Source organism: Micromonospora sp. NPDC049903 (assembly GCF_044460945.1).
In the GTDB taxonomy this organism is placed as follows: domain Bacteria; phylum Actinomycetota; class Actinomycetes; order Mycobacteriales; family Micromonosporaceae; genus Micromonospora.
Genome location: NZ_JBITKL010000001.1, coordinates 1 through 56,749, shown reverse-complemented (window position 1 = coordinate 56,749; position 56,749 = coordinate 1). Strand labels below are relative to the sequence as shown.

General features: G+C 72.0%; 53 protein-coding genes and 3 tRNA genes (1 of these 56 cut by a window edge). 34 read left to right on the top strand and 22 right to left on the bottom strand.

The features are described 5' to 3' along the window. On the top strand, positions 1-1,031 hold the 3' portion of the coding sequence (ctaD, locus tag ACIBO1_RS00280) for a cytochrome c oxidase subunit I (protein ID WP_131052077.1). It extends 727 nt beyond the left edge of the window; only the last 1,031 of its 1,758 coding nucleotides appear in the window; its start codon lies beyond the left edge, outside the window; it ends in the stop codon at positions 1,029-1,031. A 280-nt stretch (positions 1,032-1,311) separates the two neighbouring features. On the opposite strand, the gene ACIBO1_RS00275 is transcribed toward ctaD, so the two are convergent. From ACIBO1_RS00275 to ACIBO1_RS00260, 4 genes are all read right to left on the bottom strand, one after another. Further along, positions 1,312-2,628 (bottom strand): MFS transporter, encoded by a 1,317-nt coding sequence (locus tag ACIBO1_RS00275; protein WP_396741440.1) that lies wholly within the window; start codon positions 2,626-2,628, stop codon positions 1,312-1,314. 71 nt (positions 2,629-2,699) lie between these two features. Further along, positions 2,700-3,281, bottom strand: a complete 582-nt coding sequence (locus tag ACIBO1_RS00270; RefSeq protein ID WP_396740193.1) for an isochorismatase family protein — start codon at positions 3,279-3,281, stop codon at positions 2,700-2,702. A 13-nt stretch (positions 3,282-3,294) separates the two neighbouring features. Then, positions 3,295-4,581, bottom strand: coding sequence for a nicotinate phosphoribosyltransferase (locus tag ACIBO1_RS00265; RefSeq protein ID WP_396740191.1), 1,287 nt, complete (start codon positions 4,579-4,581; stop codon positions 3,295-3,297). A gap of 16 nt (positions 4,582-4,597) precedes the next feature. Continuing rightward, positions 4,598-7,279 carry a LuxR C-terminal-related transcriptional regulator gene (locus ACIBO1_RS00260; RefSeq protein ID WP_396740190.1) on the bottom strand — a complete coding sequence of 894 codons (2,682 nt, stop codon included), beginning with the start codon at positions 7,277-7,279 and terminating at the stop codon, positions 4,598-4,600. A 287-nt stretch (positions 7,280-7,566) separates the two neighbouring features. On the opposite strand from ACIBO1_RS00260, the gene ACIBO1_RS00255 reads away from it, so the two are divergent. From ACIBO1_RS00255 to rdgB, 10 genes are all read left to right on the top strand, one after another. Further along, on the top strand, positions 7,567-8,976 hold the full coding sequence (locus ACIBO1_RS00255; RefSeq protein WP_396740188.1) for a hypothetical protein: 1,410 nt from the start codon (positions 7,567-7,569) through the stop codon (positions 8,974-8,976). Between the two features lie 157 nt (positions 8,977-9,133). Beyond that, positions 9,134-9,424 carry an ATP-dependent Clp protease adapter ClpS gene (gene clpS, locus ACIBO1_RS00250; protein WP_131052082.1) on the top strand — a complete coding sequence of 97 codons (291 nt, stop codon included), beginning with the start codon at positions 9,134-9,136 and terminating at the stop codon, positions 9,422-9,424. 2 nt (positions 9,425-9,426) lie between these two features. Next, entirely contained in the window at positions 9,427-9,927 is a 501-nt protein-coding gene (locus ACIBO1_RS00245; protein ID WP_396741438.1) for a DUF2017 domain-containing protein, read from the top strand. Between the two features lie 54 nt (positions 9,928-9,981). Beyond that, a complete protein-coding gene (locus tag ACIBO1_RS00240) occupies positions 9,982-10,470 on the top strand; it encodes a Mov34/MPN/PAD-1 family protein (RefSeq protein ID WP_396740185.1) in 489 nt (162 codons plus the stop codon). Between the two features lie 63 nt (positions 10,471-10,533). Next, complete coding sequence (locus ACIBO1_RS00235; protein WP_396740183.1) at positions 10,534-10,887, top strand: MoaD family protein; 354 nt, start codon at positions 10,534-10,536, stop codon at positions 10,885-10,887. A gap of 10 nt (positions 10,888-10,897) precedes the next feature. After that, positions 10,898-11,863 (top strand): pyridoxal-phosphate dependent enzyme, encoded by a 966-nt coding sequence (locus ACIBO1_RS00230; protein ID WP_350693373.1) that lies wholly within the window; start codon positions 10,898-10,900, stop codon positions 11,861-11,863. Between the two features lie 260 nt (positions 11,864-12,123). After that, positions 12,124-12,870 carry an MBL fold metallo-hydrolase gene (locus tag ACIBO1_RS00225; RefSeq protein WP_350693374.1) on the top strand — a complete coding sequence of 249 codons (747 nt, stop codon included), beginning with the start codon at positions 12,124-12,126 and terminating at the stop codon, positions 12,868-12,870. Positions 12,871-12,924: 54 nt separating this feature from the next. Next, positions 12,925-13,593, top strand: coding sequence for a hypothetical protein (locus tag ACIBO1_RS00220; RefSeq protein WP_396740181.1), 669 nt, complete (start codon positions 12,925-12,927; stop codon positions 13,591-13,593). A gap of 55 nt (positions 13,594-13,648) precedes the next feature. Then, positions 13,649-14,374: a ribonuclease PH gene (gene rph, locus ACIBO1_RS00215; RefSeq protein WP_350693378.1), complete on the top strand. Its 726-nt coding sequence runs from the start codon at positions 13,649-13,651 to the stop codon at positions 14,372-14,374. Between the two features lie 27 nt (positions 14,375-14,401). Beyond that, positions 14,402-15,019 carry an RdgB/HAM1 family non-canonical purine NTP pyrophosphatase gene (gene rdgB, locus ACIBO1_RS00210; RefSeq protein WP_396740180.1) on the top strand — a complete coding sequence of 206 codons (618 nt, stop codon included), beginning with the start codon at positions 14,402-14,404 and terminating at the stop codon, positions 15,017-15,019. Between the two features lie 18 nt (positions 15,020-15,037). Here the strand turns inward: rdgB and hutH are convergent, their stop codons facing one another. From hutH to ACIBO1_RS00180, 6 genes are read right to left on the bottom strand one after another with little or no spacing between them, the layout of a single operon-like run. Continuing rightward, positions 15,038-16,573, bottom strand: a complete 1,536-nt coding sequence (gene hutH, locus ACIBO1_RS00205) for a histidine ammonia-lyase (protein WP_396740179.1) — start codon at positions 16,571-16,573, stop codon at positions 15,038-15,040. Continuing rightward, positions 16,570-17,751 carry an imidazolonepropionase gene (hutI, locus tag ACIBO1_RS00200; RefSeq protein ID WP_396741436.1) on the bottom strand — a complete coding sequence of 394 codons (1,182 nt, stop codon included), beginning with the start codon at positions 17,749-17,751 and terminating at the stop codon, positions 16,570-16,572. Before hutI ends, hutH begins: the two co-directional genes overlap by 4 nt. 7 nt (positions 17,752-17,758) lie before the next feature. Then, a complete protein-coding gene (locus tag ACIBO1_RS00195; protein ID WP_396740177.1) occupies positions 17,759-19,123 on the bottom strand; it encodes a formimidoylglutamate deiminase in 1,365 nt (454 codons plus the stop codon). Next, entirely contained in the window at positions 19,123-20,367 is a 1,245-nt protein-coding gene (locus ACIBO1_RS00190) for an allantoate amidohydrolase (protein ID WP_396740175.1), read from the bottom strand. Before ACIBO1_RS00190 ends, ACIBO1_RS00195 begins: the two co-directional genes overlap by 1 nt. Before the next feature lie 11 nt (positions 20,368-20,378). Beyond that, complete coding sequence (gene hutU, locus ACIBO1_RS00185) at positions 20,379-22,052, bottom strand: urocanate hydratase (protein WP_396740173.1); 1,674 nt, start codon at positions 22,050-22,052, stop codon at positions 20,379-20,381. A gap of 13 nt (positions 22,053-22,065) precedes the next feature. Continuing rightward, positions 22,066-22,914 (bottom strand): MurR/RpiR family transcriptional regulator, encoded by an 849-nt coding sequence (locus ACIBO1_RS00180; protein WP_396740171.1) that lies wholly within the window; start codon positions 22,912-22,914, stop codon positions 22,066-22,068. A 164-nt stretch (positions 22,915-23,078) separates the two neighbouring features. Here ACIBO1_RS00180 and ACIBO1_RS00175 point away from each other — a divergent pair, with 164 nt between their 5' ends. After that, complete coding sequence (locus ACIBO1_RS00175; RefSeq protein WP_396740169.1) at positions 23,079-25,001, top strand: trypsin-like peptidase domain-containing protein; 1,923 nt, start codon at positions 23,079-23,081, stop codon at positions 24,999-25,001. A 25-nt stretch (positions 25,002-25,026) separates the two neighbouring features. Here ACIBO1_RS00175 and ACIBO1_RS00170 read toward each other — a convergent pair whose 3' ends face one another. After that, positions 25,027-25,869: a glycosyltransferase gene (locus ACIBO1_RS00170; protein WP_396740167.1), complete on the bottom strand. Its 843-nt coding sequence runs from the start codon at positions 25,867-25,869 to the stop codon at positions 25,027-25,029. Positions 25,870-26,289: 420 nt separating this feature from the next. Between ACIBO1_RS00170 and ACIBO1_RS00165 the strand changes: the two genes are divergently transcribed. The 6 genes from ACIBO1_RS00165 (at position 26,290) to ACIBO1_RS00140 (ending at position 33,891) form a co-directional block, all read left to right on the top strand. Continuing rightward, positions 26,290-27,624, top strand: coding sequence for a hypothetical protein (locus ACIBO1_RS00165; protein WP_396740165.1), 1,335 nt, complete (start codon positions 26,290-26,292; stop codon positions 27,622-27,624). A 95-nt stretch (positions 27,625-27,719) separates the two neighbouring features. Continuing rightward, entirely contained in the window at positions 27,720-28,517 is a 798-nt protein-coding gene (locus tag ACIBO1_RS00160; RefSeq protein ID WP_396740164.1) for a glycosyltransferase, read from the top strand. Next, positions 28,507-29,886, top strand: a complete 1,380-nt coding sequence (locus tag ACIBO1_RS00155) for a lipopolysaccharide biosynthesis protein (protein WP_396740162.1) — start codon at positions 28,507-28,509, stop codon at positions 29,884-29,886. Before ACIBO1_RS00160 ends, ACIBO1_RS00155 begins: the two co-directional genes overlap by 11 nt. Next, positions 29,876-31,042 (top strand): polysaccharide pyruvyl transferase family protein, encoded by a 1,167-nt coding sequence (locus ACIBO1_RS00150; RefSeq protein WP_396740161.1) that lies wholly within the window; start codon positions 29,876-29,878, stop codon positions 31,040-31,042. The genes ACIBO1_RS00155 and ACIBO1_RS00150 overlap by 11 nt, the downstream gene beginning before the upstream one ends. Next, a complete protein-coding gene (locus ACIBO1_RS00145; protein WP_396740159.1) occupies positions 31,039-32,253 on the top strand; it encodes an endo-1,4-beta-xylanase in 1,215 nt (404 codons plus the stop codon). The genes ACIBO1_RS00150 and ACIBO1_RS00145 overlap by 4 nt, the downstream gene beginning before the upstream one ends. A 180-nt stretch (positions 32,254-32,433) precedes the next feature. Beyond that, entirely contained in the window at positions 32,434-33,891 is a 1,458-nt protein-coding gene (locus ACIBO1_RS00140; protein ID WP_396741434.1) for a sugar transferase, read from the top strand. A 52-nt stretch (positions 33,892-33,943) separates the two neighbouring features. Here the strand turns inward: ACIBO1_RS00140 and ACIBO1_RS00135 are convergent, their stop codons facing one another. Further along, on the bottom strand, positions 33,944-35,011 hold the full coding sequence (locus tag ACIBO1_RS00135; RefSeq protein WP_396740157.1) for an LCP family protein: 1,068 nt from the start codon (positions 35,009-35,011) through the stop codon (positions 33,944-33,946). A gap of 114 nt (positions 35,012-35,125) precedes the next feature. Between ACIBO1_RS00135 and ACIBO1_RS00130 the strand changes: the two genes are divergently transcribed. From ACIBO1_RS00130 to ACIBO1_RS00120, 3 genes are all read left to right on the top strand, one after another. Beyond that, a complete protein-coding gene (locus ACIBO1_RS00130; RefSeq protein WP_396740155.1) occupies positions 35,126-35,959 on the top strand; it encodes an O-methyltransferase in 834 nt (277 codons plus the stop codon). 4 nt (positions 35,960-35,963) lie between these two features. After that, on the top strand, positions 35,964-36,782 hold the full coding sequence (locus tag ACIBO1_RS00125; protein ID WP_396740153.1) for an MOSC domain-containing protein: 819 nt from the start codon (positions 35,964-35,966) through the stop codon (positions 36,780-36,782). A gap of 89 nt (positions 36,783-36,871) precedes the next feature. Beyond that, entirely contained in the window at positions 36,872-37,879 is a 1,008-nt protein-coding gene (locus tag ACIBO1_RS00120; RefSeq protein ID WP_396740151.1) for an expansin EXLX1 family cellulose-binding protein, read from the top strand. Positions 37,880-37,900: 21 nt separating this feature from the next. Here the strand turns inward: ACIBO1_RS00120 and ACIBO1_RS00115 are convergent, their stop codons facing one another. The 3 genes from ACIBO1_RS00115 to bcp form a co-directional block, all read right to left on the bottom strand. Then, positions 37,901-38,434, bottom strand: coding sequence for a GNAT family N-acetyltransferase (locus ACIBO1_RS00115; protein WP_396741432.1), 534 nt, complete (start codon positions 38,432-38,434; stop codon positions 37,901-37,903). A 67-nt stretch (positions 38,435-38,501) separates the two neighbouring features. Then, a tRNA-Leu gene (locus tag ACIBO1_RS00110) sits at positions 38,502-38,584 on the bottom strand. Positions 38,585-38,648: 64 nt separating this feature from the next. Next, entirely contained in the window at positions 38,649-39,125 is a 477-nt protein-coding gene (bcp, locus tag ACIBO1_RS00105) for a thioredoxin-dependent thiol peroxidase (protein ID WP_350693403.1), read from the bottom strand. 147 nt (positions 39,126-39,272) lie between these two features. Here bcp and ACIBO1_RS00100 point away from each other — a divergent pair, with 147 nt between their 5' ends. Genes ACIBO1_RS00100 through ACIBO1_RS00085 form a run of 4 tightly spaced genes read left to right on the top strand, consistent with a single transcriptional unit; the run spans position 39,273 to position 41,912 of the window. Further along, positions 39,273-39,989 (top strand): energy-coupling factor ABC transporter permease, encoded by a 717-nt coding sequence (locus tag ACIBO1_RS00100; protein ID WP_396740149.1) that lies wholly within the window; start codon positions 39,273-39,275, stop codon positions 39,987-39,989. Continuing rightward, positions 39,986-40,372: a PDGLE domain-containing protein gene (locus ACIBO1_RS00095; RefSeq protein ID WP_396740147.1), complete on the top strand. Its 387-nt coding sequence runs from the start codon at positions 39,986-39,988 to the stop codon at positions 40,370-40,372. The genes ACIBO1_RS00100 and ACIBO1_RS00095 overlap by 4 nt, the downstream gene beginning before the upstream one ends. Before the next feature lie 8 nt (positions 40,373-40,380). Beyond that, complete coding sequence (gene cbiQ, locus ACIBO1_RS00090) at positions 40,381-41,145, top strand: cobalt ECF transporter T component CbiQ (RefSeq protein ID WP_396740146.1); 765 nt, start codon at positions 40,381-40,383, stop codon at positions 41,143-41,145. Next, positions 41,142-41,912: an energy-coupling factor ABC transporter ATP-binding protein gene (locus ACIBO1_RS00085; protein ID WP_396740144.1), complete on the top strand. Its 771-nt coding sequence runs from the start codon at positions 41,142-41,144 to the stop codon at positions 41,910-41,912. The genes cbiQ and ACIBO1_RS00085 overlap by 4 nt, the downstream gene beginning before the upstream one ends. Here the strand turns inward: ACIBO1_RS00085 and ACIBO1_RS00080 are convergent. Genes ACIBO1_RS00080 through ACIBO1_RS00065 form a run of 4 tightly spaced genes read right to left on the bottom strand, consistent with a single transcriptional unit; the run spans position 41,902 to position 44,828 of the window. Continuing rightward, positions 41,902-43,020 carry a hypothetical protein gene (locus tag ACIBO1_RS00080; RefSeq protein WP_396740142.1) on the bottom strand — a complete coding sequence of 373 codons (1,119 nt, stop codon included), beginning with the start codon at positions 43,018-43,020 and terminating at the stop codon, positions 41,902-41,904. The two genes, ACIBO1_RS00085 and ACIBO1_RS00080, sit on opposite strands and share 11 nt — an antisense overlap. Further along, positions 43,017-43,733 (bottom strand): DsbA family protein, encoded by a 717-nt coding sequence (locus ACIBO1_RS00075; RefSeq protein WP_396740140.1) that lies wholly within the window; start codon positions 43,731-43,733, stop codon positions 43,017-43,019. Before ACIBO1_RS00075 ends, ACIBO1_RS00080 begins: the two co-directional genes overlap by 4 nt. Beyond that, entirely contained in the window at positions 43,726-44,238 is a 513-nt protein-coding gene (locus tag ACIBO1_RS00070; protein ID WP_396740138.1) for a MauE/DoxX family redox-associated membrane protein, read from the bottom strand. Before ACIBO1_RS00070 ends, ACIBO1_RS00075 begins: the two co-directional genes overlap by 8 nt. After that, positions 44,235-44,828, bottom strand: a complete 594-nt coding sequence (locus ACIBO1_RS00065; RefSeq protein ID WP_396740136.1) for a sigma-70 family RNA polymerase sigma factor — start codon at positions 44,826-44,828, stop codon at positions 44,235-44,237. Before ACIBO1_RS00065 ends, ACIBO1_RS00070 begins: the two co-directional genes overlap by 4 nt. A 213-nt stretch (positions 44,829-45,041) precedes the next feature. Here ACIBO1_RS00065 and ACIBO1_RS00060 point away from each other — a divergent pair, with 213 nt between their 5' ends. From ACIBO1_RS00060 to ACIBO1_RS00050, 3 genes are all read left to right on the top strand, one after another. Then, a complete protein-coding gene (locus ACIBO1_RS00060) occupies positions 45,042-46,697 on the top strand; it encodes a copper resistance CopC/CopD family protein (RefSeq protein WP_396740135.1) in 1,656 nt (551 codons plus the stop codon). Between the two features lie 15 nt (positions 46,698-46,712). After that, positions 46,713-47,468: a YcnI family protein gene (locus ACIBO1_RS00055; protein WP_396740133.1), complete on the top strand. Its 756-nt coding sequence runs from the start codon at positions 46,713-46,715 to the stop codon at positions 47,466-47,468. 140 nt (positions 47,469-47,608) lie between these two features. Then, entirely contained in the window at positions 47,609-48,505 is an 897-nt protein-coding gene (locus ACIBO1_RS00050; RefSeq protein WP_396740131.1) for a hypothetical protein, read from the top strand. A gap of 150 nt (positions 48,506-48,655) precedes the next feature. Here the strand turns inward: ACIBO1_RS00050 and ACIBO1_RS00045 are convergent, their stop codons facing one another. Further along, positions 48,656-49,951: a glycosyltransferase family 87 protein gene (locus ACIBO1_RS00045; protein ID WP_396740129.1), complete on the bottom strand. Its 1,296-nt coding sequence runs from the start codon at positions 49,949-49,951 to the stop codon at positions 48,656-48,658. Positions 49,952-50,018: 67 nt separating this feature from the next. On the opposite strand from ACIBO1_RS00045, the gene orn reads away from it, so the two are divergent. From orn to ACIBO1_RS00025, 4 genes are all read left to right on the top strand, one after another. Next, on the top strand, positions 50,019-50,615 hold the full coding sequence (gene orn, locus ACIBO1_RS00040) for an oligoribonuclease (protein WP_350693415.1): 597 nt from the start codon (positions 50,019-50,021) through the stop codon (positions 50,613-50,615). 93 nt (positions 50,616-50,708) lie between these two features. Beyond that, positions 50,709-50,784 (top strand) — tRNA-His (locus ACIBO1_RS00035). A gap of 202 nt (positions 50,785-50,986) precedes the next feature. After that, the gene (locus tag ACIBO1_RS00030; RefSeq protein ID WP_396740127.1) at positions 50,987-52,510 is read left to right on the top strand and encodes an MFS transporter; all 1,524 of its coding nucleotides are present in this window, start codon (positions 50,987-50,989) and stop codon (positions 52,508-52,510) included. 36 nt (positions 52,511-52,546) lie between these two features. Continuing rightward, entirely contained in the window at positions 52,547-53,107 is a 561-nt protein-coding gene (locus ACIBO1_RS00025; protein WP_396740125.1) for a TetR/AcrR family transcriptional regulator, read from the top strand. A gap of 16 nt (positions 53,108-53,123) precedes the next feature. Here the strand turns inward: ACIBO1_RS00025 and ACIBO1_RS00020 are convergent, their stop codons facing one another. Then, a complete protein-coding gene (locus ACIBO1_RS00020) occupies positions 53,124-54,377 on the bottom strand; it encodes an Ig-like domain-containing protein (protein WP_396740124.1) in 1,254 nt (417 codons plus the stop codon). 125 nt (positions 54,378-54,502) lie between these two features. After that, complete coding sequence (locus ACIBO1_RS00015) at positions 54,503-55,747, bottom strand: Ig-like domain-containing protein (RefSeq protein WP_396740122.1); 1,245 nt, start codon at positions 55,745-55,747, stop codon at positions 54,503-54,505. Between the two features lie 186 nt (positions 55,748-55,933). Between ACIBO1_RS00015 and ACIBO1_RS00010 the strand changes: the two genes are divergently transcribed. Both ACIBO1_RS00010 and ACIBO1_RS00005 read left to right on the top strand, forming a co-directional pair. Then, positions 55,934-56,009: transfer RNA gene (locus ACIBO1_RS00010), tRNA-Lys, on the top strand. 206 nt (positions 56,010-56,215) lie between these two features. Continuing rightward, positions 56,216-56,677: an NUDIX domain-containing protein gene (locus tag ACIBO1_RS00005; protein ID WP_396740120.1), complete on the top strand. Its 462-nt coding sequence runs from the start codon at positions 56,216-56,218 to the stop codon at positions 56,675-56,677. The last annotated feature ends 72 nt before the right edge of the window (positions 56,678-56,749 follow it).

Sequence of the window (56,749 nt, the reverse complement as noted above, 5' to 3'; positions counted from 1 at the left end):
GCCCGGACACCGGCGGCCCGATGCTGTGGCAGCACCTGTTCTGGTTCTTCGGGCACCCCGAGGTCTACATCATCGCGCTGCCGTTCTTCGGCATCATCAGCGAGATCATCCCGGTCTTCTCCCGCAAGCCGATCTTCGGCTACAAGGGTCTGGTCGCCGCCACCATCGCCATCGCCGGCCTGTCGATGAGCGTCTGGGCGCACCACATGTTCGCCACCGGCCAGGTGCTGCTGCCCTTCTTCAGCTTCCTGAGCTACCTGATCGCCGTGCCGACCGGTATGAAGTTCTTCAACTGGATCGGCACCATGTGGCGCGGCCAGATCAGCTTCGAGACGCCGATGCTCTGGTCCGTCGGCTTCCTGGTCACCTTCCTCTTCGGTGGCCTGACCGGCGTGCTGCTGGCCGCCCCGCCGCTCGACTTCCACATGCACGACTCGTACTTCGTGGTGGCGCACTTCCACTACGTGCTCTTCGGCACGATCGTGTTCGCGGTCTTCGCCGGCATCTACTTCTGGTTCCCGAAGATGTTCGGCCGGATGCTGGACGAGCGGCTCGGCAAGATTCACTTCTGGCTGACCATGATCGGGTTCCACACCACGTTCCTGGTGCAGCACTGGCTCGGCAACGAGGGCATGCCCCGGCGGTACGCCGACTACCAGGCCATCGACGGCTTCACCACGCTGAACATGATCTCCACGATCGGCGCGTTCATCACCGGTATCTCCACGCTGCCGTTCATCTACAACTGCTGGAAGGCGTACAAGGCCGGTCCGGTGGTCGAGGTCGACGACCCGTGGGGCCACGGCAACTCGTTGGAGTGGGCGACCACCTCCCCGCCGCCGCTGCGCAACTTCGACCGGATGCCCCGGATCCGCTCCGAGCGTCCCGCCTTCGACGCCAAGTTCCCCGAGCTGGCCGCCGGGCAGAGCCTGGCCGGCCCGCCCGAGGGTGGCTCCAAGCCGCTCACCAGCGAGTCCGACGGCGGTGCCAGCTACCAGGAGGACACCTCCAGCGACATCGACCGCCGCTGACACCACCGCACGCACCACGACGGGCGCCACCCCACACCCGGGGTCGGCGCCCGTCGCCCTTTCCGCCCTGCTCCGCGGGTCGTTGATCACCTTGCCGTGGCCGGACGTCGCAAGCTCCGCGCTCGCCCACCCCGCTCTGCCGGAGATCCGCTCGGCGGGTGCCAGGCGCCGTGGGCAGACGAGGCGAGGGGCGAGGAGCCAAGTGTGCGAGGTCTAGGGGTGCGGGGTGCGGCGGTTGCGGGTGCCTCGGTTGATGTGAGGTGACGCAAGGGGCGCGAGGTCAGGGGGTGGTGGTGGAGAGGGCTGCTGCGGGTTCGTGGTCCGGGCCCGTCTGGACCGTGGCGATCAGCGTCGGCGCAGGCCCGGCAACGGTGACCTGTGTGGCGGCGACAGGCGTGACGGTAGGTGGTGGGGTGTCGAGGGCGGCGCGGTCGGCGCGGCGGTGGCGTAGCTCGATCGGGAGGACCGCGAGGGCCACCAGGGTGCCGATCGCGCCGGTGACGACGAATCCCCACAGCGGGGTGGAGGCGTCGATGACCGCTCCGGCCAGTGGGGCGCCGACGGCGATGCCGACGGTGACGGCCGAGCCGTGCAGACCCATCGCCTCGCCGCGTACCCCGGCGGGGGCGAGGCGGCTCACCGCGTCGGAGGTGGCGGCGATGGTGGGCGCGCAGAGGGCTCCGGCCGGGATCAGGGCCAGGCAGAGCAGCCACCAGTGTGAGCCGCCCAGCCCGACGGGGATGGTGCACAGGCTCAGCGTGCCCAGCAACGCCACGGTGGAGAAGGAGCGGCGGGCGGCGCCGTACGCGAAACCGCCGGCCAGCGACGCCACCGCCCAGACGGCGAGGACCACGCCGGTGAACCCGGCGTCGCCGTTCTCGCGCAGGACCGCGATGACCGCCACGTCGGTGCCACCGAGTACGAGGGTCGCCGCGGTGCTGACGGCGAAGACGGCGATCAGTCGGGAGGTGAGCCATTGGCGTCGGGCGATCCTCGGCTGCGGACCGGCGGCTGCCTCACCGGCGCTGCGGACCGGCGGGTTGAGCAGCCACAGCGCGATTCCGGCGGTGACGATTCCGGCGCCGACCAGGTAGAGCGTGAGGCGCGCGGAGATGGTGGTGACCCCGACCGTGGCGAGCGCCGGGCCGATCATGAACGACAGCTCGACGGACATCGAGTCGAGCGCGTACGCGGGGCGGCGCTTCTCCGGCGGCACCAGCGCGGCGACGGACTGCCGGATCACCGAGAAGATGGGCAGCGCGAGCAGGCCGGCCAGGAAGGCGGCCGGCAGCAGCAGCGGGTACGACAACTGTGGCGCGGTGGACCAGAAGACGGCTTCGGCGACGGTGGTGAGGACCAGGACGGGCCGCAGCCCGTGGCGGTCCACCAGCCGGCCGAGCAGTGGGGCGCCGATCGCGGCACCGACGGTGATCGCGGCACCGGCCAGTCCGGCGGCGCCGTAGCCGCGCCCGAGATCCTGCACGACATAGAAGGTCAATGTGACCCCGGTCGCCGTCAGCGGGATACGGGCCAGCACCGCCACCAGCAGCAACGACCGGAGACCGGGTAGGGCGAGCGCCTCCCGGTAAGGCTTCATGTTCACGTCGGTCCGTACCTCCGCCGGACATCCTCGACGGAGGCTGGTGCCGACGCCAGCGAATTAGCGGGTCATGCGTCCCTGATCACAGGGGCACCGTGCACGGTGATCCCGGCACCGTCGAAGGCGCGCAACGCGACGTCGGTGGTGTCCGGTGCGACGGCTGCGGTCAGGTCCAGCAGCACGGTGGTGGCGAAGCCCTCGCGGGCGGCGTCCAGGGCGGTCGCGCGGACGCAGTGGTCGGTGGCGATGCCGACCACGTCGACCCGGTCCACCCCGCGTCGACGCAGCCAGTCGGCCAGTCCCTCGCCGTCGGGGCCCTGCCCTTCGAAGCCGGAGTACGCGGCGGCGTACTCGCCCTTGTGGAAGACGGCCTCGATCCGGTCGGTGGCCAGCTCGGGGTGGAACTCGGAGCCCGGGGTGCCGACCACGCAGTGCCTGGGCCAGGTGCTGACGAAGTCGGGTGCGTCGGCGAAGTGGTTGCCCGGGTCGACGTGGTAGTCCTTCGTCGCCACCACGTGGTCCCAGCGGTCCGGCTCACCCGCCAGCAGCCGGGAGATCCCGGCGGCGACGCCGGCACCGCCCGCGACGGCCAGCGAACCGCCCTCGCAGAAGTCCTTCTGCACGTCGACGATGATCAGCGCGTTGCTCACCGACGGGCTCCTTTCACTCGGCGGGTACGACGGTGACCGGGATGGCCGGGTCGCCCGCGGAGAGCTTGAGGCCCTCCCACGGGATGGAGATCAGGCACTGGCGCAGGTGTTCGCGCGACTCGTCCAGCGTCGGCAGCTCCACCGGTTCGCCGTCGACCACGTACGACCGTTGCAGCAGCCGGTCGTTGGGGCGGCGGTCCGGCACGCCCTGCGGGACGACGATCTCCTCGGTGGCGGTGCCGGTGGGCTTGTGTCGGCGCACCGCGACCTTGCGTCCGCCGATGGTGGCCTTGTGCTCGGAGCGCTTGACGACCGGCCGCCCCTCGACCTCGACCAGCTTGTAGACCAGGCCGGCGGTGGGCGCGCCGGAGCCGGTGACCACGGCGGTGCCGGCGCCGTACATGTCCACCGGCTCGGCGGCGAGCGAGGCGATGGCGTACTCGTCGAGGTCGCCGGAGACGATGATCTTCGTCTCGGTGGCACCGAGCGAGTCCAGCAGTTCGCGGGACTGCTGGGCGATCACCGCCAGATCGCCGGAGTCGATCCGGACCGCCCGCAGCTCCGGCCCGGCCACCTCGATCGCGTTCCGGATGCCCTGGCTGATGTCGTACGTGTCGACCAGCAGCGTGGTGTCCTTGCCCAGCGTGGCGACCTGCGAGGCGAAGGCGGCCCGCTCGTCGTCGTGCAGCAGGGTGAACGCGTGCGCGGCGGTGCCCGCGGTGGGGATGCCGTAGCGCTGGCCGGCGGCGAGGTTGGAGGTGAACCGGAACCCGGCCAGGTACGCGGCGCGGGCCGCGGCGACGGCGGCCTCCTCGTGCGCCCGCCGGGAGCCCATCTCGATCAGGGCCCGGCCCCGGGCGGCGGTCACCATCCGGGCTGCCGCGGCGGCCACCGCGCAGTCGTGGTTGAGCACCGACAGCACCAGCGTCTCCAGCACCACGCACTCGGCGAAGCCGCCGGAGACGGTGAGGATGGGGGAGCCGGGGAAGAAGAGGTCGCCCTCGGGGTAGCCGTCGATGTCGCCGGTGAACCGGTAGTCGGCGAGCCAGGCGGCGCCCTGCTCGTCGACCACGCCGGTGCGGCGCAGGAAGTCCAGGTCGGCCTGGTCGAAGCGGAACTCGCGGAGCATCTCCACCAGCCGGGTGGTGCCGGCGACCACGCCGTACCGGCGGCCGATCGGCAGCCGCCGACTGAACACCTCGAAGACGCAGCGGCGGTCCGCCGTGCCGTCGCGCAGGGCGGCACTGACCATGGTCAGCTCGTAGTGGTCCGTCAGCAGGGCGGGACGAAAGCTGTGCACAGCCCCAGCCTAGGGTTCAGGCGGTAGCCGTGCCGTCGTGGCCCGGGATCGTCCGCAACGCCGCCCTCAGTTCGACGCGCCCGGTCACCCCGAGCTTGGTGTAGATCCGCTGGAGGTGGTTCTCCACCGTCCGTGCGGAGAGAAAGAGCTGCTCAGCGATGGCGCGGCTGGTCTCACCGTGGGCCGCCAGCCGGGCCACCTGCCACTCCCGGTCGCTCAGTGTCGGGGTGGCCGCGCGCAGCGCCGGAGTGTGCACCATGTCACAGCAGCCGAGCATCACCGCGAGTCGCTCGCCGGCACTGGCGAGCTGCGGCGAGCGACGCTGGCGCAGCAGGTGCACCGCCTCGGCGGCGGCCTCCGCAGCCGGTAGCGCCAACCCCAGGTCCAGGAAACCGTCGGCGGCGGCGAGCAGCTGCTCGGGGGAACTCTCCGCCGCGGCGCGGGCGTGCCGGGCCAGAAGCGGAGGCAGGTTGCCGTCGACCTGCTCGGAGAGTTCCGTCAGCCGCTGGGCGACCGTGCGGCGGCTGCCGTCGGAGCAGGTCGGGCCGGTCGGCGCGGTGGCCTCGCCGAGGCGTACCAGATCGTGCAGCACCAGGGTCTCGTGTCCGGCGAAGCCGTCCACCCGCAGCCGGTCGACCAGCCCGTGCAGGTGCGCCGTCGCGCCGGCCAGGTCACCGCCGGCCGCGAACGTCGCCGCCCGGGCCTGTTCCAGCCACGGGTACAGCACCGCCATGCTCGGCGCGTGGATGCGGTCCGCCTCGGCCATCGCCTCGGCCGCCTGCCGGGCGTCGCCGCGCAACGCGGCGGCCTGCGCGCGTTCGGCCTGGGCGAGACCGGCGTAGACCCGGCTGGTCGCCAGCACCGCGCAGGCGCCGAGCGCGGCCTGCAACGCCGCGTCGCTGCGCCCGCGCAGCCGGGCCGCGTACGCGCGCAGGATCGCCAGGTACCCGCTGCCCAGCCGGAAGTCGCCCGCGTCGGCCAGGTCGGCGAACTCGTCGGCGACCAGCGCGTCGATGCCGGACAGGTCGCCGGAGAGCGCCAACCGGGTGCCCCGGGCCAGCTCGACGGCGAGTTGGAGGTACGGCATGTCCGCCCGCCAACTGGCCACCTTCGCCTGCACGAGGTCGACCGCGGTGGCGCTGCGGCACAGCTGGCCCTGCACCGCCTGGAGGTGGGCGATGGCGCATCGGGCCAGCTCCCGCGCGGCGATGCTGGCGGCCGGCCGGTCCAGCACGTTCTGGGCGAGCCGCAGCGCGGTCGGCGCGTCCAGCCGGTGCAGACGCATGATCGCCTCGAAGGAGCGCACCCGGGCCTGGGCGGCGTGGTCCTTCAGGTCGCCGCCGCGCTTGGCGATCTCCTCCACCGTCGAGTGCTGACTGAGTCCCCAGTAGCTGACCATGCCACGGACCGTGAGCCACCGGCTGAGCCGTTCCTCGTCACCGGTGTCGGTGGCGACGGCGTCGAGCACGCCGAGCGCCTCGGCCGGGCGGTCGGCGAACATCAGGATGGTGGCCAGCAGCTCGGCCGCGTCGAACCCGCCGTCGGCGTCGAGCGCGGCCCGCGCCAGCCGGGTCGCCAGCGGTACGTCGTAGCGCGCGAACGCCTGACCGGCCGCGTCGACGAGCATCGCCGGATCCTGCGCGGTGCCGGAGTCCAGCCGCCACACGGCGACCCGCAGCAGGTCCTCCCGGCGTCGCTTGCCCACGCCCTCCAACAGTTCGGCGAGGTGTGCCTGCAACCGGCGGGTCCGGCTGACCGGGCACTGCCGGCGCACCACCTCGCCGTAGAGCGGGTGGGCCAGGCGTACGTCGACCCGCCGGTCGGAGGGGGCCACGGTGATCAGGCCGCGTTCCTCGGCGGTCTCCACATCGGCCTGTTCCGCCGCTCGATAGAGCAGCCGCAGGCCGAGCGGCTCGCCGAACGCGACCAGCTCGACGACGGTGCGTACGCCGGGGGTGAGCTGGTTGATCCGGATGTCGATCAGCTCGGTCAGGTTGGGCGCCAGCTCCAGCCGCCCGGTCCAGGTCCAGACGCCGTACTTCGTGCTGGACTCGCCGCTGTTGGTGACGGCGTGCACCAGTTCGCGCAGCAGCAGCGGGTTACCGGAGCTGAGTCGGCCGAGTCGCTCGGACGAGGCGTGGTCGACCTGGCAGCCCAGGATCTCCCGGAGCAGTCGGGCGGTCTCCGCCGGTGGCAGCGGGCTCACCTCGGCGTGGTCGACCAGCCCGTCCGTCCACAGTGCCCGGATCGGCAGCGGGATCTGCTCGCCGTCGCGCAGGGTGCCCACCACGGAGGCGTTCTCGGAGCGGGCGACCAGGTGCACGAGCGCGGCCGACGGCGGGTCGAGCAGGTGCGCGTCGTCGACGGCGAGCACGATCCGTCGGCCCGCGGCCTGCTGCTGCAACACGTCCACGGCCCAGCGCAGGATGCCGGCCGGAGAGAGCCCCTGTGGTTGTTCGACGGGAAGCACCTGCACCAGGCCGCCGAACTGCACCGCCTGGGTGGTGGCGCTGGCCGCGATCCACCAGACCGCGTACTCCTCGACGGGAAGCGCGTCGACGCCTTCCCGGAGCAGACGGCTCTTGCCGATACCCGGGCTTCCAGCGAAGAATATGCCTCGCCGGCCCTGGGCGCCGGTCACCGCCGCCTGCAGACGGTCGAGTTCCGCCGTGCGGCCCACGAACTTCCACCGACTCATTCGCGCAGCATATCGATGGAACTGTGCCCCGGCCGGTAGCCCGAGCGGATGAAGTTGAGTAGTCGCGGAGTTACCCCAGAGTACTTTCGTTTGTCCCATTCCCGACGCCCACGCCCGTACTCTTCCGAAATCCGGGTGCGTCGCCGGATGTTCACCGCGACCGGCTCTGCCGGCCGCCCAGCCTCGGAGGCTGCCGCCTGATGAAGCCGGGCCCTCTCCACGACCTCGGTACACCCGACGATGCGACCGGGCCGCCGGGCCACCGCCCGTTCCCCGATCGGCTCGGCGTGACCGTCGATCCGCGTGAGCCCCTCGGCGTGGTCGCCGTGGGCCCGGCCGGTGCCGGCCGGGCGAACGTGCTGGCCGCCCTGCTGGACCTCGATGCCGGGATGCTCACCGTGCCGGCCGGAAGTTGGTTGGTGGTACGCCACGCGACCGAGGCGAGCCGGTCCGCCTACGTGCCCGGCTTCCGGACGCCGTTCGCGTACCGGACGGACCTGCCGGAGGTCGGGCCGGCGCTGGCCCGGCCGCCCCGCCGGGTCGAGCTGAGCCTGCCCGAGCCGTTGCTCAAGCACTACCGCCTCGTCGACACGCCGGACCTCTCGTCGCTCGGCCGGGCCGGCACCGGGGTCGTACTCGACGCCGTCGGCCGGGCCGGCGCGCTGCTGTTCGTGATCGCCGCGGACCAGTCCTTCAGCGCTGCCGAGCTGCACCTGCTCGCCGAGGTCGTGGACAGCCCGGTCCAGGTCTTCTTCGCGGTCACGCCGGGCGCGAGCGGCTGGACGTCGCCGGAGCCGGCCGAGGCGCCCGACGGCACGGTGGTGGATCCGATCACGGTCATCGTCGAGGCGCACCGGGCCGCGTTGCTCGCCGCCGTACCCGGGCTGGCCGAGGCCCGCTGGTTCCCGATCGTCGAGGGCGACGCGCTGGCCCTGCGGCGGGCGCTGGTCGGGTGGGCCTCCGACGAGGGACTGGAACGCTCCAGCCTCGATCCGCCGGACGTGCCCGGCCTGCACGGCCGGGTGCCGGTGCTGCCGGAGCCGGGCGAGTGGTCCGAACGACTCGACCGCCAGGTGGGGTCCGCAGGCCGACGTATCCGCCAACATCTGGCGCTGGAACTGGCGAACCTGCACCTGCGGGTGGTGCAGGAGATCGTCTTCGGCACCGGTTGCGCCGGTCTGCCGCAGTTGCTCGACCGGGAGTTGGAGGCGCTGTCCCTGCTCGCCACCGTGCAGTGCGACCACGCGGTGCGGGAACTGGTCGAGGACATCGGCGGTCGACTCTTCGGCGCGCCGCTGCCGGAAGGGGTCCGTCGCCGCATCACCAAGGCGGTCCGGTGGGGGATGCCCGACCACGTCACCGGCCCGGAGCTGGAGCGGGTGTTGTTGGTCACCAGCACCGCGGGCGTGGCGTCGCTGGCCGGCCCCGCCGCGATCGACGCGCTGGCGGCGTACCCCACCGTGCCGCGGACCGAGATCCTGCCGCCGGTCGCGGTGTCGCTGGCGGGTGGCTGCTGGCAACACTGGCGTACGCCCGCCAACGCCGACCAGAGCGCCGCGCGGGCCTGGTCCCAGCGGGCGCTGCGGGAGATCGAGCTGGAGTTGTCCCGGGAGATCTCGCGCCGGTTCGAGGTGGTCCGTCTCTCGCTCGGCATGGTGCTGTCCGATGCAGCCGAACACGGCATCCTGCTCGCCTGACCGTCACGCGGCGTACCCCGGCGGTCCGGCCACCGGGGTGCCCGCGTGCGCGCTCAGGACGACCAGCCGTGGTCATCGGGCGGCGGTCGGTGGCGATCCCACCCGGTCCGGCGTTCCGGTTCCTCGGTTCCGCCGAACCGGTGGCACGATGGGGGGCATGGCGGCTCCGCAGGTTGCACCGGCGCAGACCCCGGACACCGATGAGGTGCCGGCCTCCGATCGGCCGTGGGTGACGATCGTGTGGGACGACCCGGTCAACCTCATGACGTACGTGACCTGGGTCTTCCAGAAGCTCTTCGGCTACAGCCGGGAGAAGGCCGAGCAGTTGATGCTGGACGTGCACCACAAGGGCAAGGCGGTGGTCTCCAGCGGGGCCCGCGAGCGCATGGAGCACGACGCCTCACAACTGCACGCCTACGGGCTGTGGGCGACGGTGGACCGCTCGTGAGCATGTTCCGCCGCCGGGGTGACCGGTATGTCGCCACGTTCGCCGTCGACGAGGTACGCGTCCTGCGCAAGGTCGCCTCCGAGGTGGTCGGGCTGCTGACCGACGGGTTCGACCACTCCGACCCGGTCGTGTGCCGGCTCTTCCCCGAGGTCTATCCGGAGGACGCGGCGGGGACGGCGGAGTTCCGCCGCTACACCGAGGGCGACCTGAAGACCGCCAAGATCGATCAGGCCGGGGCGATCCTGGCCGCGCTGCCCGACGACGCCGACGGCGGCGGAGAGGTGCGCCTGGACGCCGAGGCGGCCGAGGCGTGGCTGCGGGCGCTGAACGACGCCCGGTTGGCGATGGGCGTCCGGCTGGAGATCAAAGACGGCACCGATCTGGGGGCGGAACTGGACGATGCGGTCGCCGAGGACCCGTCCTCCAGCCGGGTGTTCCAGCTTTCGGTCTACGCGTATCTCGGTTATCTCCAGGAGTCCCTGCTCAACGCCTTGATCGAGTGACTGTGACCGGCGCGACCTCGCGGTCCTGGGCCGCCGGGCGCTAGTCTTGGCGGCGTGCTGAGCATCGACCGGTCGATCGTCGACGCGATCGTCGCCCACGCTCGTCGGGACCACCCCGACGAGGCCTGCGGCGTGGTCGCCGGCCCGGTCGGCAGTGACACTCCGACCCGGCACATCCCCATGGAGAACGCCGCCCGCTCGATGACGTTCTACGAGTTCGACTCGATGGAGCACCTGCGCGTGTGGCGCGAGATGGACGACCGCGACGAGGAACCGGTCGTGATCTACCACTCGCACACCGCCACCGAGGCGTACCCCTCGCGGACGGACATCTCCTTCGCCGGTGAGCCCGGCGCCCACTATCTGCTCGTCTCCACCCGCGAACCCGACACGGAGGAGATCCGTTCCTTCCGCATCGTGGACGGGGTGGTCACCGAGGAGCCGGTGCGGATCCTCGACGCCGGGGTGGATCCGCACGCCGTGCAGTCGTACATGTTCGGGCAGAGCCCGGCGACGGTCGACTACGAGTGTTCGGACCGCTGATCCCCGTCAGCACCCGCACACCCTTTCCCGTCACCGAGCACACCCGATCGAGGAGTACGACACATGGCCATCGAGGTTCGCATCCCCACCATCCTGCGCAGCTACACCGGCGGCGCGAAGGTCGTCGAGGGCAGCGGTGACACGCTGGACGACCTGCTCACCGACCTGGACTCCCGGCACGCCGGGCTGCGGGGCCGGCTGGTCACCGAGGCCGGCGCGCTGCACCGCTTCGTCAACGTCTATGTCAACGACGAGGACGTGCGCTTCCTGGGCGCGCTGGACGCCAAGCTGAACGACGGCGACAGCGTCACCATCCTGCCCGCCGTGGCCGGTGGCGCGTTCGGCTTCGCGGCCGCCGCGGCGATCAGCGAGCACCGCGCCGCCGCCGGGCGCAACGCGTCCGTCGCCGCGAGCTGAGGCGGCCGCGATGACGCGGTACGACAGCCTGCTGGACGCCTGTGGTGGCACGCCCCTGGTGGGGCTGCCCCGACTGTCGCCGACGGTGCCCGACGGGGCGCCGCCGGTGCGGCTGTGGGCGAAGCTCGAGGACCGCAACCCGACCGGCAGCGTCAAGGACCGGGCCGCGCTGTTCATGGTGCGGGCCGCCGAGGAGTCCGGCAAGCTCCGGCCCGGCGACACGATCCTTGAGCCGACCAGCGGCAACACCGGCATCTCGCTGGCCATGGTGGCGAAGCTGCGCGGCTACCGGTTGGTCTGCGTGATGCCGGAGAACGTCTCCACCGAGCGGGTGCAGCTGCTCCGGATGTACGGCGCGGAGATCATCTTCTCGCCGGCGGCGGGCGGCTCCAACCAGGCGGTGGCCACCGCGAAGCAGATCGCCGCCGAGCACCCGGACTGGGTCATGCTGTTCCAGTACGGCAACGAGGCGAACGCCCGGGCGCACTACGAGACGACCGGCCCCGAGCTGCTGCACGACCTGCCCACGATCACCCACTTCGTGGCCGGTCTGGGCACCACCGGCACGTTGATGGGGACCGGACGCTACCTGCGCGAGAAGGTCGAGGGCATCCAGATCGTGGCGGCCGAGCCGCGCTACGGCGAGCTGGTCTACGGCCTGCGCAACATCGACGAGGGGTACGTCCCGGAGCTCTACGACGCGACCGTGCTCAACCGACGGTTCTCCGTCGGCACCCGCGACGCGGTGCTGCGTACCCGGCAGTTGGTGGAGGTGGAAGGTCTGTTCGTCGGCTTCTCCACCGGGGCGGTGCTGCACGCCGCCCTGGCCATGGCGCACGAGGCGGTGCGGGACGGCCGCCGTGCCGACGTGGCGTTCGTGGTCAGCGACGGCGGCTGGAAGTACCTCAGCACCGGGGCGTACGGCGGCACGCTCGCCGACGCGGAGGACGCTCTGGAGGGGCAGCTCTGGGCCTGAGCCCAGCGACATCGACGAGGGTCATCGGCGTGATGCCGGTGGCCCTCGTCGCGTCGGGCGGTCCGGATCGGCCGGTCCGGTAATCCGGCCTCGATCGGATGGGCGGAACGGGTGTCACGTTGGTGACAACTTCCAGCGGATCATTCTTGCGTTCAGGTGGGCGGGCGTAGGCTGCGCAGCGTGGCGTACGCGTCGGTATTGATCATCTCCGGAGCGGCGACCGGCTCGATCGCTACCTATCGTGACAGCGAGACAACTCGATGCGACTGACCGTCCTGGGCTGTGCGGGCAGCTTCCCCGGACCCGAGTCCCCCTGCTCGGCCTATCTGGTCGAGGCCGAGGACTTCCGGCTCCTGGTGGACTTCGGCCCGGGCTCGTTGTCCACCCTCCAGCGCTACGCCGGGCTGCACGCCCCGGACGCCATCCTCCTGACCCACCTGCACTGCGACCACATCCTCGACGCCGCGTCGTACGTGGTGGTCCGGCGGTACGCCCCGGACGGTCCGTACCCGCCGCTGCCGGTGTACGCCCCGGCCGGTGCGCCGGACCGGCTCGCCGCGGCGTACGGGCAGGAGGACAGCACGGTCGAGGACGTGTACCAGTTCTATGCGTTGCAACCGGGCACCTTCCCGATCGGCCCGTTCACCGTCACCGTCGACCGGGTGCTGCATCCGGTGGAGACGTACGGCGTGCGGTTGGAGCACGGTGGTCGGACGCTCTGCTACTCGTCTGACACCGCCCCCTGTGAGGCGTTGCTGCGGCTGGCCCAGAACGCGGACGCCTTCCTCTGCGAGGCCAGCTACCTGGACGGCGTGGACAATCCGCCCGACCTGCACCTCACCGGGCGTGAGGCGGGCGAGGCGGCGGCCAAGGCCAACGTGGGCCGCCTGCTGCTGACCCACCTGGTGGCCGCCTGGGGCAGCGAGGCGCACACCGTGACGTCGGCGGCGGCGGCGTACAGCGGCCCGCTGGACGTGGTCCGGCCGGGCGCCAGCTACGACATCTGACCCACCGTCGGGAGCGGACAGCGGCGTTCTCGCCCAGACCCTAGGATCGCGCGGGTGAGCGACCCCTCCGCCGGCCCCGACCCGCGCCCTGCCGACCGGCCGGCATCTCCCGCGCCGGGCCGGCCACCGGCCGGGCCGTACCCTCCGACGTTCGCGCCGCATCCGTCGGGAGCCTGGCCGCCCCCGCCGGCCCCCGGGCCGTACGGTCCTGCGCCGCGTCCGGGACCGTTCCCGCCGGTACCCGCACCGCGCAAGCGTTCCCGCACCGGCCTGGTGGTGGGTCTCCTGGTCGGTGTCGGCGCGTTGCTGCTCCTGCTCTGCTGCTGCGGCGTGTTCACCTACAACGGCTGGTACAAGCCACGCCAACTCCAGGAGCAGCGCGAGGAGATGGTCGAGACGGCCGGCGTTCCCGCCGGGTTCCACCGCGTCGACCTCGTCGCCGGCGACCGTTCGGCTGGCGCGACCTACCGCCTCGACTGCCGACGCGGCGACTGCCCGGTCGACGTGGCCCAGAGCGTGCAGGCGTTCCTGAGCGACGCCGGCCTGCGCATCACCGTGGACCGGATGCGGGAGTGCCTCGCCGATCCGGGCGCGCCGTCCTGCGGGGTGCACCGGTGGACGCGGGACGGTTTCGAGATGACCGCGAGTGTCGTCACCGCGCCGGGCAGTCGCTCGGTGGACGGGTACGTCACCCTGACCCTTGGTGTCGGATGGCACGACTGAGTCACCCAGCGGCACCGGGGGATGCTCCGATCGGGGCACCGCATAGGGTGCAGGCATGGCGCGACCTGACGGGCGGGAGCCCGACCGACTCCGACCGGTGACCCTGACCCGTGGCTGGAGCAGCCACCCGGAAGGCTCCGTCCTGGTGGAGTTCGGTGCGACCCGGGTGCTCTGCACGGCGAGCGTCACCGAGGGCGTGCCCCGCTGGCGTCGGGGCTCCGGGCTCGGCTGGGTCACCGCCGAGTACGCGATGCTGCCCCGGGCCACCAACACCCGTTCCGACCGGGAGAGCGTCAAGGGGCGGGTCGGTGGGCGTACCCACGAGATCTCCCGGCTGATCGGTCGGAGCCTGCGCGCGGCCATCGACCTCAAGGCCCTCGGCGAGAACTCGATCGTGCTCGACTGCGACGTCCTGCAGGCCGACGGCGGCACCCGGACTGCCGCGATCACCGGTGCGTACGTGGCGCTGCACGACGCGGTGAGCTGGCTCGCCGACCGCAAGGCGCTGGCCGGCAAGCCGGAGAAGGTGATGCACCGGTCGGTGGCGGCGGTCAGCGTCGGCGTGGTGTCCGGCGAGCCGCGCCTGGACCTGTGCTATGACGAGGACGTGGCCGCCGAGGTGGACATGAACGTGGTCTGCACCGGCACCGGGGACTTCGTCGAGGTGCAGGGCACCGGTGAGGCCGGCGTCTTCGCCCGCGAGCAACTGGACGCACTGCTCGACCTGGCCGTCGCCGGCTGTCTGGACCTGGCCGAAGCCCAGCGCGCGGCTCTCCTCTGAGGGCCGTCGCGAACGAAAGGTGACACCGTGAACAAGGTTCTGCTCGCCACCCGGAACCGCAAGAAGCTCGTCGAGCTGCAGCGGATCCTGGACGGGGCGCTCGGTGCGCATCGGGTCGCCCTGGTCGGGCTCGACGACGTCGAGGCGTACCCGGAGTTGCCGGAGACCGGGCTGACCTTCGGTGAGAACGCGCTGATCAAGGCGCGGGAGGGCTGTCGGCGTACCGGCCTGCCCACCGTCGCCGATGACTCCGGGCTGGCCGTGGACGCGCTCAACGGCATGCCGGGCGTGTTCAGTGCCCGCTGGGCCGGGCGGCACGGCGAGGACCAGGCGAACCTCCAGCTCGTGCTGGACCAGATCGCCGACGTGCCGGACGAGCATCGGGGCGGTTCCTTCGTCTGCACGATCGCGTTGGTGCTGCCCGGCGGCAAGGAGCACCTCGTGGACGGCCGTCAGGCGGGCCGGGTGCTGCGTGCCCCGCGTGGCGAGGGCGGTTTCGGCTACGACCCCATCTTCCTCGGTGACGGTCAGGACCGCACCAACGCCGAGCTGACGCCGCAGGAGAAGGACGCGGTCAGCCACCGGGGCAAGGCCCTGCGCGAACTGGCCACCCTGATGGCGAAGGTGCTCCCCGCCGCCGGCTGACCCGCCCCGGTAGCCGCGTCAGGGGAGGGGGCCGAGTTCGGCCTCGATGGCGGTGCGCAGGTCGGGGCCGGACACCACGGACCGGGCCGCCTCCATCAGCGGGGCGAGGAAGACGTCCGGGCCGGGCGGGCCGACGACTGCGCCGAGGGCGGCGATCGCCGCCCGGCCGGCCGGGGAAGGCGTCAGCGGGGCCCGGAGCTGGAGTCCGCGTACGGCGGCGAGCAACTCCACCGCGAGCAGGCTGGTCAGGTTGTCCAGGACGGTCCGCAGTTTCTTGGTCGCGGCCCAGCCCATCGAGACGTGGTCCTCCTGCATGCCGCTGGTGGGCAGCGAGTCCACCGAGGCGGGCGCGGCCAGCCGCCGGTTCTCCGCCACGATCCCGGCTGCCGTGTACTGGGCGATCATCAGCCCCGAGTTGACCCCCGCGTCGGGGGAGAGGAAGGCGGGCAGTTCCCGCGACCGGGTCACGTCGAGCAGCCGATCCACCCGACGTTCGGAGATCGCGCCCACCTCGGACGCGGCGATGGCCAGGTAGTCCGCCGCGAAGCCCAGCGGGGCACCGTGGAAGTTCCCGGTCGACTCGACCCGTCCGTCCGGCAGCACCACCGGGTTGTCCACCACGGAGACCAGTTCCCGGTCGGCGACCGTCCGGACGAAGTCCAGGGTGTCCCGGGCCGCTCCGGCGACCTGGGGTGCGCAGCGCATCGAGTAGGCATCCTGGACCGCGTGAGCCAGGTCGTCGCGGTGCGAGTCCATCACTGCCGAGTCCTGCAACAGCCGGTGGATGTTCGCCGCCGAGACGCCCTGCCCGGGATGCGGGCGGATGGCGTGCAGCTCCGGCCGGAACGGTCGCTCCGAGCCGAGCATCGCCTCGATCGCCAGGGCGGCGGTCACGTCGGCCATGGTGAACAGGTGCGCCGCGTCGCGGATGGCCAGCAGCAGCATGCCGAGCATGCCGTCGGTGCCGTTGATCAGCGCCAGGCCCTCCTTGGCGGCCAGCTCCACCGGAGCGAGACCGGCCTGCCGCAACGCGTCGGCGGCGGGCCGCCGCTCACCGGCCGGGCCGAGCACCCACCCCTCGCCGAGCAGCACCAGCGCGCAGTGCGCCAGCGGTGCCAGGTCGCCGGAGGCGCCCAGCGAGCCGTGCTCCGGCACCCACGGTGTCACGTCGTGGTTGAGCAGGTCGACCAGGGCCTCGGCGACCAGCGGCCGTACCCCGGAGTGGCCCAGCGCCAGCGAACGGACCCGCAGCAGCATCATCGCCCGCACCACCTCGCGGGGCATCGCCGCGCCCACCCCCGCCGCGTGCGAGCGGATCAGCGCGTGCTGGAGTTCGGCACGCCGCTCGGGAGCGACGAACGTGTTGGCGAGCGCGCCGAAACCGGTGGAGACGCCGTACACCGGACGGCCGGCGGCCTCGATACCGTCCACGATGGACCGGCTGGTGGCCATCGCGGAGAGGGTGGCCGGGGCGAGCACGACCGTGGCGGCACCGCGCGCCACGGCGAGCACGTCGGCGGGGGTGACCCCGGTGGGTTCGATGGTGACGGTCATCGTGGCACTCCGTTGCGCAGGACCTGGCGGATGAGGGGCACGCCCGGCCGGTAGGCCAGGTGCAGGTGGGACGGGGCGTCGAGGATGGTCAGGTCGGCTCGGGCGCCGGGCCGCAGCACACCGACGTCGGTGCGGCGCAACGCCCGCGCGCCGCCCGCGGTGGCCGCCCACACCGCCTCCGCCGGGGTCATCCGCATCTCGCGTACGGCCAACGCGACGCAGAACGGCATCGACGACGTGTACGACGAACCGGGGTTGCAGTCGGTGGCGAGGGCCACGGTGACACCGGCGTCGAGCAGCCGACGCGCGTCGGGATACGGCGACCGGGTGGAGAACTCGGCGCCCGGCAGCAGCGTGGCGACGGTGCCGCCCTCGGTGGCCGCCAGCGCGTCGACGTCGGCGTCGTCCAGGTGCGTGCAGTGGTCCACACTGGCCGCCCCGAGTTCCACCCCGAGGCGTACCCCCGGGCCGGGACCGAGCTGGTTGGCGTGCACCCGGACGCCCAGACCGGCCGCCTGCCCGCAGGTCAGGATCGCCCGCGCGTGGTCGGCGTCGAACGCGCCCCGCTCACAGAACACGTCGATCCAGCGGGCGTACGGCGCGGCGGCGGCCAGCATCGGCCCGCAGACCAACCCCACGTACTCGTCGGGCCGGGCGGCGTACTCGGTCGGCACCACGTGCGCGCCGAGGAACGTGGTCTCCTCGGTCACCTCGGCGGCGATCCGCACCGAGCGGGCCTCGTCGGCGACGGTGAGGCCGTACCCACTCTTGATCTCGATCGTGGTGGTGCCCTGCCGCAACGCCTCGGCGTGCAGTCGGCGCACGGTGGCGCGGAGCTGCCCGTCGGTGGCCGACCGGGTGGCGCCCACGGTGGTCCGGATGCCGCCACCGGTGTACGGCTGCCCGGCCATCCGGGCCGCGAACTCCGCCGCCCGGTCCCCGGCGAAGACCAGGTGCGCGTGACTGTCCACGAACCCGGGCAGCACCGCCGCGCCGTCGGCGTCGATCCGCCGGTCCGCGGCCGGCGCGTCGGCGGACGGACCGACCCAGACCACCTCGCCCGCCTCGACCAGCAGGGCGACCCGCCGACGGATGCCCAACGGCCCGCCCTCGCCCGCGCCGGGCTCGTTGGTGACCAGCTCGCCGATGTCGTCCACCAGCAGGCTGCCCGCCCGCACGTTCGGCTCACCGGGCACCGGTCACCTCCGCGATGGCCGTGGCCAGCTCGCGGGGGACGTCGACGCGGACGTGTCGCCCGTCGCGGACCAGCACCCGGCCGTCGACCACCACCTGGGTCACGTCGGCGGCGCCCGCCGCGAACCAGACGCCCGCCGGGACCACCCCGGCCGTGCGTACGCTGTCCAGCCGCACCGTGACCAGGTCGGCCCGGTCACCCACCGCGAGTCGACCGGCGTCGGTCCAGCCCAGCGCCGCGTGCCCGGCCTCGGTGGCGGCGGTGAGCAGCTCGGCGGGGGCGAAGTGGCCGCGCCGACGGGTCCGCAGCCGCTCGTCCAGTTCCATCGCGCGCGCCTCCTCGAACGGGTCGATCACGGCGTGACTGTCGCTGCCCAGGCTCAGCGGGATCCCCGCGTCGGCCATCCGGCGGGCCGGTCCGAGGCCGTCGGCGAGGTCGCGTTCGGTGGTCGGGCAGAGACACACCCCGGTCCGGCTCTCCCCGAGCAGGGCCACGTCGGCGCTGGTCGGATGGGTGGCGTGCACCGCCGTGGTGGCCGGTCCCAACACACCGTGCTCGGCCAGCAACCCGGCAGGGGTCAGCCCGTGCACGGCTCGGCAGGCGTCGTTCTCAGCGGGCTGCTCCGACAGGTGCACGTGCAGTGGCGCGTCCCGCTGTCGTGCCCAGTCGGCCACGGTGGCGAGTTGGTCGGCCGGGACGGCCCGGACCGAGTGCACGGCCGCGCCGACGCGGGCACGGTCCCGGTCGGTGGTGAGGGCGGCGGCCCGTTCCGCCCACCGTCGGGCGTCACCGTCGCCGAAGCGCTGCTGCGGCCCGACCAGCGGCGCACCGTCCACACCGGCGGTCAGGTAGCAGGTGTCCAGCAGCGTCAGCCGGATCCCGGCCTGCGCCGCTGCCTCGACCAGCGCCGCGCCCATCGCGTTCGGGTCGGCGTACGGGGTGCCGCCCGGACCGTGGTGCAGGTAGTGGAACTCGCCCACACAGGTGATCCCGGCCAGCGCCATCTCGGCGTACACCGCGCGGGCCAGCGCCAGGTACGTGTCCGGGTCCAGGCGACCGGTCACCGCGTACATCTGGTCGCGCCAGCTCCAGAAGTCGCCGCGCCCGCCGTGGGTCCGACCGCGCAGCGCCCGGTGGAACGCGTGCGAGTGGGCGTTCGCCAACCCGGGCAGCGTCAACCCGGGCAGCCGCACCGCGTCGGCCAGCACGTCCACGCCCGCGTCCGGGTCGCCGCCCGGCGTCAACGGCGTCACGCCGGTGATTCGGTCGTTGACCGTCTCGATCAGCACGTCCGGGGTCGGCTCGGCGTGTGCGGGCAGCCACGCGTACTCGGCGAGCCAGCGGGTGGCGGTCATCAGGCATCCTCCGCGTCGCGCCGAACCGCCTGCGTCAGTTCCGCCAGCACCGTGGCCAGGGCGGTCACGCCGGCCGCGCAGTCGGCGTCGGTGGCCGACTCGGCGGGGGAGTGCGACACCCCGGTCGGGTTGCGGACGAAGAGCATCGCGGTCGGTACGTGCGCCGCCAGCACCCCCGCGTCGTGTCCGGCCCCGGTCGGCAGCACCGGCGCGGCCAGCAGCCCGGCCAGCCGGTCGGCCAGGCCGCCGTCGAAGGCCACCAGTGGCGTCGCGGACTCCTCGGTCAGGGTCACCTCGGTGCCGTCCCGTCGGGCTCGTTCGGTGGCCTTGGCGCGTACCGCCTCGACCAGCCCGGCGAGCGTCTCCGGCTCGGCGGCCCGGGCGTCCAGCCACCCGGTCACCCGGGACGGGATCGCGTTGGTGGCGTTCGGCTCCACGCTCACCCGACCCACGGTGGCGTGCGCGTCGCGCAGCCGGGCCTCCTTGTTCGCCGCGAGCACGGTGAACGCGTACGTCAACATGGGGTCGCGGCGGTCGGCCATCCGGGTCGTACCGGCGTGGTTGCCCTCGCCGGTGACGTCGAAGCGCCAACGGCCGTGCGGCCAGATGGCGCTGGCCACCGCGACCGGCGCGTCCCGGTCGACGAGCGCGCGGCCCTGCTCGACGTGCAGCTCCACGAAGGCCGCGAACCGGCCCAGCAACGCCGGATCGGCGCCCGCCGGGCGGTGTCCCAGCGCCTCGGCGAAGCTCACCCCGGACGCGTCCCGCAACGCGCCCGCCCGCTCGGCGCCGACCTGCCCGGTGAGCAGCCGCGAGCCCAGGCAGGGTACGCCGAAGCGGGCACCCTCCTCCTCGACGAAGGCGGCGACGACCAGGGGACGGGCCGGGGTGACACCCGCCGCCCGCAGCTCGTCCACGGCGAGCCAGGCGCTGACGATGCCCAGCGGCCCGTCGTACGCCCCGCCGTGCGGCACCGAGTCGAAGTGGCTGCCGGTCAGCACCGCGCCACCGGCGTCCGGGTCGCCCCACCAGGCGAAGAGGTTGCCGTTGCCGTCCTGCGCCACCGGCATGCCCCGGGCGTCGGCCTGCTCCCGGAACCACGCCCGCAGCCGCAGTTCCGGCGCGGTGAGCGCGTACCGCAGATAGCCGCCGCTGTCCGCGTCCCGCCCCACCGGCGCGATCTCGTCCCACAGTTCCCGGAACCTGAAAGGAAGGGACCCTTCCTCTACCGTATGCGTTAGCAAGGGACCCTTCCTCACTCGGAACCGGACATCGGCACGCGGACACCGGTGCGGGTGGCGACCTCGCGGGCCGCGTCGTAGCCGGCGTCGACGTGCCGGATCACCCCCATCGCCGGATCGTTGGTGAGCACCCGCTCGATCTTCTGCCCGGCCAGCGCGGTGCCGTCGGCCACGCAGACCTGACCGGCGTGAATGGACCGTCCGATGCCCACCCCGCCGCCGTGGTGGATGGAGACCCAGGACGCCCCGCTGGCGGTGTTGACCAGCGCGTTCAGCAGCGGCCAGTCGGCGATCGCGTCGGAGCCGTCGGCCATCGCCTCGGTCTCCCGGTACGGGCTGGCCACGCTGCCGCAGTCCAGGTGGTCCCGCCCGATCACCACCGGGGCGCTCAGCTCACCGGCGGCGACCATCTCGTTGAACCGTACGCCCGCGACGTCCCGTTCGCCGTAGCCGAGCCAGCAGATCCGTGCCGGCAGGCCCTGGAAGGCGACCCGCTCACCGGCCATCCGGATCCACCGGGCCAGCGGCTCGTTCTCCGGGAACAGCTCCAGGATCGCCCGGTCGGTGGCGGCGATGTCGGCCGGGTCGCCGGAGAGCGCCGCCCACCGGAACGGCCCCTTGCCCTCACAGAACAACGGCCGGATGTACGCGGGCACGAAGCCCGGGAAGTCGAAGGCGCGCTGGTACCCGCCGAGCTGCGCCTCGCCCCGGATCGAGTTGCCGTAGTCGAAGACCTCCGCACCGGCGTCCAGGAAGCCCACCATCGCCTCGACGTGCTTCGCCATCGACGCCCGGGCCCGGTCGGTGAACTCGGTCGGCTTGGCCGCCGCGTAGTCCCGGGCGTCGTCCGGCTCCACCCCCTCCGGCAGGTACGACAGCGGATCGTGGGCGCTGGTCTGGTCGGTGACCACGTCGACCGGTACGCCCCGGCGCAGCAGCTCGGGGAAGACCGTGGCGGCGTTGCCGACCACGCCCACGCTCAACGCCCGGCGATCCCGCTTCGCCGCCAGCACCCGCTCGACCGCGTCGTCCAGGTCGTCGGCGATCTCGTCCAGGTACCGGTCGTGCACCCGCCGTTCCAGCCGGGTGCGGTCCACGTCCACGATCAGGCAGGCACCGCCGTTCATGGTGACCGCCAGGGGCTGGGCCCCGCCCATCCCGCCGCACCCGCCGGTCAGCGTCAGGGTGCCCGCGAGGGTGCCGCCGAACCGTTTCTCGGCCACCGCCGCGAAGGTCTCGTACGTGCCCTGGAGGATGCCCTGGGTGCCGATGTAGATCCACGAACCGGCCGTCATCTGCCCGTACATGGTCAGGCCGAGCTGCTCCAGCCGACGGAACTCCGGCCAGGTCGCCCAGTCGCCGACCAGGTTGGAGTTGGCCAGCAGCACCCGGGGCGCCCACTCGTGGGTCCGTAGCACCCCGACCGGCCGGCCCGACTGCACCAGCATCGTCTCGTCGTCGCGCAGGTCGGTCAGCGTACGCACCAGGGCGTGGTACGACGGCCAGTCCCGGGCGGCCTTGCCGGTGCCGCCGTAGACGACCAGGTCGTCGGGGCGCTCGGCCACCTCCGGGTCGAGATTGTTCATCAGCATCCGCAGCGCGGCCTCCTGCGGCCAGCCACGGGCGGTGCGCTCGGTGCCGCGCGCGGCCCGGATGTGTCCGGGCGTGGTCGACGTGGATCGCGTCATTGCGGAACTCCTCCTAACCGAGGAACAACTGACGACGGGTGGCCGAGGCTTCGAACGCCTCCAGCCGCCGTTGGGTCTCGGCCGGCGCGGCGTCGCAGATCGCCTGGAGCAGCACCATGGCCAGGGTCATCGGAGCGGTGTGCAGGTCGAACACGAGCTGCGCGCCGACCGCCGCGGCCAGCACCACGTCGGCGTGCTCGGTCGCCGGGCTGACCGGCGAGTCGGTGATCGCGACCACGGTCAGCCCGGCGGCCCGGGCCTCGCCCAGCGCGTCCAGGGTCTCCCGGGGATAACGAGGCAGCACGAACGCCAGCAGCGCGCCGGCACCGGCCTCCGCCGCCTGTTCCAGCCGGTCGGCGAGCAGGCTGCCCCCGTCGTCGAGGACCCGCACGTCCGGGTGCACCTTGGCGGCGAAGTACGCGAAGTACGCGGCCAGCGGCGCGGCGGCGCGCAGCCCGAGCACGGGCAGCGGACGACTGGCGGCGAGCAGCCGCCCGGTCTCGGCGACGCGCTCCCGGTCGGCGAGCTGCTCGGCCAGCCGGTCGAGGTTGCCCATCTCGGCGCGTACCGCCTGCTGGAGCTCGTTGCCCGTGGTGGTCGGACCGGGCGCGGCGGCGGTCAGCTCGCGCAACCGGCGGCGCAGCGCCGGGTAACCGTCGTGGCCGAGCGCCACCGCGAACCGGGTGACCGACGGCTGGCTGACCCCGGCCAACTCGGCGACCTCGGCGGCGGAAAGGTAGCCGACGGAGGGCGCGTGCTGCACCAGGCAGTGCGCGATGCGCCGCTGCGTCGGGGTCAGCCGCACCCCGTCGAAGAGGCCGACCATCCGCTCGGTCGACGCGACGGTGGCTCCGTCATTCATTCGCTGACTCTATGCATGAAAACTTTCACGAAGCAACCCGTCCGTTTCCGCAACCGTTCGTGACCTGCGGGTTCGAGTCGGGCGAGGGGAGCTCACGACCGGCGGGCAGGGCGAGGTGCGGCGGGTCGATAGGATCCGCACGGCGGTCGACTAGAGGAGTTGTCATGCAGCCGGACGGCCCCTACCGGTACACCCATCTGCTCGGCGGGTCACCGGTCGGCAAAGCGTGGGCGGCCGTGGACGGGCAGGGACGCTTCGTGACGGTGGCGGTGCTGGACACTGCGGTGGCAGCCAGCCCGGGTTGGCGCGAGGCGTTCGCCGGGATCGCGAACAATCTCGCGCAGACCCCAGGCGGTCCGCCCTTCACCTACGCGGACTTCTCGGCCGCCGCTCCCTGGGTCGCCTACTCGGCCGAGGCGGGCCCGGCTGCGGAGAAGCTGTTCCGGGCACTCGGCGTCGACTATCAACCCGTGCCCACCCCAGCCGCACCCGTCTCCGATCCTCCCCAGCCGGTCTCCGGCGGGCCTCAGCAGGTCTCCGGTCCGCCTCAGCCCGTCTCGGGTGCACCGCAACCGACCTCCGGTGCTCCTCACCCTGTTTCGGGTGCTTCCCAACCGACCTCCGGTGCGTCGCAGCCGCCGACCAGCCCGATCCCGAGCCAGCCGGTGTATGCGGACCCGGTCTCGGGCGCGCCGACGTCGCCCGGCTTCGGATCGTCCTTCGAGGAGCCGGCGCGCGACCCGTTCACCGCCCCGGCCCGTCGCATCCAGCCCTCCGCGCCGCCGAAGCGGCGAACCGGGCTCTGGGTGTCGCTGGCCGCGCTCGTGGTGGTGGCGGCGCTCGGCTCCGGTGTGACCGTCTGGGCGCTCACCGGCGACGATCCGGAAGGTCCGCAGGCCCCGCCCACTCTTGGGGCGCCTTCCGGATCCGTCGCCACCGCTGCTCCGGTGAACCCGGGGATGCGGCCGTGGGCGCAGGTCGCGCCGTACAGCGCCGAGGAACGCGCGCTGGCGATCGCCGCGCCCTCTCTCGTCTTCGTCGAGACCGTCGTCACGGGCGTGCTGCGGGAGACGAAGTCCAACACCCCGCTCAGCGCCACGCCGGTGACGTTCAAGCGCCGATGCAGCGGATTCGTGGTGAATCCCGACGGGCACGTGGTGACCAACGGACAGTGCGTGCAACCGACGGCCGATGCGGCGCGGGAACGCGCGCTCTACACATTGGGTCGCATCCTCGTCGAGCAGAAGCAACTGGCCGGCGGCGAACTCGACCAGTACGTCCGCACCCGGATGGCGACCACCGTCTTCACCGGCGACGAGCCGGGCAGCGAGCCCACCACCCAGCTCTACGGGCAGCTCAACGTGGCACGCGGCGATCTGACCGCGAGCCCGGCGGTGCCCGGACAGGTGGTACGCGTACTCCCGGCGGACGACGGCAACCTTGCCCTCGTCAAGCTCGCGGAGGGTGGCCTGCCCGCCGTGCAACTGAGCGAGGCGGCGGCACCCGAGCAGGGATCCACTCTGCTGGTGCTGGGCTACCGCACCACCGACACGGACTTCCGAGCCGCGACGTACACGGCCGAGGCTCGGGCCGTCCAGGTGTCCGGCACCGCCAGGCAGGGCGGCGTCACGGCTGCCCGGATCAACGACGACCTCGGCATCTACTCGCACGGCGGCATCGGGGTGGACACCAACGGGCACGTCGTGGGTGTGTTGGACAACGATCGGGCAGCCAACGGTGGTGCGAACCGCGCGTTGTTGCCGGTGTCCGTGGTGACCGACCTGCTCAGCGCGGCAGGGACCTCGAACGAACTCGGTGCGGCCGACCGAACGTACCGGAGCGGGCTCGACGCCTTCTTCGGTGGTCGCAACAGCGAGGCGATCGCCCGGTTCGACGAGGTCGCGCAGTCGTCGCCGAGCAACCTGGTGGCACAGGCGTACCGGCAGAACGCCATCGACCGGAGCCGGCTGGAAGGCGGCTCGTCGGAGTCGTCGAACTGGCCGACCATCCTGCTGGCGGGGCTGGCCGGAGCGGTGCTGGTCGGGCTGGCGGTCGGGGCGGTCGCGCTGCTGCGCCGACGACGCTGACCGGCGCAGTGATCGCCGGGCGCGGTCAGCGCGTGGAGGTGTCGCGTCCCCATCCGTCGGCGGGGTGGCGACGGGCCCGTACCGCAGCGGTCAGTGTGATCGTGACGTAGGCGACGGCGGCCGGGGCGAGCCATGGCCGGGGCAGCACCACGTCCCGCAGCCACGAGGACGGCACCGATGCCCGGACACCGTCATGGCTCGCGCGCAGCAGGTTGTTGCCGGCGCGTACCCGGGCCAGCGTCCGGACCAGGTCCCGAGTACGCCGAGGTGCCTGCACGAAGCTGGTCGCCGTCGTCACCTCGCGCTTCTCCGCCGACGTGAAGTGCGAGTCAAGATAGAGGTCGTCGGCGATCTGTGCCGGGAATCGGTCGAAGCGTCGACGGCCCGCCTCCGACAGTGCGATCGCGCCACGACCGAACAGGGCGTCGGAGAAGATCGGCAGCCGGGTGTTGATCGTGTAGTAGGCGCGTACCGCGAGCGGCCGGCTGGTGGTGACCATCGCGCGCCGAGGCATCACCGCGAGCGGGGGTCGTTCGCCGGTGGTGAGCACGGCGGCCATCTCGCGGAGCGCGCCCGGCGTCAGCACGACGTCCGCGTCGAGATATATCCGGGGGAAGCAGCGGGCCAGACTGTCGCCCACGTTCAGGGCGTTGGCCTTGCCGGCCTCGGCGACCTCGACCACCCGGATCCCGGGGCGCTCGCCCGCCACGCGGGCGGTGTCGTCGGTGCAGCCGTTGGCGACCACCACGATGTCGAGATCGCCGGCGGTGTCGTCGGCGAGCAGCGCGTCCAGGCATCCGCCGATGACACGGGCCTCGTTGTGGGCAGCGATGACCACGCTGATGGTCGGCGCTTCACGGGCTGTCACACCAGTTCCGTCCTTGCTGGCTGGCCGGGCAGGGGGCCGGTGGCGAGCCCTGCCCTGGTCGGGCGGGTCGGTGTCGGCGATCGACGATCGGGCCACCCGGCGCTACAGCTTGCCGCAGGCGGGAGACCGGACGCAAGGCCGTGATCGCCGTTCCGGGCCACCCCGTCCAGGTGATGGCGTTCGGGACACCGCCCGGGACGTCTGCGCTGATATCGTCCTCGTGTTTTCCGGGGCCGGGGGCGGCGACCGACCAGAGTGGGACGTCGACGGGACAGTTATCCGTCTCACTGCCGCGGGCGGGAACTGATGGGAGACGCACCCGCGATGGAAACAGTGACCACCTCGGCCCGAAGGTCGTGGTTCGGGCAGCCCGGGCAGGAATCGGCGACACGCGGCCCGCAGCGGATCGCACGTCATCTGGTGACCGCCGCTCTGGTGCTGCTCGCGGTGAAGCCGCTGCTCGACATCGGTGAGGGCGGCGGTGACGGGCTGGACGTCGGTGTCCTGCTGTCCGCACTCGGCGCCGGGTTGATGATCGGCGCACTCTGTCTCTTCCTGCTCGACGTCCGACGGCTGCCGCCGCGTCCGTTACTGCTGATGGCGGCGGGTCTGGTCGTGCTGCTGATCCTCTCGGCGATCAGCTACCTGGCGGTGCCGGCCCGATCGGATCTCCTGGAGTTTTTCGACGTCCGGCGTCATGCCATCTACGGGCCGGGCCAGGATCCGGCCTCGGCCATCCCGGCCGAGGCGATGCGAATGGTGGTCGGCTTCGCCCCACTTGCCCTCATCGCCCTTATGGTGTTGCGGAGGGACTGGTTTCCGGTACGCCGCCTCGGCCTCGTCGCGGGCGTCGTGGTGCTCGGTGCGGTCGTCCACTCCGTACTCGCCTGGCTCCAGGTCGCCGGTGTGATGCCGTACTCCTTCTTCTTCGAGCTGGCGGACTACCAGAAGATCGGCCGGGCCTCCGGTGGTTACTTCCACCCGATGTCCCTCGGCCGGCTGCTGATGTTCGCGGTCTTCCTCGTCTACGTCCTCGGCCGGCGGATGCGGGTGCCGACCGCCGTGCAGTACGCCTTGATCGGGCTGTTCGTCGCGACCGGGGTCGTGTCGCTGCACCGTTTCACAATCCTCTGCCTGGGGCTGATCGTCGCCGCGTTCGAGGTCCAGCGGCTCCGTAGGCTGTTGGCCGCGCGCAGGCGCGGGCATCGGGTCGACCGGCGTGCGGTGGCGGGAGTCGGTGGTGCGGCGATCGCCGCTGCGGCGGTGGTCGCGGTGTTGTGGGGGGAGACCATCTGGCACCGGGCCGAGGTCGTGCTCACCGAGGTCGGCTCGTTCGACGTACGGTCCGACACCTTCATGCACGGCCGGGGCGCGATCTGGAACGACACGATGGGGATCCTCGGACGCGCCGGGTGGGACGTCTGGCTCGCCGGATTCGGCTACGAACCCTGGGACATGCACAACGACGTCATGCGACTCCTCGTGGTCTGGGGCGTCGTCGGCGTGGTGGTGACCGCCGCGCTGCTGGTGGGGCTCTACCGTTTCGTCGGGGCGCGCGTCCAGCGATCGCACCGACTGGCGTTGGCGGTGCTGTTCGGCGCTCTCGTCGTCTTCGGGCTCACCCAGAAGCCCTTGGCCTATCCGTACTTCCTCTGGTTGTTCCTCTTCGGGCAGATGGTCCTGCTCGCCGCCGCCGACGAGCCGACGGAGCCAGCCGATCGGCACGACGAAACATCCGGGGTGGGTCTGCGGTGACCTCGTCGTCCCCGGCGCCGCTACGCCCCACGGATGCCAGCGACTCCCGCCAGACGGCCGTGCCGCGGCAAGGGAGGCACGAGACGCTCGATCGGGTGGACGAATCGACGGTGCGTCCCACCTTCACCGTCTGCATCGTGGTGCGCGACCGGGCGGACCTGCTGGTCAAGGCGGTACGCAGCGTCCTGGCGAACACCTACCGGGAGTTCGAGCTGATCGTCGTCGACGACGGTTCGCAGGTGCCGGTCACCGAGGTGCTGGCCGAGGCAGACCTGACCATGGACGAGCGGGTACGCGTGGTGACCCAGCCGCCTTCAGGTATCGCCGAGGCCCGCAACCACGGCCTGCGCATCGCCACCGGCCGGTATCTCACCGTGCTCGACTCCGACGACGAGTTGACCGAGGACGCGCTCGACCGGTTGTACCACCTGCTCTCCGACACCGACAGCAGGTGGGTGTACGCCGACTACACCGAGTTCGACCGCGGCTCGTCCCGACTGATCCGGCTACCCGAGTACGCCTCGTCCCGGCGGATGCTGCTCGGTGTGCTCACCCGTCCACGACTGCCGTTCAAGCACTCCGGCACCACCATCGACCGGCGACTTCTGGAGCAGATCGGTGGCTACGACGAGAGCTTCCGCCTCTTCGAGGACATCGAGCTGGTGCTGCGTGCCCTCAAGTCCGGGGTGCATCCCCGTCACCTGAGTCACCCCATCGTGCGATTCCACCGACACGACGGCAACGTGACCCGGGGCCGGTTGAGCGGCCTGGTCTTCTGGTTCCGGCTGATCGACATGTACCGGCCGGTGCGGTGGCCCGGCGTGGCGCTGTCGATCAAGACGCTGCGGACCATGAGCGAGACGGGCAAGTGGCTTGTCACCCGTGGCCGCTGAGCAGCGTACCGACGATCCGGAGCGCCCGGCGGGCGGAGGTAACCGGCTGACCCGGATGCTCCTCCAGCTCGGCATGCTGGGACTGAGCCAGGTCGGTGTCACCCTGGCCGCGTTCGGCACCCAGGTACTACTGGCCCGGAGCCTGCCGCAGGCCGACTTCGGCACGTTCAGCGCGGCGCTGGCGGCGATGTCCCTGGCCGCACCGCTGGTGGTGTTCGGCGTCTCGGAACTGTGGTTGCAACGGTTCGGTCGGGAAGGGGTGCGCGCCCGGCGTTGGCTGCGTCCGTCGCTGCGTCTGGTAGGCGCCGGCACGGCCGTAGCCGTTGCCGTCACCGGGGTGTGGAGCGTCGCCGAGTGGCCCGACACCACGGCGGCTTCGGTGCGCGCCCTGCTGGTGAGCGTGCTGGTCGCGCAGGCCGGCCTGATGCTGGTCGCCTCGGTCCAACAGCTGGGCGGTGACTATCGGGGGCTCTCGCTGCTCCAGGTCGCGCCGCATCTCGGTCGGCTCGGCGTGGTGCTCGCCGTCGGTATGGCGGGACTGTCCGTGGTCGCGGTGGCCCTCGGCTACGCGGTCGTGGCGGTACTCACCGTCGCGGCCTGTGTCGTCGTGATGCGTCCCTTCCTGAGCGGCGCCATGCCGCTCGAAGGTCACGCGGCCACCGACGACGACCGGACTGTCGCGGAGGTGCCGACGAAACGGGTGGCCGCTGCCGCCACCCCCTTCGTCCTCGGCAACGTCTTCTATCTGATGGGCATCTACCTCGGAACGATCGTCGCCGCCGAGGCGCTGGGACCGGAGGCGGCTGCCGTGCTGAGCGTGCCGATGGCGGTGCTGACGGCCGCCTATCTGGTGCCGAGGGTCGTCTACCAGCAGTACTTTCTGGCGAAACTGCACCGCTGGTCGCACGGGGACCGCGACGCGATGCTGTTGGCGTACCGTTTCGGCGTGCCCGGCATGGTCGCGCTCGGCCTGCTGGTGGCCGGGGTGGTCGGTCTCGGTGGGCAGGCGCTGCCACGCCTGCTCGGGCCCGGGTACGGCGAGGCGGCGGTGGTACTCGCGCTGCTAGCCGTGGCCATTCCCTTCCGATTTGGCGGGGCTGCCGCCGCAGCCCTGCTCACCAGCGGCGGCCTGCTCCGACGCAAGGTCATTCTTCAGGGCATGGGGGCGCTCGTGCTGGTGGCCGGTCTCGCCGTCGCCACCCCCCTGTGGGGGGTACGCGGTACCGCCCTCGCCACGGTCGTGGCCGAAGTCGTCCTGGCCGTGCTGTTCTGGGTGGCGGTCCGCCGCACAGTGGTTGCCGGGGCGACGTTGCCGTCGTGGCACGATCTGAGGCAGCGGCTGACGAGGGGAGGCCCGCGTGAGTCCTGAGCCGAACGCCGTCGCCGGAAGCCCGTTGGTGGTGGGCTACTACGGCATGGAGAACGTCGGTGACAACGCCTTCTGTGTGGTGACGGAGTGGGCCACCCGGACCTACTGGGGCAGTAGAAGCCCGGTCTTCGCCGCGCCACCCATGGTCGACCTACCGGCCACGAGCACCGGCATGAACCCCCGCTGGTACCGGTCGCGCAGTGTGCCGGACCGGGTGGGCTGGGTAGTGAACAAGGCGGTGCTGCTGCGTCGCTCGTCGATGGTCGTCTTCGGTGGTGGATCGGTCTTCCGGGACATGGGTCCGTTGAGCGAGAAGCGACTCTTCTCGCTGTTCTCTCGACTCTCGGGGCATCCGATGGCGGCGGTCGGAGTGTCCGTCGGGCCGTTCCTCTCCTCGGCAGCCGAACGCCGGCTGATCGAGGTTCTCCGGCAGGTCGACTTCATCGGAGTGCGGGACCACGCCTCCGCGCAGATTCTTGAACGCGCCGGCTATCCGGGCGTGCTGGTGACCGCGGGCGATCTCGCCGGACTTCTGCCCGAGGCACTCGGCGAGCCGATGCCGTCCCGCTCGCCCGGTTGGTCAGGTGCCCGCGCCCGGCTCGGTGTCACGCTGCTCGGCGTCGACTACGAGGCCGCTGCCACGGAGGTACGCCGCAGGGAGGACGCCCTCGTCGGCGGCGTCGTCGACCTGGTACGCAAGGAGCCGGTGGACGTCACCGTCTTCGCCTTCAACACCCATCCCGAGCACGGTGACGAGCGAGTCAGCGAGCGGCTGCGAGCCGCCCTCGACGGGCTGTGTGACGTCCGTGTGGTGACTGCCCGCGACGGGGTACGGGCCTGCTGGGACGAGATGAAGCGCTGCGACCTCGGCCTGCACATGCGGCTACACGGTGCGGTCTTCGCGTACCTCGCCGGAGTCCCGTTCACGCTGGTGCCGTACCAACAGAAGTGTGACGACTTCCTGGACGAGATCGGTCAACCGGCGTCGTTTCGGCTCGACCGGGTGCCACAGGACCCGATCGAGGTGACCCGCATGCTGGCCAGGCTGCTGCACGACGACGCGGTGCCGCGACTGTCCCAGGAGGAGTTCGCGGAGCGGGCCCGGCAGAACTTCACACGGGCACCCTGGGCACTCCCCGGACCGGATCGTCCATGACCGACCTGCTCTCTGGCAGACGACACGTCGTCGCGGCGGACCGGACGGCAGTGCCGTCCGGCGTCCGTGGTGACGCGCGCCGTCGACGACGTTTCGGCCTGATGGTCGCCGCCGTCCTGGTGGTCGTACTCGTGGTGACCGGTTTGGCGGTCGTCGCCGGTACTGGCGACGGTGTCGAGGACGAGCCGAGGGCCGGGGCACCCCCGCCGTCGGCCCCGGCCGCGCCCGATCGCCCGACACTTCGTGAACTGATGCCGTCCGGAGTACGAATCGGTGCGGCGGTCGACGGTCGGCCGCTGAGCCTCGATCCGGCCTACCGGGCCCTGCTCGGCACCGAGTTCAACGCGGTTACCACCGAGAACGCGATGAAGTGGCGCAGCTTGGAGCCGTCCGAGGGGGTGTACGTCTGGGCCGGCGCCGACCAACTCGTCGAGTTCGCCGAGCAGCACGATCAGGAGGTGTACGGCCACACCCTGGTCTGGCACAGCGACGTGCCGACGTGGGTGTCGCCGCAGTGGCCGGCCGAACGCGTCCGGTCCGCCCTCAAGGACCACGTGACCGAGGTCGTGTCGCGGTATCGGGGGCGGGTCTGGGCGTGGGACGTGGTCAACGAGGTACTGGACGAGGACGGTTCCCTGCGCGACACGCTGTGGCTGCGCAAGCTCGGGCCCGGTTACATCGCGGACGCCTTCCGGTGGGCGCACGCGGCGGATCCGGGTGCCCGCCTGTTCATCAACGACTACGGTGTCGAGGGCCGATCCCGGAAGGCCGACGCGTTGCTGAAGCTGGTCGGGGAGCTGCGACGGGACGGCGTACCGGTGGACGGCGTGGGGTTTCAGAGCCACCTGCCGTGGGACGCACCGCCGCCGGATCTCACCGCGAACCTACGACGCTTCGCTGACCTGGGCCTGTCGGTGGCGATCACGGAACTCGACGTGCGGATCGAACTGCCGGTCACCCCGGCCAAGTTGAAGCGGCAGGCCGAGGTCTATCGGGACGTGTTGCGGTCCTGTCTAGCCCTCTCCGCCTGCGTCTCCTTCACCGTGTGGGGCTTCACCGACGCGCGGAGCTGGATTCCCGGCTACCACCGGGGCTACGGGGCGGCCTGCCTGTTCGACGAGGACCTGCGACCCAAACCGGCGTACTCGGCGTTGGCCGACGAGCTCGGTCGGCTGACCGGGCCGACAGCGGCCCCTGCCGAGACACCGTGAACCTTCGTCCACCGTGCACCGTACGGTGGGGCACTCGTGGCATTCGTTATCGTCACGGCTGACGAGGCTGGTGAAAGGAAAGTCGTGTCCGCGCACACCCAGTTCCTCAAGACGGTGGGACCGTTACCGACCCCGCGCTTCGACCCCGACCTCGGCGTGATCACACCTCCGTCCAACGGCATGCCCCGGTCGGTCTTCGGCCGTCCGGTCGCGCCCCGGGCGAAGTGGCGGCGGCGCTACATGGCCTGGCTGATCGCGCTCGACTTCCTCGCCGCGTGGGCGGCCAGCCAGACGGTCGTCACAGTGTTCGAGGAGGCGGACGCCGGCTTCTGGGACGAGCGGCTGCTCGGTGTCAGCACGTTCGCGCTGGTGGCCAACGTGATCGTGCCGCTGATGTGGTTGACCATCCTCGCCGGTGCCGGCGCGTACGACCGGCGGGCGCTCGGCCGGGGCACCGAGGAACTCAAGCGGGTGGTCCGGGCCAACGTGGCGATGGCCGCCGCCGTCTCCTTCCTGGCCCTGGGCTTCAAGAAGGACCTGTCCCGGGCCACCGTCGCCGCGATCATCATCGGCCTGTTGGTGTACACCGTCTTCGTCCGCTTCGTGGCCCGGGTGGTGCTCCGCCGGATCCGCCGCAGCAGTCAGCGGGCCTCGCAGAAGGTGCTGCTGGTGGGGCGGCTATCCGACGCCCTGGCGGTGCACGAGGTGGTGACCCGCAACGCCGGTGCCGGCCTGCGTCCGGTCGCCATCCACCTGCCCCAGTTCCCCCGGGCCGGTGAGCGGGTGGAGGCGCCGGTGCCGGTCTATGTGGGCTGGGACCTGGTGCCGCTGGTCCAGCAGTTGGGGGCGGACACCATCGCGGTCTGCGGTCCGGCCAGCCTGGAGTCGTACGAGCTGCGCAAGCTGGCGTGGCAGTTGGAGGGCACCGGCCTCGACCTGGTCGTGGTGCCGCAGGTCACGGACATCACCGGGCCCCGGATCCACGTCCGCCCGATCGAGGGTCTGCCGCTGCTGAACGTCGAGGAACCGACGATCTCCGGCCTGTCCCTGCTGGCCAAGAGCGTGATGGACCGGCTTTCGGCGCTCGCCGGGCTGATCGTGCTGAGCCCGCTGCTGATCGGGATCGCGGTGGCGATCAGGCTGACCGACCCCGGTCCGGTGATGTTCCGGCAGAGCCGGATCGGTCATCAGGGCAAGGCGTTCAAGGTGTGGAAGTTCCGGACCATGTACACCGACGCCGAACAGCGGTTGGAGGCTCTGCGGGACCGCAACGAGAGCGACGGCCTGCTCTTCAAAATCAAGAACGATCCCCGGGTCACGCCGATCGGTCGGCACCTGCGGGCCCTGTCGCTCGACGAGCTGCCACAGTTGATCAACGTGTTGGTGGGGCAGATGTCCCTGGTGGGCCCGCGCCCGTTGCCGACCGAGGACGACGACTACCGGGGCGACGTCCGGCGTCGGCTCCTGGTCCGTCCGGGCATCACCGGCCTCTGGCAGATCTCCGGCCGGTCCGACCTGACCTGGGAGGACGCCGTACGGCTGGACCTGCATTACGTCGACAACTGGTCGCTGGTCTACGACCTCGGCATCCTCTGGCGTACGGTCCGGGTGGTGCTGGCCCGGCGCGGGGCGTACTGAGCACGGACACCGGTGGTGCGGCGCCCCGACCGGAGCGCCGCACCATCACCGGTCACTTCTTGTCGGCCCCGTCGATGATGTCCCGGACGGCGTCCCGGCGGACCGCCGCATAGAACGTGTCGACCCGCTTGTCGTCGGCGAAGACCACGCTCTCCGAGCCCACCCGTCCGGTGCCCCTGGTCGGGCTGGTCACGAACGTGAGGTTCCGGCCGCGCAGGTTGCGGTTCTCGGTGGCCATGTCGACCAGGGACAGTTCGTTGTCCATCGAGAGCGAACCGGAGGTGGCCTGGAGGAAGGAGTTCAGCCGCGCCGGGTTGGTGAGCAACCCGCCGGAGGTGGCCTTGTCCAGGATCGCCTTGATCACCTGCTGCTGGTGCCGGATCCGGGCGAAGTCGCCGTCGGCGAACTGCTTGCGCTGACGGGAGTAGTCGAGGGCCGCCTCGCCGTCCATCTTCTGCGGACCGGCCTGGAACGTGCGGAACGGCGGATGGATCGAGGTGAACTGCTTCTCCGAGTTCACCTCGATGCCGCCGAGCGCGTCGATGATCTCCTTGAAGCCGGCGAAGTCGACCATCACGACGTGGTCGATGCGGACCTTGGTGAACTGCTCCACGGTCTGCACCATGAGCGGCACACCGCCCCAGGCGTACGCGGCGTTGATCTTCGCGTCGCGGCCACCGCGCCCTTCCTTGCTTCGCGGCACGGCGACCCAGGTGTCGCGGGGGATGGAGATGAGTTGGGCGCTGGACCGGTCCTTCGGCAGGTGCGCCAGGATGATGGTGTCCGTCCGCGAGCCGCCGGTGCTCTCCGGATCGCGCGAGTCGCTGCCCAGCACGAGGATGTTGAGCGCGTCCCCGGCGACCACCTCGGGCCGGGTCTCCGCGGGTACGCCCTCGAAGGCGTCGACCCGCTCGATGTCCGACTCGACCGACTTCAGATAGAAGCCTGCGGCCACCACACCGCCGACACCGACCAACGCCAGCACCAACACGCTGATCAGCGTGATCCGCAGCCATCGGCGGCGCGGCCTGCCTGCGGCCGTCGGCTCGGCTCCGTCGGTGCCCCCCGCCGGCAGGTTCTCCCCCGGGGAGGTGGTCCCGGCCTGCTCTCCACTCGACATGGCGGAGATGGTACTGATTTCACGTTCTCGGGGAATCCCCGCCCGGTGCCGACTTTCGCCTGACCGTCCCGTCGTATCCCCCACGAGTTTCCGTCAGTCTGGTACAACCCTGCCGTGGACGCCGTAAAGCTGCGTCGGGCCATCGCCCGGACCCGCCTCGCCCCCGTTGCCGCCTTTCCGAAACGACTGGTCGCGGTCGCCCGCCACGACGCGCGGGTGTTCCGTAAGTCCGCCCGCTGGTTGGTGGCCTCGCGGGAGCACCACAACTACACGTACGAGCTGACCAAGCTCAGCCGTAGCCATCTCGCCTGGTTCGTCAGCGTGGTCTGCGACCTGCCGGTCAAGCAGGTGCGTGGCTACCTGAAGGAGATCGAGTCGGACGACGCGTTGCGCCGGCACATCGCCTCGGCCACCGCCGGTGCGGCCCGACGCGGGCTGGCCGACAAGCAGGTCCGGTACGCCCGCCGGGTCGGCTGGTACGCCATCGTCCGGGCCCGCAGGCCGAAGCACATCGTGGAGACCGGTGTGGACAAGGGGCTGGGCAGTTGCGTGCTGGCCGCCGCCCTGCTGCGCAACGCCGCCGAGGGGCACCCCGGCCGGCTCAGCTCGATCGACATCAACCCGGAGGCCGGCTATCTGGCCCGGGTCGCGCCCTGGTCGGAGGTGATCGACCTGGTCGTCGGCGACTCGGTGGAGTCGATCCGTGCCCTGGACCGGCCGGTCGACCTGTTCCTGCACGACAGCGACCACAGCCGCGTCTACGAGAAGCGCGAGTTCGACGCCGTCGAGCCGAAGCTGGCGCCGGGGGCGATGCTGCTCACCGACAACGTCACGCACACCAACGTGCTGGCCGACCACGCCGAGCGGACCGGCCGCCGGTTCCTCGCCTACCGGGAGACGCCGGCCGACCACTGGTACCCCGGCGACGGCATCGGGGTGGCATGGTGACCGGGTGCGGTTGACCGAGATCAGCACCTATCCGATCAAGGGCTGCCACCGGATCGGCCACACCGAGGTCGGGGTGGCGCCGTGGGGTCTCGACGGGGACCGGCGCTGGATGGTCGTGGACGCCGAGGGCGTCGGCGTCACCCAGCGCGAGGTCACCGCGCTGGTCCGGGTGCACGCCCGGCCCGGCCCCGGCGGGCTGCTGCTGCGCGCCGACGGGCAGCCCGACCTGCCGGTGCCCGAACCGGTCGACGTCGACCCGGTGCCGGTACGCACCTTCCGCCGACGGCTGTTGCGGGTCGACGCACTGCCCGCCGGCCCGGCCGCCGACGCCTGGCTCGGCACGGTACTGGACCGGCCGGTCCGGCTGGTCTGGCTCGCCACGCCGGCCCGACACGTCGAACCGGGCCGCAAGAAGCACGACCCGGGCGACCGGGTGAGCTTCGCCGACGCGTACCCGGTGCTGCTGACCAGCACCGCGTCGCTGGCCGCGCTCGGCGACTGGCTCACCGCGGCGGGCGCGGAGCCGGTGCCGATGACCCGGTTCCGCCCCAACCTGGTCGTCGACGGCGCCCCGGCCTGGGCGGAGGACGGCTGGGAGGGCCGACCGCTGCGGATCGGCGGCGTGGCGTTCCGCGCTGCCGGCCCGTCGGCCCGCTGCCTGGTCACCACCACCGATCAGGAGACCGGGGTACGCGGCCGCGAACCGTTGCGCACCCTCGCCCGGCACCGCAACATCGGGCGTCAGTTGCTGTTCGGGCTGAACGTCGTGCCGCTGGAGTCCGGGCGGTTGACGGTCGGTGACCGGGTGGAACCGACCGGTTGAGGAGGGTCGACCGGCCGCGCTGATCTTCGTCTTAGCTTTCGCTTAGGTGGCTTGTCCGATCCGTTGGCCGTCCGGCAGCATCGGTCCACGTGACCGACGGAACCGACGGCCCCGCCGACCGAGCCCGCACCCGGCGTCCGAAGCTGGGCCGCTGGCTGGCCGGCGGGGCCGTGGCGACACTCGCCACGCTCCTCGGCCTCACCCTCGCGCTGCGCTCGGGCGCCGCACCCGCCTGCGCCGCACCGCCCCGGGCCGCCGCACCGGTCGCCGCCGCGCTGCTCGCCCCACCCGCCGCCGGCACCCTGAACAAGGGAAAGTCGACGTTCTACGACTCCAAGGGCGAGGGCGGCAACTGCTCCTACCCGTCCGCCCCCGCCGACCGTCTCTACGTCGCCCTCGGCCCCAGCGAGTACGCCGACGGCGCGGCCTGCGGCGGCTACCTCGACGTGACCGGGCCCAAGGGCAAGGTACGCGTCATGATCATGGATCAGTGCCCGGAGTGCGCGCCCGGCCACATCGACCTGTCCCGGGAGGCGTTCGCCCGGATCGCCGACCCGGTGCAGGGCATCGTGAACGTCAGCTACCGCCTCGTGGTCGACCCGCCGCTGGCCGGTCCGCTCACCTTCCGGATCAAGGAAGGCGCGTCGCAGTACTGGTTCGCCGTGCTGGTCGCCGGACACGGCAACCCGCTGCGAGCGGTCGAGGTGCGCCAGGGCAGCTCGGGCAACTGGCGGGCGGCCGCCCGGGAGAGCTACAACTACTGGCTGATCGACTCCGGCGCCGGTCCCGGGCCGTACCAGATCCGGGTGACCGACACGCGCGGACACCGGGTGACCGCCACCGGCATCCGGATGGCTCCCGGCCAGGTCCAGCGCTCCACGGTCCGGATGTACGGCGGCACCACGGGTGGCACGACCACCGCGTCCCGGTCACCGTCGGCCAGTCCGAAACCGCGCGCCAGCGCCACCGGAAGCCCGACCCCGTCCGTCTCGACCACCCCGTCGGCCGAGACGGCGACCCCGGCCGCGCCGACCAGCGATCCGGCCGACCTGCCGCCCGTACCGGTGGCCGCCACGTCGCCCGGCTGCGGTTCCTGACGTCCCGCTCGCCGTTCAGCGCTAGCCGGTCGGGTCGGGTGCCAACCCGAGCCACATCAGGATCTCGTCGCGGTCGTCACCGGGGCCGACCCGCAGCGCGCCGGGCCACCGGCCCACCTCGCGGTATCCGAGCCGCCGATAGAACCGGTCCAGTCCCAGCCCGTCCCGCACCGTCACGTGCAGGGCCGCCAGCCCCAGGCCACGGGCCACCCGCTCGGCCTCGCGCATCAGCTCCTCGCCGAGCCCGCGCCCCTGCGTGTCCGGGTGCACCATCACGCGGGTGAGCACCCGCAGGTGCGTCTTGAGGTGGAACCGTGGGTCGGTGAAGATCGCCATGGCGACCAGCCGGTCACCGTCGTACCCCACCAGCAGGCGGTCCGGCCCGTCTGCGATGCCGGCCAGCGTCGGGTCGGCGATGGTGCGGACCTGGTCGGCGGTGACCGGGGCGACGAAGCCGACCGCCCCGCCCGCGTTGGTGACGTCGACCCAGAGCGCGACGATCCGGGTACGCAGATCGGGGGTCAGCTCGGGATCCAGGACGAAGCGCAGACTCACGGTGCCCATCGTCATCGAACCGCACCCCGATCACCTGCGATCGTGACCAAGGCGACGGATCGGTCGGTGCGGGAGGGGGGATTCGAACCCCCACGTCCTTTCGGACACAGGTTCCTAAGACCTGCGCGGCTGCCCTTACGCCACTCCCGCCAGCGAGACAGAGTCTAGAGCGTCGCGCCGGGACCGTGTCGAGTCGGCGGGCGGTCCGACCGCGTCAGTCCAGGCCGAGATCGCGGCGGAGCTTGGCGACGTGGCCGGTGGCCTTCACGTTGTAGAGCGCCCGCTCGATCTTGCCGTTCTCGTCGATCACGAACGTCGAGCGGATCACCCCGGTCACCGTGCGCCCGTAGGACTGCTTCTCGCCGTACGCGCCGTACGCGGTCAGCACCGACTTGTCGGTGTCGGCGACCAGCGGGAAGGTGATCGCGTCGCGCTCACGGAACGTGGCCAGCTTCTCCGGCTTGTCCGGCGAGATGCCGATCACCTCGTAGCCGGCGGCCTGGAGGGACGCGAGCGAGTCGCGGAAGTCGCAGGCCTGCTTGGTGCAGCCGGGGGTCATCGCGGCCGGGTAGGCATACAGGATGACCTTGCGGCCGCGCAGGTCGGCCAGGGTGAGCTGCCCTCCGGCGTCGGTGGGGAGGGTGAACTCGGGCGCCGGGTCACCGGCGGCGAGACGGGCGGGTGCGGTCATGGCACGACCCTACCGCCGCCCCGGGCCGTCCCGGTCGGCACGCCGCACCCGTGATCACACTCCTGCCAGGTATTGGCAACAGCCTATGTCGAGAAATACGCTCACTCCTGCCGGCGAGCGCGGGCCCGCCGTCACGTGGGAGGTCACGTGGAAACCCTGGCCATGCACATCGCCAACGGAATCATCAACGGTCCGGTCGCGGCGCTCTTCGGGGTGGTGGCGCTGGCGGCGATGGCGTTCTGCGTCCGGCGTGGACGACAGGACCTGGACGACCGGCTCGCACCGATGGCCGGTCTGGTCGCGGCGTTCATCTTCGCCGTACAGATGCTCAACTTCCCGATCTTCGTCGGGGGAGTCAGCGGTCACCTGCTCGGCGGCGCGCTCGCCGCCATGCTGGTCGGCCCGTGGGTCGGCGCGCTCTGCGTGGCGGTGGTGCTGGCGGTGCAGGCGCTGGTCTTCGGCGACGGCGGGGTGGCGATGCTCGGGCTCAACGTCACCAACATGGCGGTCATCGGCATCGCGGTGGCGTACCTGACGATCGCGCTGCTGCTGCGGGTGCTGCCGCGTACGCCGACCGGGCTGGCGGTGGCGGCCTTCGTCGCCTCGGTGGTCAGTGTGGTGGTCGCGGCGATGGGCTTCGTGCTGCAGTACCAGCTCGGCGGCACCACCGACCTCGGCGGCAACCTGGCCGGCCTGGCCGGCACGATGGCCGTGTCCCACCTGCTCATCGGCGTCGGCGAGGGCGTGATCACGGCGACCACGGTGGTCACCGTGGCGAAGGTCCGACCCGACCTGGTGTACGCGCTGCGGGCCCTGTCGCCGGCCGCGTCGACGTCCGTCCCGGCCGCCGGAGGTGTCCGTTGAGCACGAGATCCCGGAGTTTCGTCGTCGTCGGCCTGCTCGTCGCACTGCTGCTGGCCGGGCTGGTGAGCAACGTGGCCTCGGCCCACCCCGACGGGTTGGACTCGTCGTTGCGGGAGGGCTGCGTCTTCGACGCCGACGACGAGATCGTCGGCGGGGACTGCCCGGCGCGGCAGGAGAAGGAGCACGAGATCGGTGGGCCGCTGGCCGACTACGGCATCGCCGGGCTGGACAACGACCTCGTCTCCACCGGCCTGGCCGGTGTGCTCGGCGTACTGCTCACCTTCGCCGTGGCCGGTGGCGGGTTCTGGCTGGTCCGCCGTCGTGGCCCCGGCCCGGACGGCGAGGCGGACCGGACCGGCGCCACCGCGTCGGGTCGCGGGTAGCGACGGGGATGGCCGCCGCGCACGTGCTGTACCGGGAGTCCGCCTCACCGGTGCACCGGCTGCCGCCGGAGGTCAAGATCGCGGCGATGGTGGCGTTCACCGTCGCCGTCGTCGCCACGCCGCGCGAGGCGCTCTGGGCCTTCGGCGTGTACGCCCTGCTGGTCGCCGCCGTCGCCGCGCTCGCCCGGGTGCCGGCCGGGTGGCTGCTCCTGCGCTCGACGATCGAGCTGCCGTTCGTGCTGTTCGCGGTCGCGCTGCCGTTCCTCGGCACCGGGGACCGGGTCGACGTGCTGGGGCTGGCCCTGTCGGTCGACGGGCTGTACGGCGCGGGGAACATCCTCGCCAAGGGGACCCTGGGCGTGTGGGCGTCGCTGCTGCTGGCCGCGACCACCACCACCCGCGACCTGATCGTCGGGTTGGACCGGTTGCGCTGCCCGCAGATCCTCACCCAGATCGCCACCTTCATGCTGCGGTACCTGGAGGTGCTGGTGGGTGAGGCCCGCCGGATGCGGATCGCCCGGATCTCCCGGGGTGACGACCCGCGTTTTCTCTGGCAGGTACGCGGGTTCGCGGTCGGGATCGGTGCGTTGTTCCTGCGCGCTTTCGAGCGGGGGGAGCGGGTGTACCTGGCGATGCGCTCGCGCGGGTACACCGGTCGGATGCCGGTGTCGTGGTCGGGTACGGGTGCGGCGACGACCGGTCAGTGGCTGCTCGCGGCCACGGTCCCGGTGCTGGCGGGCACCGTTGCGGCCACCGCCACCGTGCTCACGTGAACGCCGGTGGGCCGCCGCCCAGCCTGCACGTGCACGGCGTCCGGTACGCCTACCCGGACGGGCACGTCGCGCTGCGCGGTGTCGACCTGACCATGGCCCGGGGCGAACGGGTGGCCCTGCTCGGCCCGAACGGCGCCGGCAAGACCACGCTCGTGCTGCACCTCAACGGGATCCTGGTGCCCACCGAGGGCAGTGTCACCGTGGGCGGCCTGGCGGTCGGCCCGGACCGGGCCGCGCTGGCGGAGATCCGCCGCCGGGTCGGCATCGTCTTCCAGGACCCGGACGACCAGCTCTTCCTGCCCACCGTCGCCGAGGACGTGGCCTTCGGGCCGGCGAACCTCGGGCTGCGCGGCGCGGAACTCTCCGCCCGGGTGGACGAGGCGCTGACCGCCGTCGGCATGTCCGCGCACCGGGAGCGCGCCCCGCACCATCTCTCGTTCGGGCAGCGCCGTCGGGTGGCGGTGGCCACCGTGCTGGCCATGCGCCCGGAGATCCTGGTGCTCGACGAACCCTCGTCCAACCTGGATCCGGCGGCTCGGCGGGAACTGGCCGGGATCCTGCGATCCTTGCCGGTGACGGTGCTGATGGTCACCCACGACCTGCCGTACGCCTACGAACTCTGCGACCGGTCGGTGATCCTGGACGACGGCCGGATCGTCGCCGACGGCCCGACCTCGACGCTCCTGGCCGACCCGGACCTGCTGGCCCGGCACCGGCTCGAACTGCCCTACCCGTTCCGCCCCGTCCCGCACCCGGTCATCGAGTGACCGGCTCGGTCGGCCCGGTCGGCTCGGCGGGCTCGGTCGGGCCGGTCGGTGCGGCGGCTCGGCCGGTGGCGTGCAGGCGCAACACGGCGGCGGCGAGTGCCCCGGCACCGGCGACGAGGACCACCACGACCAGGATCCGGGTGGCGGTGGCCGACCAGGGCACCGGTGGGACGGCACGGGACAGCACGGCGGCGTTGGACACCCCGGCGAACAGCGCCAGGCACGCCCCGGCGAGCGCCATCACGAAGTCCACGCCGTCGCGCCGGGTCACCGCCCAGCCACCGGCGACGATCGCGCCGAGCCCGGTCACCAGGGTCCAGACCGGGCCGGTCAGCAGCCCGGTCAGCACCGCGCCGACTCCCTCGGCCCCGGCGTCGAGCACCCGGCCCACGGCGAGCACGACCGCCGCCACCCCGCCGACCGTCAGCAGCGCACCGAGACCGGTCCGGGCCCGGCCGCCGGGCGACGAGGCGGCCGGCAGCAGCCCGGCCGCGCCCACCGCGAGCGCGCCGAGCGTGATCGCCACCCACCACGGGTACGCGTCCGGCGGCGGCACCCAGTCCAGGGTGCCCCGGATCTCGGTGCGCCCGTCCGCGTCGCGCAGCGGGACGACCCAGTCGCGTACCCGGTGCTCGCGGTCGGGTGCGGCGCGGACCTGGGCGGGCGGACCCGCCTCGCGCCACAGCGCCCGCTGGTCGTGCCAGCGGGCGGTGGTGCCGGTGTCGATCCGTCGCCACTGCGGGGCGGCGGCCGGATCGACCTCGTCCGGCAGCGGCGTGTCGGCGAGGATGGTGCGGTTCAGGTAGGTCGCCGGTGAGCGGGTGTTCTCGAACACGCCGTCCGGCCCCACCCGCAGGTAGGGCTCGCCCGAGTAGCCGATCACCTCGACCGCCCGGTCACCGGTGTTGGTCAGTTCCAGGCGTGCGCCCGCCTCGACCACTCGGACCCGCAGGTCCGGGCGGGACGCGACCGCGCCGACCGCCACCCGGTAGTCGGTGCCGTCGGGCGCGTCCGCGCCGTGCGCGGCGGCGGGGGCGGCGGTCGCCAGCAGCGCGACAACCACGCCGGTGAGCAACAGCCCGGTACGGGCCGCCAGGGCACGGATCACTGTCCGGCCGCCTCCACGGCGGCGGTGATGTTCTCCGGCGTCCACTGCTGCACCGGCTCGCCGTCGACCAGGACGGTCGGGGTGCCGGTGACGTCGGCGCGGCTCGCCTCCTCGGTGACGTGCGCGGTCCACGCTGTGTACTTGCCGTCGCGGACGCAGGTGCCGAAGGCGTCCCGGTCAAGACCGACCTCGGTGCCGATGTCGACGAGTTGGTCGTCGCTGAGACCGGCGCCGCCCTCCGGCGGCTGGCGCTCGAACAACGCCGCGCCGAACTCGGTGAACTTGCCGCCCTCGGCGGCGCACCCGGAGGCGGCGGACGCCCGGGTCGAGTACTGGGTGCTGGAGAAGCGGTTCAGGTAGGCCACCGGGTGGTACACCACCCGTACCTTGCCCTCGTCGACGAGCTGCTTGAGGGTGGCGCCGCTGGTCTGCTCGAACTGCTTGCAGGCCGGGCAGATGTAGTCCTCGTACACGTCGACGGTGACCGGCCCGGAGCCGACCACCACGCCGGTGCCGGCGTCGTTGGCGCCCGGCGGCGGGGTGAAGTCGCCGGACCGCTGGCCCGACCAGACACTCCATCCGACCAGGCCGGCGATCACCAGCACCACCACCGCGCCGAGCGAGATCCACAGGGTCTGTTTGCGGCGCCGCTCCCGGGCAATCTGTTCCCGGACGACCCGGGCCGCGTCCTTGCGTCCCTTGCGACTACTCATCCTCGTCCTCCACCGGTACGCCCGTCAGGACGCCGTCCAGTGAGACGGCGGTCCGGGGCCAGATCAGCAGGAACCCGGCCATCGCCAGGAAAGCCACGTCCCGGAGGATCTCCGGGAGGTAGCTGGGGCGCTGCCCGGCCGGCAGTTCGCCGCCGGTCCCGAAGCAGCCGCAGTCGATCGCCAGGCCACGGGCCCAGGCCGAGGCGATGCCCGCGACGAAGAGCAGCAACAGGACCACCGAGACCCCGGCGGTCAGCCGGGTGGCCAACCCGAGCAGCAGCAGTACGCCCAACGCCAGCTCGACGAAGGGCAGCACCGCGCCGATCACCACCGCCAGGTCGTACGGCATCACCTGGTACGCGTGCACGCTGCGGCCGGAGGCGGCCAGGTCGCCGACCTTGGAGGCGCCGGCGTAGAGCCAGACGGCGGCCAGCCCGAGCCGGACGGCGAGCCCGAGCCAGGGCCGCCACCGCGTCCACCTCGACGTCGCGCCCCGCCCGTTCACCCGGCCAGCGCCTCACCGACCGCGTCCACGAGTTCGGCGCGGGCCCGGGCGACCCGGGAGCGGATGGTGCCCACCGGCACGCCCTCCACGGTCGCCGCCTCGGCGTACGACAGGCCGAGCAACTGGGTCAGCACGAACGCGCCGCGCCGCTCGGCGGACAGTCGGCTGACCAGGTCGGCCGTGCCGAGTTGCCCGGCCGGGTCGGGGTGTGCCAGGTCGGTGTGCGCGTGGGCGGTGAGTCGCTGGTCGAGGCGTCGCCGCCGGACCACCGTACGGAGGTGGTCGGCGCAGGCCCGCCGGGCGATGCCGAGCAGCCAGGTGCGGGCGCTGGACCGGCCCTCGAAGGCGGGCAGCGCCCGGAACGCGCGCAGGTAGGTTTCCTGGGTGAGATCGTCCGCGCTGTCCGGGTCCAACAGCGCCGCCGTGAACCGCCACACCTCGGCCTGGGTGGCCCGGACGAAGGCGGCCTGGGCGACCGGGTCGCCGTCGCGGGCGGCGAGCGCCCAGTCGGTGGCCGGGTCCGGCCCGGCGTGCGCGTCGACACCGCCGGTGTCGGCGGCGGCGCGGGTGTCGCGCGGGGCGGGGATCACGACAACCCAGGTTACGCGGCCCCACCGGCAGCAGCAGGGTCCTTCGGCCCTTCATGGGCTGCGCCACGCCGGGAACTTTCTGCGGGTCCCCGCCGACTACCCGCTCATGACCTCGGCCCGGCGCCCGTGCGTCCGCGTGCGATCGCGGGTGACAGCCGTCAATCGATGGTCGCGACTCGCCGGAAAGGGGTCCGGTCAGAGACGATGTGGGTCATGACTGCCGTCCCTCGCCGCCGATCCGTCCGATGGGCCGCCGCCGCCGGCCTGCTGGTCACCGTCGTCGCCCTGCTGCTGGTCCCCGCCGGACCGGCCGCCGCCCACGCCGTGCTGTCCAGCAGCAGCCCGGCCGCGTCGGCCGTGGTGCCCGCGGCGCCGGCCGAGGTGGTGCTCACCTTCAGCGAGCCGGTCCGCCGGGTGCCGGACCGGATCCGGGTCATCGCACCGGACGGGTCCCGCGTCGACCGGGGCGACCCGACCTTCACCGACAGCGTGGTCAACATCGCGGTCGACACCTCCGGCGGCAACGGCACCTACCTGGTGACCTACCGGGTGATCTCGGCGGACAGCCACCCGGTCTCCGGTGCGTTCACCTACTCCGTCGGCGCGCCCTCGGAGCCGCCGGTGGACAGCGGCGACGACGGTCGCGCCGATCCGCTGGTCACCAACGCGATCAAGGCCGCGAAGTTCGTCGGGTACGTCGGTCTGCTGCTGCTCGTCGGTCCCGCACTGGTGCTCGCGCTGCTCTGGCCGCGCCGACTGTCCCGGCAGGGACCGGCCCGCCTGGCCTGGACCGGCCTGGGACTGGTGGCGGTGGCCACCGTCGCGGTCGCGTTGCTGCAGGTGCCCTACACCAGCGGAGGCGGGCCGTTCGACATCAGCGGCGAGGGGCTGAGCCTGGTGCTCGGCAGCACGTTCGGCGCCGCTCACCTGATCCGGCTGGGACTGCTCGCGGCGGCGGCGTTCCTGCTCCGGCCACTGCTGGCCGGGCCGGTCGGCCGGGCCGACCTGATCATCCTCGGCCTGCTCGCCGGTGCGGCGCTGCTCACCTGGCCGCTGTCCGGGCACCCGGCGGCCTCGCCCGCCCCGGCCGTGTCGGTGATCGTCGACGCGGTCCACCTGGGCAGCATGGCGGTCTGGCTGGGCGGCCTGGTGATGCTCGCCGCCTTCCTGCTGCCCCGGGCGGACGAACGGGAGCTGGGCGCGATCCTGCCCATCTGGTCGCGCTGGGCCGCCCTGTCGGTCTCCGCGCTGCTGCTCGCCGGCATCGTCCAGGCGCTGATCGAGGTGGCCACCCCGGCAGCGCTGGTCAACACCACGTACGGCCGTCTGGTGCTCGCCAAGGTCGGGCTGTTCGCCGTGGTGATCGTGCTGGCCGCGTACTCGCGGAACCTGATCCGCAAACGGGTCGCCGCCAGTCGCCCCGCACCGGTACGCCGGGCCGTCTGGGCGGAGTTGGCGGTCACCGCGGTCGTGCTCGGTGTCACCGCCGTCCTGGTGCAGACCACGCCCGCGCGGACCGCCTCTTCGGACGTCGCCGCCGTCGACGCCGGTTACTTCACCACCCGGGTGGAGAGCACGCTCTACTCGCTGCAGATCGAGATGTCCCCGGCCCGACGGGGCAACAACTCGGTGCACTTCTACGCGTACACGCCGGACAACCGGCCGCAGCCGGTCGTGGAGTGGAAGGCCACCATCGCGCTGCCGTCGGCCGGGATCGAGGCGATCGACATCCCGCTGCTGCCGCTGACCGACAACCACGCGACCGGCGAGATCACGCTGCCGGGTCCGGGTGAGTGGGAGCTGCGGGTCACCGCCCGGACCACCGAGATCGACCAGGCCACGGTGACCGCCACCGTGCCCGTTGCCTAGAGAGGTTCCATACCGATGATCCGTCACCGGCGTACCGTGGGTGCCGCCGCGGCCCTGGCGCTCGGCGCCGTCGCCACCGCCGTCTTCGGCTTCGCGGCGCCCGCGTCGGCCCACGTCTCGATCAGCCCGAGCGAGGCCGAGCAGGGCGACTACGGCCGGTTCGCGTTCCGGGTGCCGAACGAGAGCGACACGGCGTCGACCACCAAGCTGGAGATCTTCCTGCCGGAGAACGCCGCGATCGGCTCGGTGTCCACCGCGCCGGTGCCGGGTTGGACGGTGGAGGTGGAGAACCGCCGGGTCGATCCGCCGATCCTGGTGCACGGTGCGGAGATCTCGGACGTGGTCGCCAAGGTCACCTGGACGGCGAGCGGCGACGCCGCGATCGCCCCGGGCACGTTCCAGGAGTTCCCGGTCATGCTGGGCCCGCTGCCCGAGGTGGACCAGATGGTCTTCAAGGCGCTGCAGACCTACTCGGACGGCGGGGTGGTGCGCTGGATCGACGAGCCGCAGCCGGGCGGTGAGGAGCCGGCCGCCCCCGCGCCGGTGTTGACCCTCACCGCCGCCGGAACTGCGACCGAGGGACCGGCCGGGGCGCCCGCACCCGAGGCGGTGGCCGACGACGACGAGGACGGCACCGGGCTGGCCGTCGGGCTGGGCGTCGCCGGGCTGGTCGCCGGGGTCGGTGGCCTGGTGCTGGGCGGACTCGCGTTCTCGCGTACCCGCCGGGACGCCGACCCGACCGACGGCGGCGAGGCGACCACGACCTCCTGACCGCTCCCGCGTCACGGGCCCGCCGGGTGTTCCCGGCGGGCCCGTCCGCTTTCGAACCCGGTGCCGTGGATATCCGCAGATCAGCCGTTCGGCGTAGGTAAGGTCGGCCGGGTATCTCGCTACGGAGGGGGACAAGGCGGATGCGTTTCGTGTGGGTGTTGGCCGGCATGGTGCTGCTGATCACCGGCACCACCGCGCTGCTCGGTGCCGCCGGGCTCGGCCTGTTGACCAGTCACGCGGACCCGGGCGGGGGGTTCACCGCCCGCGTCGAGACCGTGCGGACACCGGGGCACGCGGTGGTGGTGACCGATCTGGACGCACTGCTGCGACAGGAGGTGCCGTTCAGCCGGTTCGGGCAGGCGCGGCTGCGGCTGGACGCCCGTACCCCGGATGGTCCGGCGTTCGTCGGCCTGGCCCCGGCCGACGAGGCACGTCGCTGGCTGGCCGGTGCGCCGCACGCCGTGGTGCAGCGCACGGCACTGGCCCGGGGGCCACTGCCGGTCCGGCTGGAGCACCGCACCCCGGAGGTCGGTACGCCGCCGACCGTGCCGGCCGCCCCGGCCGCACAGACCTTCTGGGTACGCGCGGGTGCCGGTGCCCTCGAATGGAGTCCCGGGGAACTGGCCGGTCAACGACTGAGTCTGGTGCTGATGCATCCCGACGGTCGGGCCGACCTGGCCCTGGACCTGCGCGCCGAACTGCGGGCCGGATGGGTCGCCCCGGCCACCTGGGGCTCGCTGACCGGCGGCATCCTGCTGGTGGTCCTCGCAGCGCTGGTGCTGCTGCGTCCGGTCCGCCCGCGCGAGGTGGTCTTCGTGGTCGAACCCGACCAGGTGCCGGTGCTCGCCGGCCGGCTGGGAGTGAGTTCGCTCAGCGGTCTGGGCACGCCGCCGTCGCCGCGTCCGACGCCCGAGCGGCAGCTGGTGTCGGTGGCCGCCGCGCCCCGGGCCGCGATCGCCCCGGTGCCGCGCCCGGAGACCCTGGCCGACCTGCCCGCCCCGCACCACCCGCTGCGCCCGCCCGCCCCGCCGTCCTGACCGCCCGCAGGCGGCCGCCGCAGCGGTGGTCCGTCGGGCGAGCACCGGAGCCGGAACGGGTGGGGCGGCCCTCCGCGCTGCCGACGCGGAGGGCCGCCCATCACCGGGGGATATCGGTGCCCATCGGAGGATGATGCCTCTAAGGGCAGATTACCGGTGAATGGTCGTCTCGGGAAGAGTGTCCGCTTCGCGCGACTCGGTCAGCGGTCGGTCCGCCCGTGGGCGCACCGGCAGCACGACCAGCAGCAGCAGACAGAGCAGCACGTACGCGTTGCGGAGCACGAACTCCCAGGGCGTCTGGGTAGGCGTCGGAGTGACGCCCCAGTCGTAGAACGACACCACGCCGTACACGATGATCATCGAGGTGCCGAGCGCGAGTCCGGCCAACCGGCGTCGCCGCCGCGCTCCCTCGGGCGTTCGGGGATCGGTGCGCAAGGTCGCGTCGACCAGGATGATCACCGCCGGGACGAACCAGTAGATGTGGTGCGTCCAGGTGATCGGGCTGATCAGGGCGGCGACCAGGCCGGTCAGGGTCAGGGCGGTGAGTACGTCGCCGGCCTGGGTGGCGCGTACCGCCCGCCAGAGGCCGTACGCGACGACGGCCGCGACCAGGGGCAGCCAGATCAGCCGGCTCGGCTCCTCCGGCGCGGTCAGCCGACTCAGCAGCCCGAACAGCGATTGGTTGCCGGTGTAGTCGGTGCGCCCGACCCGGTCGGTGGCCCACAGTTCGTGCGTCCAGAAGCGCCACGAGTCGCCGGGTGCCACCGCCGCGGCGAGCAGGGTGGCTCCGGCGGCGGCGGCGCTCGCCACCACGGCCGCCCGCCAGCGTCGGGTGGCCAGCAGATAGACGATGAAGATGCCCGGGAAGAGCTTGAGCGCGGTGGCCAGTCCGATGCCCACCCCGGCCCACCGGCTGCCCCGGGGTACGGCGAACAGCAGGTCGGCGAGGATCAGCACCACCAGCAGCATGTTGATCTGTCCGAAGGTGATCGTCTCCCGGGTGCTCTCCACGCCGAGGACCAGCAGCGCGCCCACGGCCAGGGTGAACGCGTACGGCAGGCGGTGCCGGCGGATCACCGGGTCGAGCAGCCACTTCGTGGTGACCACCACGCCGAGCACGGTCAGCCCGGTGAAGATCGCCACCGTGGCGCCCAGCTTCAGCAGGGAGAACGGCAGCAGCAGCAACGCGGCGAACGGGGGATAGGTGAAGAACAGCTCACCCTGCACCCGGTCGGGTTGGGCGTAGTCGTAGAGCGGATTGCCGGCGGCCCACCAGTCCATCGCCGCCATATAGATCTTGAGGTCGAAGAAGTCGTGCACGGTGCCCGGCAGATAGAGCACCGGCAACACCGAGGCGAGCGCCAGCGCCCCGACGATCCGCCGTGCACTGCGGCCACCAGGGTCTTCGAGGTCGACGCTGGACGGTGTGGCGGGTTCGGCGGGCACGGGAGAGACCCTAGCGGTCGGTCGGGTCGGCGGCGCGCAGCCACGGTGCGTGGGCTGCGCGTAGGCTGTGCCGATGGCTGATCTTCTCGTCTGGATCGACTGTGAGATGACCGGGCTCGACCTCGGCGGCGACAAGCTGATCGAGGTGGCGGCGCTGGTCACCGACCCGGATCTGCGCGTGCTCGGCGACGGCGTGGACGTGGTGATCCACGCCGACGACGCGGCGCTCGACGCCATGCCGGAGATCGTCCGCACGATGCACGGCAAGTCGGGGCTGACCGAGGAGGTCCGCCGCTCCACGGTCAGCCTTGCCGAGGCTGAGGACCGGGTGCTCGACTACATCACCAGCCACGTCAAGGACCCACGGACGGCGCCGCTCTGCGGCAACTCGATCGCCACCGACCGGGGCTTCATCGCCCGGGACATGCCCCGCCTCGACGCGCACCTGCACTACCGCATGATCGACGTCTCCTCGATCAAGGAGCTGTGCCGCCGGTGGTACCCCCGGGTGTACTTCGGCCAGCCGCAGAAGGGCCTCGCCCACCGAGCGCTGGCGGACATCCGGGAGAGCATCCGCGAGCTGGAGTACTACCGCCGCACCGTCTTCGTGCCGCTGCCCGGGCCGGACGTGGAGAGCGCGAAGGCCATCGCCGCCGACCTCTGAGCCACCCCGGCAACCCGCTGGACGCGGTCGGCCGTGGTGGGGGTATGATTTCCCCGCACCCGCACGGGCGATGAGTTCGGGCGCGGCGGCATGGTGGCTGTAGCTCAGTTGGCAGAGCACCGGGTTGTGGTCCCGGTTGTCGTGGGTTCAATTCCCATCAGTCACCCCACACCAGCGAGGCCCGGACCCTTCGGTCCGGGCCTCGTTCCCGTACCGGCCGTCGTTCCCCTCGGGCCACCACGCCGCCCGGTCCCTCCTCGCCCGACCTCTCCCTGCCGCGCCTCCCGTGCGCCTGTCCCGGCCTTGCCTTCAGCAGATATTTGAACGATAGTTCTACTTGTACTGCCGTTCAAATACCTTCGGGAGTCGTCGTGTCGGAGGTCGCCATCCGCCGTGCGGGCGGGCGCGAGTGGGCGGGCCTGGGGCTGTTGGCGTTGCCGACGCTGCTGCTGGGCCTGGACGTCACCGTGCTGTACCTGGTGCTGCCGAGCATGGCCGAGGCGCTCGACCCGTCGGCCACGCAGACCCTCTGGATCATGGACGCCTACGGGTTCCTCATCGCCGGATTCCTCATCACCATGGGCACCCTGGGCGATCGCATCGGTCGGCGACGTCTGCTCCGGATCGGGATGACCGCGTTCGCGTTCGTGTCGGTGCTCGCGGCCTTCGCGCCCAGCGCGGAACTGCTGATCGCCGCCCGTGCGCTGCTCGGGATCGCGGGCGCGACGTTGATGCCCTCGACGCTGTCGCTGATCTCCAACATGTTCGTCGACGTCCGGCAGCGCGCGATGGCGATCGGGGTCTGGGCGACCATGTTCGCCCTGGGCATGGCGGCCGGTCCCGTCGTCGGCGGCGCCCTGGTCGACACGTTCTGGTGGGGTGCGGCCTTCCTGCTCGCCGTTCCCGTCGCGATCGCCGTCCTGGCCGGCGCGCGGACACTGCTACCCGAGTACGCCGACCCGCAGGCCGGACGGTTGGACATGATCAGCGTCGCGCTGTCTCTGGCCGCGATCCTGCCGGTCGTCTACGCCGTCAAGCACGCCGCCTCGCACGGTGCCGGTGCGCGCACACCGGTCCTCCTCGTCGTCGGCGCGATCGCCGGGATGGCGTTCGTCCGCCGGCAACGGCACCTGGCCGCGCCGCTGCTGGACGTCACCCTCTTCGCCGACCGGGCCTTCTCCGCGGCACTGGCCGTCCTGCTGATCGGGCTCGTCGGTGTCGGCGGCACCATGTACATGGTCACGCAGTACCTCCAGCTCGTGGAGGGCCTCAGCCCGTTCACCGCGGGACTGTGGATGGGGCCACCGGCGCTGGCGATGTTCGCCGCCGCCGTCGGCGCACCCCTGGTCGCCCGGCGGGTCCGGCCGGGCCTGGTCATGGCCGCCACGCTCGGGTCGTCGGTGCTCGGCTACGCGCTGCTGGCCGCCGCCGGTCCCGGCGACACGGTGACGGTGGTGACCGGGTTCGCCGCCGTCTACCTCGGGCTCGGGGCGATCGCCGCGCTCGGCACCGACATGGTCGTCGGCGCCGCACCGGCCACCAAGTCCGGATCGGCCGCCGCCATGTCCGAGACCGTCCAGGAGCTCGGCATCGCCGTCGGCGTCGCGCTGCTCGGCAGCCTCAGCACCGCCCTCTACACCGCGCGGATGGTCGCACCGGCCGGCACCGCACCGGAGGTCGCCGACCGGCTCACCGGCAGCCTCGCGGGCGCGCTCGCCGTCGCCGACCAGGTGCCGACCGAGGCCGTACGGGCCGCGCGGGACGCCTTCACCACCGGGGTGAACGTCGCCTCCGCCGTGGCCGGCGTCGCCATCGTCGGGGCGAGCCTGCTGTGCCTGGTGGCCCTGCGGCACGTCCCTCCCCTCGGTGCGGATCAGGACGCCGACGGTCACTGAGCCGGCTCGACTACCCTGGGCGCCAGGGGAGGAAGCATGAGCGAGGAACCCGTCGACGGTCGACGCGCCAGGGGAGCGAAACGCCGAGCCGAGATCATCGAGGCGACCCTCGCCGTCGTCCTCCGCGAGGGCGCAGCCGGCGTCACCCACCGCGCGGTCGCCACGCAGGCCGGCGTCGCCACCAGCTTGAGCATCTACTACTTCGCCACCCTCGACGACCTCCTCGTCGCCGCCCTGTCCAGCGTCGCCGACAGCTACACGGCCCGGATCCGCCAGATCATCGACGGCCCGGGGGACAAGCTGCGCGGCCTCGCCGAGCTGATCGTCGAGTCCGCCGGACCGGGACGCGACAAGGCGCTGGCCGAACGCGAACTGTCCACGCTCGCCGCCCGCAGACCCGCCCTCGCCCCGATCGCCCGGCACTGGCGCGAGAACGTCGCCGCGCTCGCCGCCACCCTCACCGACGACCCCCGGGCCGTGGACGCGCTGGTCGCCGCCTCCGACGGCCTCTGCACCGCCATCCTCATCGAGAACGTCCCCGCCGACACCGAGCGCGTGCACCGAGTCCTGGCACACGCGCTCGGCACCGACCGCTAGCGGCCCGGCGGCCGACTCACTCGGTGGTGTCGGCGTCCGGTGCGGACTCCTCGCCCGCCGGCTCGTACGGCAGGGCGCTGCCCTTGACGTACTCGTCCCAGCTCAGGTTCCAGTCCGTCCAGCCGTTGCCGTTCTGGAGCTTGCGCTCGGTGCCCTTGACCACGATCGGGTCGCCGACCTTCGTGTTCTCGAACAGCCAGGCGCCGTTGACCATCGACACGTTCACGCAGCCGTGCGAGACGTTGGTGGTGCCCTGCTGCCCCTCGGACCAGGGCGCGGCGTGGATGAACTCGCCGCCCCAGGTCAGCCGCTGGGCGTAGTCGATCTTCGTCCGGTATCCCTCGTCGGGGCCCAACTCCTCGAACGTGTCGAAGACCGTCTTGCGCAGCTTCTCCATCACCACCATCGTGCCGCTGGAGGAGGGCGTGGTCTTCTTACCGAGGCTCACCGGGATCGTCTTGATCGTCTCGCCGTCCCGGGTGACGACCATGCGCTTGGTCCGGTTGTCCACCGTCATGACCAGCTTCGGGCCCACCGTGATGTCCACGGTCAGGTCGGCCCGGCCATACCAGCCGTCGCCCAGCGGCAGCCCGCCCGCCTGCACCCGGTAGGAGACCTTGCTGCCGGTCTTCCAGAACTCCTTCGGCCGGTAACGGACCTCGGTCGGGCTGACCCAGTGCCAGACGCCCTCCTGGGCGGGCGTGGACTTGACCGTCATCCGTCGCTGGAGGTCGGCGCGGTACTTCTCCGGGATCTCCCGGCCGAACTTCACGATCAGCGGCATGGCGACCCCGACGGTCTGGTCGTCGCCGAGGAAACTGGTGATCCGGACCTGGTTGCTCGGCTGCTTCATCACGGTGAACGCGCTGGTCGCGGTCACCGGGACACCGTCGTCGCCGGTCGCGGTGACGGTCGCGGTGTACGACTCGCCGTACCCCAACGCCTTCGCCGGCAGCCAGCTCCTACCGTCCGCGGCCAGCGTGCCCTTGACCGGCTCCCCGCCGGCGTCGGCCAGCTCGACGGTGGTCTCCTCGGACTGCTCGGCGGCGAACGTGATCGCCGTCGAGGCGGGAACGTCCTTCGCGTCGGCGGCCGGCTCGCTGATGCTCACCGACGCCTTCGGTGCCGGCTGGTCGGCACCGTCCTGCCAGCCCGGCCCGTTGTCGCCGCCCTTGCCGCCGGTGCAGGCGGAGGTCAGCACCATCGCCACGGCGAGCATCCCCGCGGCGAGCACCCCCCGCCGGCGGTTGCGCTGGTCCCGAACTCGCATGGTGTCCTCACAGTCGTGGTCCGCTGCCCGTCCACATCACAGACGCACCGGAACACGTACCCGTTGCGGAAGGTGAACCGAAACACGTGGAGCGGGATGTCCGGATGGTGACATATCTGGCACGGTCACAAGGCCGCGCCCGCACCACCGTCCGGAACCGGCAGCGCGCTGCCCTTGACGAACTCCGACCAGCTCAGATCCCACGCCGTCCAACCGTTGCCGGCGGCCAGCTTCCGCTCGGTGCCCTTGATGGTGATCGGATCACCGACCTTGGTCCGTTCGAAGAGCCAGCGGGCGTTCGCCAGGGACACGTTCACGCAACCGTGTGACACATTCTGCCGTCCCTGGACGTGTTCCGACCAGGGTGCCGCGTGGATGTACTCGCCACCCCAGGTGAGCCGCTGGGCGAACTGGATGTCGGTGACGTAGCGGTTCTCCGGATCGGGATCGTCCATCGTGTCGAAGACCGTCGCCTCCTTCTTCTCCATCACCACCAGCGTGCCGCTGGACGACGGGGTCTTCTTCTTGCCCAGACTCACCGGCAGGGTCTTGATCAGGTTGCCGTCCTCGTACACCCGCATCTGCTTGTCGGCGTTGTCCACCTTCATCTCGAAGGCCGAACCGATCTTCGCGGTGGCGTTCCGGTCGACGTTGCCGAACCGGCCGTTGCTCAGCGGAATGCCGGCCAACGCGATCCGTACGGACAGCTTCGTGCCGGCCTTCCAGTACTCCGGCGCCCGGTAGAACGCCTGAGTGCCGTTGCTCACCCAGTGCCAGGCACCCGGCTGCGGCGGGTCGGTCTGCACGAACATTCGCTTCTGCACGGCGGCCCGGTCCTTCTTCGGGATGCCCGGGTGGAACTCCGCCACCACCGGCATGGCCACCCCGTACGTCCGGTCGTCGAACAGGTAGAGCCCGGAGGTGATCATCGAGCCGGGCTTGGCCATCGTGGTGAACGTGCTGGTCCCCTCGCTGACCGAGCCGTCCGGCCGGCTCGCGGTGACCGTGGCCGTGTACTCGGTGGACCACTTCAACGGCGCCGACGGCACCCAGGACGAGCCATCCGTACGCAGCTTGCCCTTGACCTCCTTGCCGTTGGCCGTGGTCAGGCTGACCTTCGACACCGTCGCGCCGTCCGGCAGCTCAGCGCCGATCTCCACGCTCACCGGCCGCTTCTTCGCCCCGTCGGCCGGGCTCACCGCCAACGGCGGCCCACTCGACGGCGGTGTGTCCGGTGCCACCGCTTCACTGGTCGACGGCCCGGGAACGAACTCGGCGGCCGAGCCCTCCTCACGACAACCCGACAATGCCAGCGACGCCACCAGGCCCAGGGTGCCCACCAGCGCCCCGGCCCGCGCGAACCTGCCCATCCCCACCCCTGTCCTAGCGCACCTGGCGCACATCGTGCCCCATCCCACCCGCCCAACATGAACCCGTCCCACGCCTTGTGCGTGCTTGTTGCCAAATGTCCGGAAAGCTCGACCGAAGGGAGGACCCGGGTATCGGATTGGAACCCGCCTCGGGGTGCGTGCTAGGGTTTCCCCCGTTGCCACCGAGCGCCGCTAGCTCAACTGGCAGAGCAGCGGACTCTTAATCCGCGGGTTCGGGGTTCGAGTCCCTGGCGGCGCACCAAGCAGCAAGGCCCTGACATGGCAGATCTCTGCCGGTCGGGGCCTTTTTCGTGTTTGTCGTCATGGATGGTGGCTCGCTGGGTGCTCGGGAGCCGTTGGACCGGGTCGGCGTCGGTGGGACGCGGTGTGATGTCAGCGGTCAGGCCCGAAGATCAAATGGCTGTGTTGCCGCCAGGGCATTCCGTCGGGTGTGGATAGGGGGCGGTCGTGCGTCGGATCGTGCGTAGGTCGGTGCGGGCGATTCTGCTGGACGGAGACGACCGCCTCGTGTTGATCAAGCGGATCAAGCCCGGCCAGGCGCCGTACTGGACGACGCCGGGCGGTGGCCTGGAGTCGACGGACGTCTCCCTGGAGGCGGCACTTCGTCGGGAGCTGCATGAAGAGCTCGGCGCAGAGGCCGACGGGTTCGTCCAGGTGTTCCTGTCTACGGCCCCGGCTGGTGAGGGCGTTTCTGTGCAGCACTTCTTCGTCTGCCGGCTAGTTGAGCTGCGGGAGACTGCTCGGACTGGGCCGGAGTTCGATGATGCATCGCGTGGTGACTATCAGCTTGATCGAGTGACTATCGACAAGCTGCGCGCAGTGGATCTCAAGCCAGCAGGGCTGACCGAGTTCATCACCTCCAACCAGGAGGCCCTGCTCTCGGCGTGGGTCTGCTGCACCGATAGGTGACAGTTTCAGTCACGCGGCCTGACTGGCCGGTGGGATCATGATTGTCTCGTACTCGATGGGGGTCAACCGGGA

What these genes read in the sequence shown, in the direction of transcription:
- ACIBO1_RS00175 (WP_396740169.1), top strand. Translation starts at nt 23,079, where the DNA reads ATGCAGCCGGACGGCCCCTACCGGTACACCCATCTGCTCGGCGGGTCA.
- ACIBO1_RS00180 (WP_396740171.1), bottom strand. Translation starts at nt 22,914, where the DNA reads ATGAATGACGGAGCCACCGTCGCGTCGACCGAGCGGATGGTCGGCCTC.
- ACIBO1_RS00235 (WP_396740183.1), top strand. Translation starts at nt 10,534, where the DNA reads ATGGCCATCGAGGTTCGCATCCCCACCATCCTGCGCAGCTACACCGGC.
- ACIBO1_RS00075 (WP_396740140.1), bottom strand. Translation starts at nt 43,733, where the DNA reads ATGAGTAGTCGCAAGGGACGCAAGGACGCGGCCCGGGTCGTCCGGGAA.
- ACIBO1_RS00260 (WP_396740190.1), bottom strand. Translation starts at nt 7,279, where the DNA reads ATGAGTCGGTGGAAGTTCGTGGGCCGCACGGCGGAACTCGACCGTCTG.
- ACIBO1_RS00275 (WP_396741440.1), bottom strand. Translation starts at nt 2,628, where the DNA reads ATGAAGCCTTACCGGGAGGCGCTCGCCCTACCCGGTCTCCGGTCGTTG.
- rph (WP_350693378.1), top strand. Translation starts at nt 13,649, where the DNA reads ATGGCGCGACCTGACGGGCGGGAGCCCGACCGACTCCGACCGGTGACC.
- ACIBO1_RS00230 (WP_350693373.1), top strand. Translation starts at nt 10,898, where the DNA reads ATGACGCGGTACGACAGCCTGCTGGACGCCTGTGGTGGCACGCCCCTG.
- ACIBO1_RS00140 (WP_396741434.1), top strand. Translation starts at nt 32,434, where the DNA reads ATGCCCCGGTCGGTCTTCGGCCGTCCGGTCGCGCCCCGGGCGAAGTGG.
- ACIBO1_RS00020 (WP_396740124.1), bottom strand. Translation starts at nt 54,377, where the DNA reads ATGCGAGTTCGGGACCAGCGCAACCGCCGGCGGGGGGTGCTCGCCGCG.
- cbiQ (WP_396740146.1), top strand. Translation starts at nt 40,381, where the DNA reads ATGGCCGCCGCGCACGTGCTGTACCGGGAGTCCGCCTCACCGGTGCAC.
- hutU (WP_396740173.1), bottom strand. Translation starts at nt 22,052, where the DNA reads ATGACGCGATCCACGTCGACCACGCCCGGACACATCCGGGCCGCGCGC.
- ACIBO1_RS00055 (WP_396740133.1), top strand. Translation starts at nt 46,713, where the DNA reads ATGATCCGTCACCGGCGTACCGTGGGTGCCGCCGCGGCCCTGGCGCTC.
- bcp (WP_350693403.1), bottom strand. Translation starts at nt 39,125, where the DNA reads ATGACCGCACCCGCCCGTCTCGCCGCCGGTGACCCGGCGCCCGAGTTC.
- ACIBO1_RS00225 (WP_350693374.1), top strand. Translation starts at nt 12,124, where the DNA reads ATGCGACTGACCGTCCTGGGCTGTGCGGGCAGCTTCCCCGGACCCGAG.
- ACIBO1_RS00145 (WP_396740159.1), top strand. Translation starts at nt 31,039, where the DNA reads ATGACCGACCTGCTCTCTGGCAGACGACACGTCGTCGCGGCGGACCGG.
- ACIBO1_RS00015 (WP_396740122.1), bottom strand. Translation starts at nt 55,747, where the DNA reads ATGGGCAGGTTCGCGCGGGCCGGGGCGCTGGTGGGCACCCTGGGCCTG.
- clpS (WP_131052082.1), top strand. Translation starts at nt 9,134, where the DNA reads ATGGCGGCTCCGCAGGTTGCACCGGCGCAGACCCCGGACACCGATGAG.
- ACIBO1_RS00195 (WP_396740177.1), bottom strand. Translation starts at nt 19,123, where the DNA reads ATGACCGCCACCCGCTGGCTCGCCGAGTACGCGTGGCTGCCCGCACAC.
- hutH (WP_396740179.1), bottom strand. Translation starts at nt 16,573, where the DNA reads ATGACCGTCACCATCGAACCCACCGGGGTCACCCCCGCCGACGTGCTC.
- ACIBO1_RS00025 (WP_396740125.1), top strand. Translation starts at nt 52,547, where the DNA reads ATGAGCGAGGAACCCGTCGACGGTCGACGCGCCAGGGGAGCGAAACGC.
- ACIBO1_RS00050 (WP_396740131.1), top strand. Translation starts at nt 47,609, where the DNA reads ATGCGTTTCGTGTGGGTGTTGGCCGGCATGGTGCTGCTGATCACCGGC.
- ACIBO1_RS00060 (WP_396740135.1), top strand. Translation starts at nt 45,042, where the DNA reads ATGACTGCCGTCCCTCGCCGCCGATCCGTCCGATGGGCCGCCGCCGCC.
- ACIBO1_RS00245 (WP_396741438.1), top strand. Translation starts at nt 9,427, where the DNA reads ATGTTCCGCCGCCGGGGTGACCGGTATGTCGCCACGTTCGCCGTCGAC.
- ACIBO1_RS00135 (WP_396740157.1), bottom strand. Translation starts at nt 35,011, where the DNA reads ATGTCGAGTGGAGAGCAGGCCGGGACCACCTCCCCGGGGGAGAACCTG.